At 70.6% G+C, this 56419-nt stretch carries 51 protein-coding genes, 1 tRNA gene and 1 riboswitch (2 of these 53 running past the window's edge); of the genes, 28 read left to right on the top strand and 24 right to left on the bottom strand.

Translation table 11 applies throughout. The features are described 5' to 3' along the window. Positions 1 to 89, bottom strand: the start of a protein-coding gene (locus AB5J50_RS21045) for a globin domain-containing protein (protein ID WP_369259980.1). 1123 nt of this gene lie to the left of the window's left edge; only the first 89 of its 1212 coding nucleotides appear in the window; the start codon lies at positions 87 to 89; the stop codon falls past the left edge of the window. Between the two features lie 349 nt (positions 90 to 438). Here AB5J50_RS21045 and AB5J50_RS21040 point away from each other — a divergent pair, with 349 nt between their 5' ends. The 9 genes from AB5J50_RS21040 (at position 439) to AB5J50_RS21000 (ending at position 11748) form a co-directional block, all read left to right on the top strand. After that, a complete protein-coding gene (locus AB5J50_RS21040; protein WP_369259979.1) occupies positions 439 to 1716 on the top strand; it encodes a cytochrome P450 in 1278 nt (425 codons plus the stop codon). Between the two features lie 207 nt (positions 1717 to 1923). Beyond that, positions 1924 to 2952 (top strand): transglycosylase family protein, encoded by a 1029-nt coding sequence (locus AB5J50_RS21035; RefSeq protein ID WP_369259978.1) that lies wholly within the window; start codon positions 1924 to 1926, stop codon positions 2950 to 2952. Positions 2953 to 3135: 183 nt separating this feature from the next. Further along, a riboswitch (cyclic di-AMP (ydaO/yuaA leader) is annotated at positions 3136 to 3315 on the top strand. Positions 3316 to 3319: 4 nt separating this feature from the next. Next, on the top strand, positions 3320 to 4006 hold the full coding sequence (locus tag AB5J50_RS21030) for a transglycosylase family protein (protein WP_369259977.1): 687 nt from the start codon (positions 3320 to 3322) through the stop codon (positions 4004 to 4006). Between the two features lie 417 nt (positions 4007 to 4423). Continuing rightward, positions 4424 to 5710 carry a phosphopyruvate hydratase gene (eno, locus tag AB5J50_RS21025; protein ID WP_289920338.1) on the top strand — a complete coding sequence of 429 codons (1287 nt, stop codon included), beginning with the start codon at positions 4424 to 4426 and terminating at the stop codon, positions 5708 to 5710. 105 nt (positions 5711 to 5815) lie between these two features. Continuing rightward, entirely contained in the window at positions 5816 to 6292 is a 477-nt protein-coding gene (locus AB5J50_RS21020; protein WP_369259976.1) for a septum formation initiator family protein, read from the top strand. Positions 6293 to 6452: 160 nt separating this feature from the next. Continuing rightward, positions 6453 to 6977 carry a DUF501 domain-containing protein gene (locus tag AB5J50_RS21015; RefSeq protein ID WP_330305088.1) on the top strand — a complete coding sequence of 175 codons (525 nt, stop codon included), beginning with the start codon at positions 6453 to 6455 and terminating at the stop codon, positions 6975 to 6977. Positions 6978 to 7166: 189 nt separating this feature from the next. Next, positions 7167 to 8108 (top strand): exopolyphosphatase, encoded by a 942-nt coding sequence (locus AB5J50_RS21010; RefSeq protein ID WP_369259975.1) that lies wholly within the window; start codon positions 7167 to 7169, stop codon positions 8106 to 8108. A gap of 467 nt (positions 8109 to 8575) precedes the next feature. Continuing rightward, the gene (locus AB5J50_RS21005; RefSeq protein ID WP_369259974.1) at positions 8576 to 9976 is read left to right on the top strand and encodes an NAD(P)/FAD-dependent oxidoreductase; all 1401 of its coding nucleotides are present in this window, start codon (positions 8576 to 8578) and stop codon (positions 9974 to 9976) included. Positions 9977 to 10458: 482 nt separating this feature from the next. Continuing rightward, positions 10459 to 11748 carry a class I SAM-dependent methyltransferase gene (locus tag AB5J50_RS21000; protein ID WP_369259973.1) on the top strand — a complete coding sequence of 430 codons (1290 nt, stop codon included), beginning with the start codon at positions 10459 to 10461 and terminating at the stop codon, positions 11746 to 11748. A gap of 89 nt (positions 11749 to 11837) precedes the next feature. Here AB5J50_RS21000 and AB5J50_RS20995 read toward each other — a convergent pair whose 3' ends face one another. Next, positions 11838 to 14369 carry an ABC transporter permease gene (locus AB5J50_RS20995; RefSeq protein ID WP_369259972.1) on the bottom strand — a complete coding sequence of 844 codons (2532 nt, stop codon included), beginning with the start codon at positions 14367 to 14369 and terminating at the stop codon, positions 11838 to 11840. Between the two features lie 259 nt (positions 14370 to 14628). Next, positions 14629 to 15399 (bottom strand): ABC transporter ATP-binding protein, encoded by a 771-nt coding sequence (locus AB5J50_RS20990; RefSeq protein ID WP_369259971.1) that lies wholly within the window; start codon positions 15397 to 15399, stop codon positions 14629 to 14631. 391 nt (positions 15400 to 15790) lie between these two features. Here AB5J50_RS20990 and AB5J50_RS20985 point away from each other — a divergent pair. From AB5J50_RS20985 to AB5J50_RS20975, 3 genes are all read left to right on the top strand, one after another. Further along, positions 15791 to 15873 (top strand) — tRNA-Leu (locus AB5J50_RS20985). 145 nt (positions 15874 to 16018) lie between these two features. Continuing rightward, positions 16019 to 17194, top strand: a complete 1176-nt coding sequence (locus tag AB5J50_RS20980) for a 4-hydroxybenzoate 3-monooxygenase (protein ID WP_369259970.1) — start codon at positions 16019 to 16021, stop codon at positions 17192 to 17194. 180 nt (positions 17195 to 17374) lie between these two features. After that, a complete protein-coding gene (locus tag AB5J50_RS20975; protein ID WP_327429273.1) occupies positions 17375 to 18274 on the top strand; it encodes a Bax inhibitor-1/YccA family protein in 900 nt (299 codons plus the stop codon). A gap of 104 nt (positions 18275 to 18378) precedes the next feature. Here the strand turns inward: AB5J50_RS20975 and AB5J50_RS20970 are convergent, their stop codons facing one another. Next, on the bottom strand, positions 18379 to 18609 hold the full coding sequence (locus AB5J50_RS20970) for a DUF4287 domain-containing protein (protein ID WP_327429272.1): 231 nt from the start codon (positions 18607 to 18609) through the stop codon (positions 18379 to 18381). A gap of 104 nt (positions 18610 to 18713) precedes the next feature. On the opposite strand from AB5J50_RS20970, the gene AB5J50_RS20965 reads away from it, so the two are divergent. Further along, a complete protein-coding gene (locus AB5J50_RS20965) occupies positions 18714 to 19025 on the top strand; it encodes a hypothetical protein (RefSeq protein WP_327429271.1) in 312 nt (103 codons plus the stop codon). 153 nt (positions 19026 to 19178) lie between these two features. Here AB5J50_RS20965 and AB5J50_RS20960 read toward each other — a convergent pair whose 3' ends face one another. The 3 genes from AB5J50_RS20960 to AB5J50_RS20950 all read right to left on the bottom strand — a co-directional run bounded on the left by AB5J50_RS20960 (position 19179) and on the right by AB5J50_RS20950 (position 22868). Further along, positions 19179 to 19964 carry a hypothetical protein gene (locus tag AB5J50_RS20960; protein ID WP_369265460.1) on the bottom strand — a complete coding sequence of 262 codons (786 nt, stop codon included), beginning with the start codon at positions 19962 to 19964 and terminating at the stop codon, positions 19179 to 19181. A 283-nt stretch (positions 19965 to 20247) separates the two neighbouring features. Further along, positions 20248 to 21468, bottom strand: a complete 1221-nt coding sequence (locus tag AB5J50_RS20955) for an acetyl-CoA C-acetyltransferase (RefSeq protein ID WP_369259969.1) — start codon at positions 21466 to 21468, stop codon at positions 20248 to 20250. 380 nt (positions 21469 to 21848) lie between these two features. After that, entirely contained in the window at positions 21849 to 22868 is a 1020-nt protein-coding gene (locus AB5J50_RS20950; protein WP_369259968.1) for an SGNH/GDSL hydrolase family protein, read from the bottom strand. A 142-nt stretch (positions 22869 to 23010) separates the two neighbouring features. Between AB5J50_RS20950 and AB5J50_RS20945 the strand changes: the two genes are divergently transcribed. Next, complete coding sequence (locus AB5J50_RS20945; RefSeq protein WP_327429268.1) at positions 23011 to 24405, top strand: cystathionine beta-synthase; 1395 nt, start codon at positions 23011 to 23013, stop codon at positions 24403 to 24405. A 406-nt stretch (positions 24406 to 24811) separates the two neighbouring features. Here AB5J50_RS20945 and AB5J50_RS20940 read toward each other — a convergent pair whose 3' ends face one another. From AB5J50_RS20940 to AB5J50_RS20920, 5 genes are all read right to left on the bottom strand, one after another. Then, complete coding sequence (locus tag AB5J50_RS20940; protein WP_369259967.1) at positions 24812 to 25249, bottom strand: hypothetical protein; 438 nt, start codon at positions 25247 to 25249, stop codon at positions 24812 to 24814. Positions 25250 to 25259: 10 nt separating this feature from the next. Then, complete coding sequence (locus AB5J50_RS20935; protein ID WP_369259966.1) at positions 25260 to 26873, bottom strand: SulP family inorganic anion transporter; 1614 nt, start codon at positions 26871 to 26873, stop codon at positions 25260 to 25262. Between the two features lie 97 nt (positions 26874 to 26970). After that, the gene (locus AB5J50_RS20930; protein ID WP_369259965.1) at positions 26971 to 27693 is read right to left on the bottom strand and encodes a carbonic anhydrase; all 723 of its coding nucleotides are present in this window, start codon (positions 27691 to 27693) and stop codon (positions 26971 to 26973) included. A gap of 157 nt (positions 27694 to 27850) precedes the next feature. Beyond that, positions 27851 to 28351: a cysteine dioxygenase family protein gene (locus tag AB5J50_RS20925; protein ID WP_369259964.1), complete on the bottom strand. Its 501-nt coding sequence runs from the start codon at positions 28349 to 28351 to the stop codon at positions 27851 to 27853. Further along, positions 28348 to 29247: an amidohydrolase gene (locus tag AB5J50_RS20920; protein ID WP_369259963.1), complete on the bottom strand. Its 900-nt coding sequence runs from the start codon at positions 29245 to 29247 to the stop codon at positions 28348 to 28350. The genes AB5J50_RS20925 and AB5J50_RS20920 overlap by 4 nt, the downstream gene beginning before the upstream one ends. A 209-nt stretch (positions 29248 to 29456) precedes the next feature. Between AB5J50_RS20920 and AB5J50_RS20915 the strand changes: the two genes are divergently transcribed. Then, positions 29457 to 30461, top strand: coding sequence for a LacI family DNA-binding transcriptional regulator (locus tag AB5J50_RS20915; RefSeq protein WP_327429262.1), 1005 nt, complete (start codon positions 29457 to 29459; stop codon positions 30459 to 30461). 112 nt (positions 30462 to 30573) lie between these two features. Here AB5J50_RS20915 and AB5J50_RS20910 read toward each other — a convergent pair whose 3' ends face one another. The 5 genes from AB5J50_RS20910 to AB5J50_RS20890 all read right to left on the bottom strand — a co-directional run bounded on the left by AB5J50_RS20910 (position 30574) and on the right by AB5J50_RS20890 (position 34729). Beyond that, positions 30574 to 31137 (bottom strand): hypothetical protein, encoded by a 564-nt coding sequence (locus AB5J50_RS20910; protein ID WP_369259962.1) that lies wholly within the window; start codon positions 31135 to 31137, stop codon positions 30574 to 30576. Between the two features lie 292 nt (positions 31138 to 31429). Then, positions 31430 to 32362, bottom strand: a complete 933-nt coding sequence (locus AB5J50_RS20905; RefSeq protein ID WP_369259961.1) for an ABC transporter substrate-binding protein — start codon at positions 32360 to 32362, stop codon at positions 31430 to 31432. A 14-nt stretch (positions 32363 to 32376) separates the two neighbouring features. Continuing rightward, a complete protein-coding gene (locus AB5J50_RS20900; RefSeq protein WP_327435056.1) occupies positions 32377 to 33048 on the bottom strand; it encodes an ABC transporter permease subunit in 672 nt (223 codons plus the stop codon). Next, positions 33048 to 33689: an ABC transporter permease gene (locus AB5J50_RS20895; protein ID WP_369259960.1), complete on the bottom strand. Its 642-nt coding sequence runs from the start codon at positions 33687 to 33689 to the stop codon at positions 33048 to 33050. The genes AB5J50_RS20900 and AB5J50_RS20895 overlap by 1 nt, the downstream gene beginning before the upstream one ends. Beyond that, positions 33686 to 34729, bottom strand: a complete 1044-nt coding sequence (locus tag AB5J50_RS20890; RefSeq protein ID WP_369259959.1) for an ABC transporter ATP-binding protein — start codon at positions 34727 to 34729, stop codon at positions 33686 to 33688. The genes AB5J50_RS20895 and AB5J50_RS20890 overlap by 4 nt, the downstream gene beginning before the upstream one ends. A gap of 142 nt (positions 34730 to 34871) precedes the next feature. Here AB5J50_RS20890 and AB5J50_RS20885 point away from each other — a divergent pair, with 142 nt between their 5' ends. The 3 genes from AB5J50_RS20885 to AB5J50_RS20875 all read left to right on the top strand — a co-directional run bounded on the left by AB5J50_RS20885 (position 34872) and on the right by AB5J50_RS20875 (position 38046). Beyond that, positions 34872 to 36449 carry an aromatic amino acid ammonia-lyase gene (locus AB5J50_RS20885; protein WP_369259958.1) on the top strand — a complete coding sequence of 526 codons (1578 nt, stop codon included), beginning with the start codon at positions 34872 to 34874 and terminating at the stop codon, positions 36447 to 36449. A gap of 2 nt (positions 36450 to 36451) precedes the next feature. Beyond that, positions 36452 to 37330, top strand: a complete 879-nt coding sequence (locus AB5J50_RS20880) for a MurR/RpiR family transcriptional regulator (protein WP_369265459.1) — start codon at positions 36452 to 36454, stop codon at positions 37328 to 37330. A gap of 146 nt (positions 37331 to 37476) precedes the next feature. Continuing rightward, on the top strand, positions 37477 to 38046 hold the full coding sequence (locus tag AB5J50_RS20875; protein ID WP_369259957.1) for a hypothetical protein: 570 nt from the start codon (positions 37477 to 37479) through the stop codon (positions 38044 to 38046). A 16-nt stretch (positions 38047 to 38062) separates the two neighbouring features. Here the strand turns inward: AB5J50_RS20875 and AB5J50_RS20870 are convergent, their stop codons facing one another. The 5 genes from AB5J50_RS20870 to AB5J50_RS20850 all read right to left on the bottom strand — a co-directional run bounded on the left by AB5J50_RS20870 (position 38063) and on the right by AB5J50_RS20850 (position 42245). Then, positions 38063 to 38437: a hypothetical protein gene (locus AB5J50_RS20870; protein WP_369259956.1), complete on the bottom strand. Its 375-nt coding sequence runs from the start codon at positions 38435 to 38437 to the stop codon at positions 38063 to 38065. Positions 38438 to 38451: 14 nt separating this feature from the next. Beyond that, complete coding sequence (locus tag AB5J50_RS20865; protein ID WP_369259955.1) at positions 38452 to 38964, bottom strand: roadblock/LC7 domain-containing protein; 513 nt, start codon at positions 38962 to 38964, stop codon at positions 38452 to 38454. Between the two features lie 64 nt (positions 38965 to 39028). Then, positions 39029 to 39841, bottom strand: coding sequence for a hypothetical protein (locus AB5J50_RS20860; protein ID WP_369259954.1), 813 nt, complete (start codon positions 39839 to 39841; stop codon positions 39029 to 39031). Next, positions 39838 to 40236, bottom strand: coding sequence for a hypothetical protein (locus AB5J50_RS20855; RefSeq protein WP_369259953.1), 399 nt, complete (start codon positions 40234 to 40236; stop codon positions 39838 to 39840). Before AB5J50_RS20855 ends, AB5J50_RS20860 begins: the two co-directional genes overlap by 4 nt. 623 nt (positions 40237 to 40859) lie before the next feature. Next, complete coding sequence (locus AB5J50_RS20850; protein ID WP_369265458.1) at positions 40860 to 42245, bottom strand: diaminopimelate decarboxylase; 1386 nt, start codon at positions 42243 to 42245, stop codon at positions 40860 to 40862. A gap of 185 nt (positions 42246 to 42430) precedes the next feature. Between AB5J50_RS20850 and hutU the strand changes: the two genes are divergently transcribed. The 4 genes from hutU (at position 42431) to hutI (ending at position 48070) form a co-directional block, all read left to right on the top strand. Beyond that, on the top strand, positions 42431 to 44095 hold the full coding sequence (hutU, locus tag AB5J50_RS20845) for a urocanate hydratase (protein ID WP_369259952.1): 1665 nt from the start codon (positions 42431 to 42433) through the stop codon (positions 44093 to 44095). A gap of 173 nt (positions 44096 to 44268) precedes the next feature. Next, on the top strand, positions 44269 to 45477 hold the full coding sequence (locus AB5J50_RS20840) for an allantoate amidohydrolase (protein ID WP_369265457.1): 1209 nt from the start codon (positions 44269 to 44271) through the stop codon (positions 45475 to 45477). Further along, positions 45474 to 46808, top strand: coding sequence for a formimidoylglutamate deiminase (locus AB5J50_RS20835; RefSeq protein WP_369259951.1), 1335 nt, complete (start codon positions 45474 to 45476; stop codon positions 46806 to 46808). The genes AB5J50_RS20840 and AB5J50_RS20835 overlap by 4 nt, the downstream gene beginning before the upstream one ends. 65 nt (positions 46809 to 46873) lie before the next feature. Beyond that, positions 46874 to 48070 (top strand): imidazolonepropionase, encoded by a 1197-nt coding sequence (hutI, locus tag AB5J50_RS20830; protein ID WP_369259950.1) that lies wholly within the window; start codon positions 46874 to 46876, stop codon positions 48068 to 48070. Positions 48071 to 48081: 11 nt separating this feature from the next. On the opposite strand, the gene AB5J50_RS20825 is transcribed toward hutI, so the two are convergent. Beyond that, positions 48082 to 49638, bottom strand: a complete 1557-nt coding sequence (locus tag AB5J50_RS20825) for a ricin-type beta-trefoil lectin domain protein (protein WP_369259949.1) — start codon at positions 49636 to 49638, stop codon at positions 48082 to 48084. 249 nt (positions 49639 to 49887) lie between these two features. After that, positions 49888 to 50766, bottom strand: a complete 879-nt coding sequence (locus AB5J50_RS20820) for an RNA polymerase sigma factor SigF (protein ID WP_369259948.1) — start codon at positions 50764 to 50766, stop codon at positions 49888 to 49890. A gap of 238 nt (positions 50767 to 51004) precedes the next feature. Here AB5J50_RS20820 and AB5J50_RS20815 point away from each other — a divergent pair, with 238 nt between their 5' ends. The 6 genes from AB5J50_RS20815 to AB5J50_RS20790 form a co-directional block, all read left to right on the top strand. Then, positions 51005 to 51373 carry an STAS domain-containing protein gene (locus AB5J50_RS20815; protein ID WP_327435054.1) on the top strand — a complete coding sequence of 123 codons (369 nt, stop codon included), beginning with the start codon at positions 51005 to 51007 and terminating at the stop codon, positions 51371 to 51373. 258 nt (positions 51374 to 51631) lie between these two features. Continuing rightward, a complete protein-coding gene (locus AB5J50_RS20810) occupies positions 51632 to 52141 on the top strand; it encodes an ATP-binding protein (protein WP_369259947.1) in 510 nt (169 codons plus the stop codon). Between the two features lie 206 nt (positions 52142 to 52347). Continuing rightward, positions 52348 to 53049 carry an LPXTG cell wall anchor domain-containing protein gene (locus tag AB5J50_RS20805; protein ID WP_369259946.1) on the top strand — a complete coding sequence of 234 codons (702 nt, stop codon included), beginning with the start codon at positions 52348 to 52350 and terminating at the stop codon, positions 53047 to 53049. Between the two features lie 32 nt (positions 53050 to 53081). Then, positions 53082 to 54074: a hypothetical protein gene (locus AB5J50_RS20800; RefSeq protein WP_369259945.1), complete on the top strand. Its 993-nt coding sequence runs from the start codon at positions 53082 to 53084 to the stop codon at positions 54072 to 54074. A gap of 20 nt (positions 54075 to 54094) precedes the next feature. Next, a complete protein-coding gene (locus tag AB5J50_RS20795; RefSeq protein ID WP_369265456.1) occupies positions 54095 to 55201 on the top strand; it encodes a hypothetical protein in 1107 nt (368 codons plus the stop codon). A 38-nt stretch (positions 55202 to 55239) separates the two neighbouring features. Continuing rightward, positions 55240 to 56419, top strand: partial view of a hypothetical protein gene (locus AB5J50_RS20790; RefSeq protein WP_369259944.1) — the 5' portion only. It continues 191 nt past the right edge of the window; 1180 of the gene's 1371 nt are visible here — the first part of the coding sequence; the start codon lies at positions 55240 to 55242; its stop codon lies off the right edge, out of view.

The following is a 56419-nucleotide window of genomic DNA, read 5'->3' as shown; positions in this document are numbered from 1 at the left end:
CGGAACAGGTGCGAGTAGAAGTACTTGACCGCGAACTCGGCCCGTCTCTCGACGACCGCGAAGCTGGATCTGAGTATTTCGGGGTCCACTGCGTGAATGTATGGAGTTTTCGAGCCGTGAGGTCAAACAGCAGACGATTTATGGACAGCCTGGGGTGAAATGTGCGGGGCTCGGGGAGGGCCCCTGCCGAGTACCGTCGCCTCAGGGCGTTCGGTCGGCAAGGGGGCGTGGTGGATGGGGAGTTGGCGGAACCGGCGGGCGCGAGGGCGAGGGTCATTGCCGAGGTGATGAAGGGGGAGGGACGGGAGAGGAGCGGGGGGCGTTCGCGTCGCTCGTGATGCGGGGGCTGTCCGATGCGGAGGCTGCCCGATGTGCGGGCTGTCCGATGGGGAGCTGGGGTGACTCGGGGCTTCGAGTACCTCCGGATACCGTCAAGGAGTGACCGAGCACCAGCCCCCCACCGCCCCCGCCCCCGCCCCCGAACTCTTCACCTGGGAGTTCGCCACCAACCCGTACCCGGCGTACGCCTGGCTCCGCGAGCACGCCCCCGTGCACAAGACGCGCCTCCCCAGCGGGGTGGAGGCCTGGCTCGTCACCCGGTACGCGGACGCCAAGCAGGCGCTCGCCGACCAGCGGCTGTCCAAGAACCCCGCCCACCACGACGAACCCGCCCACGCGAAGGGGAAGACGGGTATCCCGGGTGAGCGCAAGGCCGAGCTGATGACGCATCTGCTCAACATCGATCCGCCGGACCACACAAGGCTCCGACGGCTCGTCTCCAAGGCCTTCACCCCCCGGCGCGTGGCCGAGTTCGCGCCGCGCGTGCAGGAACTCACCGACCACCTCATCGACCAGTTCGCCGACAAGGGCTCCGCCGACCTCATCCACGACTTCGCGTTCCCGCTCCCCATCTACGCCATCTGCGATCTGCTCGGCGTCCCGCGCGAGGACCAGGACGACTTCCGGGACTGGGCGGGGATGATGATCCGGCACGGGGGAGGGCCCCGAGGAGGCGTCGCGCGGTCCGTCAAGAAGATGCGCGGCTATCTCGCCGAGCTGATCCACCGGAAGCGGGAAGCGCTGTCCGAGCACCCCACCCCCGGCGAAGACCTCATCTCCGGGCTCATCCGCGCCTCGGACCACGGCGAGCACCTCACCGAGAACGAGGCGGCCGCCATGGCGTTCATCCTTCTCTTCGCCGGCTTCGAGACCACGGTCAACCTGATCGGGAACGGCACGTACGCCCTCCTCACCCACCCCGAGCAGCGCGCACGCCTCCAGGCCTCGCTCGCCGCCAAGGACACCGGACTCCTCGAAACCGGCGTCGAGGAACTCCTCCGCTACGACGGCCCCGTCGAACTGGCCACCTGGCGGTTCGCGACCGAGGCCGTGCGGATCGGCGGGCAGGACATCGCGCCCGGCGACCCCGTCCTCGTCGTACTGGCGGCTGCGGACCGTGACCCCGAGCGGTTCGAGCAGCCGGACACGCTCGACCTCTCGCGGCGTGACAATCAGCACCTCGGGTACGGCCACGGCATCCACTACTGTCTCGGCGCACCGCTCGCCCGCCTGGAGGGGCAGACCGCGCTCGCCACGCTGCTCACCCGTCTCCCCGATCTCCAACTCGCGGGAGATTCTGCCGATTTGCGCTGGCGCGGCGGGCTCATTATGCGTGGATTGCGCACGCTTCCCGTGGAGTTCACACCAGGTCGGTAGGCATGCCGGACGACGGCCGTCGGGTGCGCCGGGCAACGGGCACCCACCTGCGAAAAGGTGACGGTCCCTCAACTCCGTGATCTTCACGTGATCTGCGCTGCATCGACTTGTGACAAGCGTTCGAGTGCGGATACGTTCGATCACCAACGCGGCCCGCCTATCGCAGTGGCCGCTGTTGTCACCTGCTGTCACGCGAAAGGCTTCTGCATGCTCTCCGGGAACGGCCGTCATCGTCGCCCGCGTCAGGCCCCGGCCCTCATCGTTGCCGCAGGGGTGACCGGATCGGCGATCGCGATCCCGCTGCTCGGCGCCACCAGTGCGAGCGCGGCCGACGGCACCACCTGGGACCGGGTCGCGGAGTGCGAGAGCGCGGGATCGTGGAGCGCGAACGACGGGAACGGGTACTACGGCGGGCTGCAGTTGACCCAGGAGAACTGGGAGGCGTACGGCGGCACCCGGTACGCCCCGAGCGCAGACCAGGCCAGCCGCTCGCAGCAGATAGCCATCGCCGAGAAGATCCTCGACGACAAGGGCCTCGCCGCCTGGCCCACCTGCGGACCGCTCTCCGGGCTCAGCAAGAACTCGGGCTCCGTCGAGGTCGACACGGGCGTGGCGGACGACTCGTCGAGTTCCTCCGGATCCTCAGGCTCCTCCGGCTCGTCCGATTCCTCCAGCTCATCGGACTCGTCCGGTTTGTCGGACTCGTCTTCATCGTCCAGTTCGTCTGAATCCTCCGATTCATCCTCTTCTTCATCCTCATCCTCCGGCTCCTCCTCGGGTGCGGCCGAGAACACGACGAAGTCCGACACCTCCTCCGGCGACAGTGATTCTCAGGATTCCGACAGCTCGGACACAGATACGGCGAAGAGTGACGACCCGGACAAGTCCGGGCAGAACGGCGACTCTTCGAGTACGTCCGACAGCGCGACGACCGGTGCCGGACGTCACCGTGGTGACACCGCCGATGAGGGTGTGACGGAGGGCGCCACCGACGGCCGTACGGACAGCGCTTCCGGGCGGCATGCCTCGCGTGGGTCCAGCGCCTCGCGCGACGCCGTCGACGGCTCGTACGTCGTCCGCACCGGAGACAGTCTCTGGACGATCGCCGATGCCTTTGACCTCGAAGGCGGATGGGCCGAGCTGTACGCCGAGAACAAGAAGGCGATCGGCACCGATCCTGACCTCATCGTGCCCGGTCAGAGCCTTGCAGTTGGTGCTGAATCGGGCGAAAAGTAGCGGGAGTTCGCGTCACGGTTCGCTGTGGAATGTCCGGTTTGGTGAGAGTGAGACATGAGTCTCAGAAGCCCTGATCGTCTTTGAAATTCCGGGGATCGACTGCTTACGGTCGTGACCGCTCGCCACAGCGGGCCCCGACGGTTGCAACGCCGAATCCTGCCAACGGCCGTACGGGAACAGTCGTCGCGTCAAGCGCCGTAGGCAGGAGCGGGGGACCCAAGGTAAGCGCCGCGCCCGGTAGTTCACCGGGAGTGGCTTGGGGTGAAGCCGTACGTCCGACGTCGTGAAGACGGAGGCCGTGCGACCGGGCACTCACCCGCCCGAACCCGACAGCTCACCTCGCAGGCGTCGGTGAGGGGATCTCTCCATGCTGTTTTCCAGCAAGGGCAAGCACCGCCGCCCGTCCAAGGCCGTCCGTGTCGCCACGCTCGCCGGCGTCACCGGTGTCGCCATCGCCGCCCCGCTGATGGCGGCCGGCAATGCCTCCGCCGCGACCGCGTCCGAGTGGGACACCGTCGCCCAGTGCGAGTCCGGCGGCAACTGGTCCATCAACACCGGCAACGGCTACTACGGCGGCCTGCAGTTCTCGGCCTCCACCTGGGCCGCGTACGGCGGCACCGCCTACGCCTCCACCGCCAACCTGGCGTCCAAGTCGGAGCAGATCACCATCGGTGAGAAGGTCCTCGCCGCGCAGGGCAAGGGTGCCTGGCCGACCTGTGGCACGGGCCTGTCCGGCGCCGCGTACACCGGTGGGACGACCTCCAGCGCCTCGACCACCCCGTCGAGCACCGCCACCTCCACCACCCGGACGACGGAGCAGCCCGCCTCCCGTTCCGTGGAGCGCCCGGCCGCCACGAAGACCGTCACCACCCAGACCGGCAAGAAGGTCAAGAAGGGTGACGGCGAGTACAAGGTCGTCAAGGGTGACTCGCTCAGCTCGATCGCCGAGAAGAAGCACGTCAAGGGTGGCTGGCAGAAGCTGTTCAAGCTGAACAAGGACATCATCGACGACGCCGACTTCATCTACCCGGGTCAGCAGCTGCACCTCAGCTGACGACGGCTCGCGGCCGAGAGCCGGCAACGGCTCGCGGCTGACGCCCGATGACGGCTTACGGCGGAAAGCTGACAACGGGCTCGCAGCTGAACCACAGCCCTCCCCTATACACGGTCTCCATACTGGAGGCCTCGTGAGGGTCCCCCCGTCCCCACGGGCTCCCCGCTCCGGTGCGTCTTCCCCCGTACGCACCGGGGCGGGGCTTTTTCATGTGGGGTGGGTTTCCTGTACCGGGTGTACCGCGTGTACCGGGTGTACCGGGTGTACCGGGCAGGTTTTTGTTCCGTTCGGAAACAATTTACTCTCGGTTCTGCCCAAGGGGTGGGTGACCGGCTGGCCGATCCCCCCGAGGCGGTTAGGCTCATGTCGCGAAGCCCATCACAGGCATCGCGTACCCGCGTCACATCCCAGAAGGAGATGCTCGTGCCGTCCATCGACGTCGTCGTAGCCCGGGAAATCCTCGACTCGCGAGGGAACCCCACCGTCGAGGTCGAGGTCGGCCTCGATGACGGCAGCACAGGTCGTGCCGCCGTCCCGTCCGGCGCCTCCACCGGTGCCTTCGAGGCCATCGAGCTTCGCGACGGTGACCCCAACCGCTACCAGGGCAAGGGTGTCGAGAAGGCCGTCCTCGCCGTCATCGAGCAGATCGGCCCGGAGCTCGTCGGTTACGACGCCACCGAGCAGCGCCTGATCGACCAGGCGATGTTCGACCTGGACGCCACCGACAACAAGGGCTCGCTCGGCGCCAACGCCATCCTCGGCGTCTCCCTCGCCGTCGCGCACGCCGCCTCCGAGGCGTCCGACCTCCCGCTCTTCCGCTACCTGGGCGGCCCGAACGCGCACCTGCTGCCCGTTCCGATGATGAACATCCTGAACGGCGGCTCGCACGCCGACTCGAACGTGGACATCCAGGAGTTCATGATCGCCCCGATCGGCGCGGAGTCCTTCTCCGAGGCGCTGCGCTGGGGCGCCGAGGTCTACCACACCCTCAAGAAGGTGCTGAAGACCAAGGGTCTGTCCACCGGCCTGGGCGACGAGGGCGGCTTCGCCCCGAACCTGGAGTCCAACCGCGCCGCGCTCGACCTCATCGTCGAGGCCATCAAGCAGGCCGGTTACGTCCCCGGTGAGCAGATCGCGCTCGCGCTCGACGTCGCCGCGTCCGAGTTCTACAAGGACGGCAAGTACGAGTTCGAGGGCAAGTCCCGCTCGGCCGCCGAGATGACCGAGTACTACGAGGAGCTCGTCTCCGCGTACCCGCTCGTCTCCATCGAGGACCCGCTGTTCGAGGACGACTGGGCCGGCTGGAAGGTCATCACCGACAAGCTGGGCGACAAGGTCCAGATCGTCGGCGACGACCTCTTCGTCACCAACCCGGAGCGCCTGGCCCGCGGTATCGAGGAGGGCTCCGCGAACGCCCTGCTCGTCAAGGTGAACCAGATCGGCTCGCTGACCGAGACCCTGGACGCCGTAGAGATGGCCCAGCGCAACGGCTTCAAGTGCATGATGTCCCACCGCTCCGGCGAGACCGAGGACGTCACCATCGCCGACCTCGCCGTCGCGGTGAACTGCGGCCAGATCAAGACCGGTGCCCCGGCCCGCTCGGACCGCGTCGCCAAGTACAACCAGCTGCTGCGCATCGAGGAGATCCTCGACGACGCGGCGGTGTACGCCGGCCGCAGCGCCTTCCCGCGCTTCAAGGGCTGAGGCGTGGCCTCGTAGGAAGCGTCGTACGTACGTCCCCGTACTCGGTCCCGTACCGTGTGCGGGGACGTACGCACGTGATGGGTTTGTACCGGGGAGGCGGGACTCATGGCCGTGAAGGACCGGGACCGGTTCTCCACCGCGACCAGGCTGAAGCTGCTCGGCGAGCAGACGGCGGCCCGGGTCTACCGCTCCCAGACCAAGCGGCAGGCCCGCCGCTCCCGGCTGACCGGCCGGGCAGCGCTCCTCGCCCTCGTCCTCTGCTCCCTGGTCGTGGCTCTCGCGTACCCGATAAGGCAGTACGTGTCCCAGCGCGCCGAGATCGCCGATCTGGAGCGGCAGCGGGCACAGGCCCGCGAGCGGGTCGAGCAGCTGCGCGACCTCAAGGCGCGCTGGCAGGACGACGCGTACGCCGAGCAGCAGATCCGGCAGCGGCTGCACTATGTGATGCCGGGCGAGACCGGCTACGTCGTGGTCGACCCGGACGCGGCGAAGCAGGCCCGCGTCGACCAGGGGGCGGCCGACCGTCCCTGGTACTCCAACGTCTGGGACGGCGTGGACAAGTCCGACGCCGCTGACCAGTGACGGCCCATGAGCTGACCAGCACCATGAACCGACCAGCACCATGAACCGACCAGCACCATGAACCGACCAGCACCATGAGCTGATCCGGCACCATGAACTGACCGGCACCATGAGCCGGCCCAGCACCATGAACTGACCAGAAAGACATGTGACTCACGGCATGGAAACGCCACCGCCGACCACCCCGCGCACCGAGCCGACCGACGCGGACGTCGAGGCCTTCAAGCAGCAGCTCGGGCGGCCGCCGCGCGGGCTGCGCGCGATCGTGCACCGGTGCCCGTGCGGGCAGCCGGACGTCGTCGAGACGGCGCCGCGTCTTCCCGACGGGACGCCCTTCCCGACGACGTACTACCTGACGTGTCCGCGGGCCGCGTCCGCGATCGGGACGCTCGAAGCCAACGGGGTCATGAAGGAGATGACGGAGCGGCTGGCGACGGATCCTGAGCTGGCCGCCGCGTATCGGGCTGCCCACGAGGACTACATCGCGCGGCGCGACTCCATCGAGGTTCTGGAGGGCTTTCCCAGTGCGGGGGGTATGCCGGACCGGGTGAAGTGCCTTCACGTGCTCGTGGCGCATTCTCTGGCCGCGGGGCCGGGCGTGAATCCCCTTGGTGACGAGGCGATCGCCTTGCTGCCGGAGTGGTGGCGCAAGGGTGCGTGTGTGGTCGTGCCGGACGGGGACTGAGGGCCTCTCGGTTGTGTGTCGGGTGCGGGTGGGTGGGGGCTGGTCGCGCAGTTCCCCGCGCCCCTTAAAAGCACCCGGGGCAGGCCGACGGTTTTTAGGGGCGCGGGGAACTGCGCGACCAGCCCCCACTCACCCGCAGCCAAAGAACCACCCCCACGCACCCCCACCCACGACAGGAGACCAGAGCTCATGACCAGGGTCGCTGCCATCGACTGCGGCACCAACTCCATCAGGCTGCTCGTCGCCGACGCGGACCCGGAGACGGGGGAACTCGTCGAGCTGGACCGCAGGATGACGATCGTGCGGCTCGGGCAGGGCGTCGACCGGACGGGCCGGCTGGCTCCCGAGGCGCTGGCGCGGACCTTCGCGGCGTGCAGGGAGTACGCGGCGATCATCAAGGAGCACGGCGCGGAGCGGCTGCGCTTCGTGGCGACCTCGGCGTCCCGCGACGCGGAGAACCGGGACGAGTTCGTGCGCGGGGTGCTGGACATCCTCGGGGTCGAGCCCGAGGTCATCTCCGGTGACCAGGAGGCCGAGTTCTCCTTCACGGGCGCGACGAAGGAGCTGACGGGGCGTGACGACCTCGCCAAGCCGTACCTCGTGGTGGACATCGGCGGCGGGTCGACCGAGTTCGTCGTCGGCGACGACCATGTGCGGGCGGCGCGCTCCGTGGACGTCGGCTGCGTGCGGATGACCGAGCGGCACCTCGTGCACGACGGCGTCGTGACCGACCCGCCCACCGCGGAGCAGATCGCGGCGATGCGCGCCGACATCGAGGCGGCCCTCGACCTCGCCGAGGAGACGGTCCCGCTGCGCGAGGCGCACACGCTCGTCGGGCTGGCCGGTTCGGTCACCACCGTGTCGGCGATCGCGCAGAACCTGCCCGAGTACGACTCCGAGGCCATCCACCACTCCCGCGTCTCCTACGACCGTGTCCGCGAGATCACCGAGTGGCTGCTGGGGTCGACGCACGCCGAGCGCGCGGCCGTCCCCTCCATGCACCCGGGGCGCGTCGACGTGATCGCCGCGGGCGCCCTCGTACTGCTCTCGATCATGGAGCGGATAGGGGCGCGTGAGGTCGATGTCAGCGAGCACGACATCCTCGACGGGATCGCGTGGTCCGTGGCGTAAGCCATGGTCCGGCCGTGGCTTGGGTCTCCTTGGCTACTTGCCGGTAGCCCTCGGCTGAGCAGGTCGGATAACGTATGAGCGCGCCTGAGGGGCGCCGGAAAGCCCCTCGGCGAGGTGCCGCCGGGAAAGTTCGTGAAGTTCTTCACAAGGAAAAAAGCCCTGCTGGGCGAGGAATGAGCCCTGGGGGTCGCCGTGAAGGGCTCAGGCGCTCCGGGAACGTGCTCACAGGAGCATTCCGGGGGTGTCGCCGGCGGGTGAAACGGGGGGCTGGTCCAGTCGGTCCCTGAAGGGTCCGAAAGGCCGGAGCGGCAGCTCACGCGGTGTTGACAACGGTCCGCGGAGCACGGTGGTTCCCCTTTGTCACCATGACCTGGGTCACGTGGGCGGCGCAGTGTAGCAGAGCCCCTGTAGGAGCTTGTGAAGGGGCGCACGAGCGACCCCCCATGACCGGGTGGATACTCGATGGCATGAGCACCACGGAGCGTCCCAGGATCCTCGTAGTAGGCGGTGGGTACGTAGGCCTGTACGCAGCTCGGCGCATTCTCAAGAAGATGCGCTACGGAGAGGCGACCGTCACGGTCGTCGACCCCCGGTCGTACATGACCTACCAGCCCTTCCTCCCCGAAGCCGCCGCCGGCAGCATCTCCCCGCGGCATGTCGTCGTCCCACTGCGACGCGTGCTGCCCAAGGCGGAGGTTCTCACCGGCCGGGTCACCACCATCGACCAGGACCGCAAGGTCGCCACGATCGCCCCCCTCGTGGGTGAGGCGTACGAGCTGCCTTTCGACTACCTCGTCATCGCGATGGGCGCGGTCTCCCGCACCTTCCCGATCCCCGGCCTCGCCGAACAGGGCATCGGCATGAAGGGCATCGAGGAGGCCATCGGCCTGCGCAACCACGTCCTTGAGCAGCTCGACAAGGCCGACTCCACGACCGACGAGGACGTCCGCCGCAAGGCGCTCACCTTCGTCTTCGTGGGTGGCGGTTTCGCCGGCGCCGAGACCATCGGCGAGGTCGAGGACATGGCCCGCGACGCGTCGAAGTACTACACCAACGTGTCCCGCGAGGACATGCGCTTCATCCTCGTCGACGCCGCGGACAAGATCCTTCCCGAGGTCGGCCCGAAGCTCGGCCAGTACGGCAAGGAGCACCTGGAGAGCCGCGGTGTGGAGATCTACCTCTCCACGTCCATGGACTCCTGCGTCGACGGCCACGTCGTTCTGAAGAACGGCCTCGAGGTCGACTCCAACACGATCGTGTGGACGGCCGGCGTCAAGCCGAACCCCGTCCTCTCCCGGTTCGGTCTGCCGCTCGGTCCGCGTGGTCACGTGGACTGCACGGACAAGCTGCAGGTGACCGGTACGGACTACATCTGGGCCGCGGGTGACAACTCCCAGGTTCCGGACATGGCCGCCCGCAAGGCCGGCGTCGAGAACGCCTGGTGCCCGCCGAACGCGCAGCACGCGCTGCGTCAGGCGAAGGTCCTCGGCGACAACGTGGTCTCCGGTATGCGGGGCTTCCCGCAGAAGTCGTACGCGCACTCCAACAAGGGTGCCGTCGCGGGGCTCGGCCTGCACAAGGGCGTCGCGATGATCGTCATGGGCAAGATGAAGATCAAGCTCAAGGGTCGTCTGGCGTGGTACATGCACCGCGGCTACCACGGTCTGGCCATGCCGACCTGGAACCGGAAGATCCGTGTCTTCGCGGACTGGACGCTCGCGATGTTCCTGAAGCGTGAGGTCGTCTCGCTCGGGGCCATCGAGTCTCCTCGCGAGGAGTTCTACGAGGCTGCCAAGCCGGCGCCTGCCGCTGCCGCCGCCGCTCCGGCTGCCGCCGCGAAGACCGAGGAGAAGGCCAAGGCCTCCTGACCTCCGGTCACCGTTTTGCCCGAAGGGGCCGCTCGCCATCCGTGGTGCGAGCGGCCCCTTCGGGGTTTTCGCCCCCGCCGCCCCTACCCGTCCCATCCCCAGGGGCTCTGCCCCTTCGACCCCGTTCGGTTGTGTGTCGGGGTGCGGGTGGGTGGGGGCTGGTGCAAAAGATTGCGCAGTTCCCCGCGCCCCTGAAAGACCCGGGGCGGGCGGGGGATCGCGGGGCGCAGCCCCGCGCCTTCAGGGGCGCGGGGAACTGCGCGAGCAACCCCCACCGGCCCGCAGACGACACACAACCCAGGGGGGTCTGGGGGCGCAGCCCCCAGGAACGGGATGGGACGGGTAGGGGCGGCGGGGGCGAAAAACGTGGTGGGTGCATCTATTTTGCGAAGGTGTAACGCGGAAGGGGGACTGCGCGCGGGACGTGTTGGTGTTTACGTGGTGTTGGAGCGTTCGGGAGTGTTGTCTCGGAGGTGTACGCCATGCACGACGCCGCGCTGCGGCTGAAGAGCCTTGTGGAACAGTTGCTGGGGGCCCCGCTCCCGGTGCGCATCCGCGCCTGGGACGGTTCGGTCGCGGGGCCCCCCGACGCCCCCGCCCTCGTCGTACGTAACCGAAAGGCCGTGCGCCGACTGTTGTGGAAGCCCGGCGAGTTGGGGCTCGCCCGGGCCTGGGTGGCCGGTGATCTGGGTGTGGAGGGCGACCTGTACACCGCCCTGGACCTGGTGTCGGGGCTGCTGTGGGAGCGGGGCGAGGACGCGAGGGGCGTCGCCGAGGCCCTGCGCGACCCCGAGGTGCGCGCCGCCGTCCGCGGGCTGGTGAAGATGGCCGGATCCCCGCTGCCGCCCGCCCCGCCCCGCGAGGAGGTCCGCAGACGCCGCCACCTGCACACCAAGCGCAGCGACAAACGAGCCATCAGCCACCACTACGACGTGGGGAACGACTTCTACGAGATCGTCCTCGGGCCGTCCATGATCTACTCGTGCGCCTACTGGGACGAGGGCGGCACCCTTGAGGACGCCCAGCGCGACAAGCTCGAACTCATCGCCGCCAAGCTCGACCTGAAGCCCGGTCAGCGGCTCCTCGACGTCGGCTGCGGCTGGGGCTCGATGGCCATCCACGCCGCCCGCGAGCACGGCGCGAGCGTCGTCGGGGTGACGTTGTCGCAGGAGCAGGCCGCGTACGCCCGTAAACGGGTCGCCGACGAGGGGCTGACGGACAAGGTCGAGATCCGCGTGCAGGACTATCGGGACGTCACCGACGGGCCGTACGACGCCATTTCCTCCATCGGCATGGCCGAACACGTCGGCGCCGAGCGCTACCTGGAATACGCCGAGGTGCTGTACCAACTCCTCAAGCCCGGTGGGCGGTTGCTCAACCACCAGATCGCGCGCCGGCCGCAGCGGGACGAATCGACGTACTCCGTCGACGAGTTCATCGACGCGTACGTCTTTCCCGACGGCGAGCTCGCGCCCATCGGGACCACCGTGACACAACTGGAGCGCGCCGGGTTCGAGGTCCGCGACGTCGAGTCCATCCGCGAGCACTACGCGCTCACCCTGCGCCGCTGGGTCACCAACCTGGAGGAGCAGTGGGCGCGCGCCGTCAAGCTCTCCAGCCCCGGCCGGGCCCGCGTCTGGCGCCTGTACATGGCGGCCAGCGCGCTCGCCTTCGAGCGCAACCGCATCGGCGTCAACCAGGTGCTGGCGGTCAGGACGCCGGAGGCGCCCGGCGGGTCCGGGATGCCGCTTCGGGCCCGTACCTGGAACTGACCGACGTAGGTGGGTGAGTACGTGAGTACGTGAGGAGGGGCCCCGTTCCAGCTGGAACGGGGCCCCTCCTCACGTACCACCAAGGCGCGTTACTCCGACTTGATCGCCGTCAGCATGTTCAGGCGAGCCGCCCGCCGGGCCGGCCACAGTGCCGCCAGGACGCCGACCGTGGCGGCGAGGAGCAGGAAGACGCCCATCCGGCCCCAGGGCAGGACCAGTTCGTACGTCGACATCTTGGTGCCCAGCAGCTCGCCGGCCGCCCAGCCGAAGAACACGCCCAGGCCGATGCCGAGTACGCCGCCGAAGAGCGAGATGACCAGGGACTCCAGGCGGACCATGCGCTTGATGCCCTTGCGGTCGAGGCCGATCGCCCGCAGCATCCCGATCTCCTGCGAGCGCTCGAAGACCGACATCGCGAGGGTGTTGATGACACCGAGGACGGCGACGATGACCGCCATCGCGAGCAGGCCGTAGAGCATGTTCAGCATCAGCGTGAACATCTGCGCGATGCCGTCGGAGATGTCCTTCTTGTCCTGGACCTGGATGGCCGGGTTGTCGCCGAGGGCCTTCTCCAGCTTGTCCTTGGCCGCGTCCGACGCGCCGCCCGCCGTCTTCACCATGACCTGAAGGTCGGAGGCGGTGCCGGTCTCATGGGGCGAGAGCGTCGCGTTGTCCACGATGATGCCGCTGATCATCTGGTTGCCTTCATAGACACCGGCGACGGACAGCTCCTCCTTCTTCCCGTCCTCGTACGAGACCGTGAAGTGCGAACCGGCCGTCCAGTGGTGGGACTTGGCGGTGTCCTTGTCCACGACGACCTGCGTGCCGCCGACCTTGAAGGCGCCGTCCGCGATCGTGAGGTCGGTGAGCTTCGTGATGGAGCCGCCGTTCACACCCGTCAGGTACTCGGTCCGCTGGTCGATGCGCGAGGGCGCGTCGCGCAGCGAGCTGGTGTCGGTGACCCCGTCGACGCCGGCGAGCTTCTTCGCGACGTCCGGCGAGAGCGCGTTGCCGTTCGCCATCGAGACGACGTAGTCCGCCTTGATCGCGGAGCTGGCCATCTTGTCGATCGACTTCTGCAGGCTGCCCGCCATCACCGTCATGCCGGTGATCAGAGTGAGGCCGATCATCAGGGCGGAGGCGGTGGCGGCCGTGCGGCGCGGGTTGCGGACCGAGTTCTGGCGGGCCAGCTTGCCGGAGACCCCGAAGACACGGAGGACTGGCGCGGCGGCCGCGATCAGCGGGCGGGACAGCAGCGGGGTGAGGACGAAGACGCCGATGATGAGCAGGACCGCGCCGAGACCCATCGGGGCCTGGCCGTCCGAGCCGTCCATCGTCGTCGCGTACAGCACCACGGCGACGCCCGCCGCCGAGAAGAGCGCGCCGAGCGTGTTCCGTACGACCAGGGACTTCGTCGTCGCCTTCGCGTGCACGCTGCTCATCGCGGCGACCGGCGGGATCTTCGCCGCGCGGCGGCCCGGCAGCCAGGCGGCCAGCATCGTGATGAGGATGCCGACGAGCAGGGCGGTGCCGATCGTGCCCGGCGAGATCACCAGCGGGCCGTCCGGCACGGTGGCGCCGAGCGTGCCCATCAGGGAGCGCATACCGGCGCCGATGCCGATGCCCGCGGCCAGGCCCGCGACGGCGGCGACCGCGCCGACGACGAACGCCTCGATCAGCACCGACCGCGTGACCTGCCGGCGGGAGGCGCCGACGGCGCGCATCAGGGCCAGTTCCTTGGTGCGCTGGGCGACCAGCATGGTGAAGGTGTTGGCGATGATGAACGTGCCGACGAACAGCGCGATGCCGGCGAAGACCAGCAGGCCCGTCTTCATGCCGCTCATCGCCGAGGAGATCATGGTGGCCTGGTCGTCGGCGAGCTGCTTGCCGGTGGTGGTGGAGGCGGTGTCCTTCGGCACGACGTCGTCCAGGGCATTGCGCAGCGCCGTCTGACTGGTGCCGGCCGCCGCCTTCACGTCGATCTCGTCGTACGAGCCGACCGAGTCGAAGAGCTGCTGCGCGGTCTTCGTGTCGAAGAGGGCGAGGCTGCCGCCCGCGGCGACGTTGCCGTCGTCGGTGGTGAAGATGCCGGTGACGGTGGGCGTGAGGACCGGGCCGTCGACCGACAGCCGTACGGTGTCGCCGACCTTGTAGCCCGCGCGCTTCGCGGTCTCCGAGTCGATCGCTACCTCGTCCGTGCCCTTGGGGGCGTGACCGCTCGTCAGCGGATACCGGGGGTCCTTGTCGCCCCAGTAGTTGCCGCCCTGGGACTGGAAGCCGCCGCCGATGAGCTTGCCGTCCTTGTCGGCGATGGCGGTGAAGCCGTTCACCACGCCGATCGCGGAGGCCGCGCCCGGGACCTTGGCGGCCTTGTCGAGCAGCGGCTGCGTGAGCTTCGGGTCCTTGCCGACGGTGTCGCCCTGGTCCGCCTGGCTCTCCGGCTGGATGGCGACGTCGACCTGGTCGAAGCCCTTGGCGGAGCTCTTCTGGTAGGCGTCGGAGATGGTGTTGGTGAAGACCAGGGTGCCTGACACGAACGCTACGCCGAGCATTACGGCGAGGACGGTCATCAGGAGCCTGGCCTTGTGCGCGAGGACGTTGCGCAAGGCGGTACGGAACATGGTTTCTCAGTCCAGGAGAGGGAGGCTGTCGGCGGGGTGGAGGGTGTGGCTGCGCGTGGGTTGTCTCGCCCCCGCCGCCCCTACCCGTCCCATCCTTCTGGGGCTCCGCCCCAGACCCCGTGGGTTGTGTTTTGTCTGCGGGCCGGTGGGGGGTTGTCGCGCAGTTCCCCGCGCCCCTTAAGGGGCGCGGGGAACTGCGCGATCTTTTAGCGGGGGTCGTGGGGGCGCAGCCCCCAGGGATGGGACGGTTACCCGTGGCTCAGCTGGTGCGGCCCTTGGCGTCGAACTGCTTCATGCGGTCGAGGACGGAGTCGGCGGTCGGGCCGTAGACCTCGTCGACGATGCGGCCGTCGGCGAGGAAGATGACGCGGTCGGCGTACGCGGCGGCCACCGGGTCGTGGGTCACCATGACCACGGTCTGCCCCAACTCCCGTACGGAGTTGCGCAGGAAGCCGAGCACCTCCGCGCCCGAGCGGGAGTCGAGGTTTCCGGTGGGCTCGTCGCCGAAGATGATGTCGGGGCGGGAGGCGAGAGCGCGGGCGACGGCGACGCGCTGCTGCTGGCCGCCGGAGAGCTGGGAGGGCCGGTGGCGGAGGCGGTCGGCGAGGCCGATCATCGTGATGACCTTGTCGAGCCACTCCTTGTCGGGCTTGCGGCCCGCGATGTCCATCGGGAGCGTGATGTTCTCCAGGGCCGTCAGCGTCGGCAGCAGGTTGAACGCCTGGAAGATGAAGCCGATCTTGTCCCGGCGCAACTTGGTGAGCTGCTTGTCCTTGAGGGAGCCCAGCTCGGTCTCGCCGATGCGGACGGAGCCGGAGGAGAAGGTGTCCAGGCCCGCCACACAGTGCATCAGCGTGGACTTGCCGGACCCCGACGGGCCCATGATCGCGGTGAACTCGGCCTGGCGGAAGTCGACGGTGACCCGGTCGAGGGCGACCACCTGGGTCTCACCCTGTCCATAGACCTTCGACAGTTCCGAGGCACGGGCTGCCACGGCGGTGGTTCGGTCGGCGAGGGGAGTGGTGGTCACGGGAGGGTGCTCCTGTCGGGACGACGACGTTTTCGGGGACGTGTTCCATCGTCGTTGCCGTTCGGGGCGATGTAGTCAGCCGCTGTTCTGGTTCTGAAGGCAGCCTGCGGTCGGACCGGGCGCGGTCGCGTCATACCTGGGGATGACAGGGCTTCCCTGAGCGATCTCCGGGTGTTCGGTGTGTTCGGGGCCTGTTCGGACGGTGAAATTCCGTCATTCCGTATACGCCGCCGTGAGCCGTCCGAAAGGCTGTTGGCAAGTGCGGATGGCCCGTACCGAGGGCTGATGCACCCTCAGACGTCAATAAAATAAGACAACATCGGGCCGCCCGTCCGCTGTTCGGGGGACGCGCCCCGATAGGCTCGGAACCTCGATGCGGAGCCCATGGCCTGCCCGGATGGTGGAATGCAGACACGGCGAGCTTAAACCTCGCTGCCCCTCGCGGGCGTACCGGTTCAAGTCCGGTTCCGGGCACCTCCGACCTCTTACTTCGGCTCCGGCCTTCCTCAGGACCTCGTCGCCGACCGTTGACAGCAAGCGCGTGCGGTCGGAGACTCCCTTCAGATAATGGTGAAGGAAATTTCACTATACGAACTGAGGAACGCGAAGGGGCGTGCCGATGCGTACCACCGTCGGGATCATCGGGGCCGGGCCGGCCGGGCTGCTGCTGGCGCGGCTGCTGCACAACGCGGGCATCGAGTCCGTCGTGCTGGAGAGCCGGGACCGGGCGTATGTGGAGCAGCGGCAGCGGGCCGGGATCCTGGAGCAGGGGACCGTGGATGTGCTGCGGGCCGCCGGGGCCGGTGAGCGGTTGGACCGGGAGGGGCTGCCGCACGACGGGATCGAGCTGCGGTTCGCGGGCGGGCGGCACCGCGTCGACTTCCCGGCCCTCACCGGCGGGCGCTCCGTGATGGTGTACGCGCAGACCGAGGTGTGCAAGGACCTCATCGCCCTCCAGCTCAAGGAGGGCGGGCCGCTGCTCTTCGGGGCCGAGGCGCTCGCCGTGGAGGACGCCGAGAGCGAGCGGCCACGGGTGCGGTTCACGTACGACGGGCGCGAGGACGTGCTCGAGTGCGACTACGTCGTCGGGTGCGACGGGTTCTGGGGCGTCGCCCGCAAGGCCGTGCCCGCCGAGCTCTCCCGCGTCTTCGAGCGGACATACCCCTTCGGCTGGCTCGGCATCCTCGCCGATGTCCCGCCCTCGCACGACGAGCTGGTCTACGCCCGTCACGACCGCGGCTTCGCCCTGCTCAGCATGCGCTCGCCCAGCGTCTCCCGCCTCTACCTCCAGGTGCCCCAGGGCACGGACGCCCAGGCGTGGAGCGACGAGGAGATCTGGGACGAGCTGGACCGGCGCTTCGAGACGACGGACGGCTGGCGGCTCCAGCGGGGGCCCATTACCTCCAAGTCCGTCACCCCGATGCGCAGTTACGTCCACGAGCCCATGCGGCACGGGCGGGTCTTCCTCGCCGGTGACGCCGCGCACATAGTGCCGCCGACCGGAGCGAAGGGGCTCAACCTCGCCGTCGGCGACGTCGTCACCTTCGCGCGGGCACTCGCGCACGAGAAGGAGACCGGTTCGGGCGAACTGCTCGACGCCTACTCCGAGACCTGTCTGCGCCGCGTCTGGCAGGCCGAGAGGTTCTCGTACGACATGACGACCCTGCTGCACCGCGACCCCGATGCGACAGGCTTCGAGGACCGCGTCCAGCTGGCCCGTCTGGAGCGGATCGCGAGCTCACGGGCGGCCGAGACGGACCTCGCGGAGGGGTACACGGGGTTTCCTCTGGAATAACTCGTGAAAAAAGGAGGCTGAGAGCGGTGTCACGGCTTCGTACCAGTGCGGGCAGGGCATGGGACACACGCGTACCGTGGCACCGCAAGGGAAAGATCCTCCCCAAGCACTAGGGTCAATCCTTTGCCTACCTATTACTCTTGAGGCCAAGGCCGCGCTAGGTGGCCATGGAGGAGTGAAATGAGGAGCAGTAACCCGGTCTTCTCGCGACGGGGGTTCAGCCGCGACAACGGCTACGCGGGCTTCAACGCGGCGCCGCAGGCCGGGGGACCCGCTGCCGGGACGCAGGGCAATCCGTACGCCCAGGGCAACCCGTACGCCCAGCAGGGCGGCAACCCCTACGCGCAGAACCCGTACGCACAGCAGGACCTGCAGTACGGCGCTCCGCCGCAGGCCCCGGTCACCACCGGCCGTATGACGATGGACGACGTCGTCATGCGCTCGGCCATGACGCTCGGCACCGTCGCCGTCGGCGCCATCCTGGCCTGGGCGCTGCTGCCGGTGTCCAGCACCAGCTACGGGCTCGCCATCGGCTCCGCCCTGGTCGCCTTCGTGCTGGCCATGGTGCAGAACTTCAAGCGCACGGCCTCGCCCGCGCTGATCCTCGGTTACGCCGCCTTCGAGGGCGTCTTCCTCGGGGTCATCAGCGAGATGTACAACAGCCGCTGGTCGGGCGCGCCCTTCCAGGCGGTCCTGGGCACCATGGCGGTCGCCGGCGCGACCCTGCTCGTCTACAAGGCGGGCTGGATCCGTGTGACCGCGAGGTACGCGCGCATCGGTATGACCATCGCCATCGCCTTCGTCGTCGTCATGGCGGTCAACCTGCTGCTGGTCGTCTTCGGCGTCGCCGAGGACGGCGGACTGCGCAGCATGGGCCCGCTCGGCGCGATCGTCGGCATCCTGGCGATCCTGATCGGCGCGTTCTTCCTCACCCTCGACTTCAAGCAGATCGAGGACGGCATCACGTACGGCGCGCCGAAGGACGAGGCCTGGATCGCGGCGTTCGCCCTGACCATGACCCTCGTGTGGATCTACGTCGAGATGCTGCGCCTGGTCGCCATCTTCAGCGGCGACGACTAGACGGGCCGGCCCCTGAGGGCTGGTGACTGAACTGAAGGGCCCGCGAACCACTGGTTCGCGGGCCCTTTGCCGTGGGATGCCTGTGTCGTCACGATGGTGCGCGCTCAGAGCAGTTTGCGCGCGGCCCTCCTCAGGTCGTACTCGTGAATGATCGCCTTGGCGTGTCCGTACGCGAGATTGTGCTCGGCGCGGAGCCAGCTGACCTTCTCCTCGAAGCGGAAGAGGGCGGGGCCTTCGTCGACGGTGCGAAGCCAGTCGGAGATTTCACGACCGGTGCAGTGGGGGATTCGGGCGAGCATGTTGCGGTGGGTCTCCTCGGAGAGGACGTGGGACATCGGCGCCTCCGGACGCAAAGGGGATGTAAGCCGGTCCTTCACGCCACCGTGCCTGAGGGTTGGGTTGTTGGCAACAGTCCTGGTACGGCGCGTACGCTCGCCGCGTGCTTGATACGACGCCTTTGACTCGTGCAGTGGATCACTTCGCCGACCGGTTGAGGGCCGCGCCGCAGAGCCGGCTCCAGCGCGGGGCTGCCGCCGAGGCGCTGGGGCTGGCCAGGGAGTTGGCACTGCGTGCCCAGCGGTTGGAGGACCCTTCCGGGGAGGCTCGGGAGATGCCTGACGCGGGGATGTTCGCCGCCGCGGACCAAATCACTGTTGCCGCGCACGATTTGGCGGTCGTACTGAAAGACGAGGGGGAACTGGCGGAAGCGGTGGGGCTTGTTGCGGAGGCGCAGAAACGCGCCGGGGTCTGATCTCTCGATCGACTCCGGCGGGGGCGCTCCGCTGGTGGCGCCGGGGAACTGCGGTAGTTGGTTGGCTGCGGGCCGGTGGGGGCTGGTCGCGCAGTTCCCCGCGCCCCTAAAGGGGCGCTCCTGCTCGCCCTCGTTACAGGGACTCGCCCCTCGTTACAGGGACGCGATGACTCGGTCCGCCAGGATGTAGATGTTGTGGTCGCCGTAGGCGAACGTCAGGGCGTAGGCGCCGGAGACTCCGGAGCCGCCGAGGAGGACCGGGGTTTCGCCGGCGCGGAGGGCGGCGGCGAGTTGTTCGGCGGTTTCGCGGTGGCCCGGGGTCATGCAGAGGGTGGTGCCGTCGGCGAAGACGTAGACGTCGAGGGTGCCGAGGGGGCCGGGGCGGACGTCCGCCAGTTCCGTGCGGGACTCGGCGAGTTCCTCCAGACAGGCCACCGTGCGCTCATGGTCGTTCACGACGGGTGACTGGACCGGTATGAAGTCCGGGTGGGAGGGGTGGCGGCGGCGGGCCGCGGCGAGTTCGGGGGAGTCCCCGGCGAACTCCTCGGCGTCCAGGCCGGCCTCGGTCACCGGCTCCAGGTGCTCCAGGCCCACGAAGTCCGAGTGGCGCGGCAGGAACATCTCGCTGTCGGGCAGGCCGAGCAGCGAGGGCGCGTCCGAGGCGTCACGGGCCTCCTGGGCGGCCCAGAACGCCCGTGCCTCGGCAAGCTCCCGCTCCCGCTCCTCGGCGAGCGCCTCGGCCACCGCGGCGCGTATCTCGTCCGCGTCGGCGGCCGAGCGGGCAGCGGGCACCAGACCGCGTGCGGCGGTCGTGGCGCGGCTCTCGGCGAGCTCGGTGTTCAGGGCCGCTACCTGCCGACGCAGACCCTGCAGGGTGCGCAGAACGGCGACGCCCACGGCCGCGGTTGCGGCGGTGGTGAGCAGCAAAGCAATCGGCATGGCGCTCACTGACGTACTCCCGGTTCAAAGTCGACCCCCGACTTCCTACATCAGCTTGAAGGGAGAACCATCCAGCTGTCAGTGCGTAACGTCACGAATGGGACAGGACTTTGGGCCCGGGGTTTAGTTGCGCAATGGCTCTGACCTGCGGAAATGCCTCTCCGGAGGGAGATAGGTCACATCTTGGGGGGGATTGGATCACAAATCGGCCCAGAGTCCCGGTGATTACGGGGCTCTGGGCCGATTCGGTCACGCTGGGTTCAACTCCCGTTACGGGAACGGGTTAGCTGAGGCGCTCGATGACCATCGCCATGCCCTGGCCGCCGCCGACGCACATCGTCTCCAGGCCGAACTGCTTGTCGTGGAACTGGAGGCTGTTGATGAGCGTGCCGGTGATGCGGGCGCCGGTCATGCCGAAGGGGTGGCCGACGGCGATGGCGCCACCGTTCACGTTCAGCTTGTCCAGCGGGATGTTCAGGTCGCGGTAGCTCGGGATCACCTGGGCGGCGAACGCCTCGTTGATCTCGAAGAGGTCGATGTCGTCGACGGTGAGACCGGCGCGCCGCAGGGCCTGCTTGCTCGCCTCCACCGGGCCGAGGCCCATGATCTCGGGGGACAGGCCGGTGACGCCGGTCGACACGATCCGGGCGAGCGGGGTGAGGCCGAGCTCGCGGGCCTTGGTGTCGGACATGATCACGAGGGCGGCGGCGCCGTCGTTCAGCGGGCAGCAGTTGGCGGCCGTGACCATGCCGTCGGGGCGGAAGACGGGCTTGAGGCCCTGCACGCCCTCCAGGCTGACGCCGGCGCGCGGACCGTCGTCCTTGCTGACGACCGTGCCGTCGGGGGTCGTGATCGGGGTGATCTCACGCTCCCAGAAGCCGTTCTTGATGGCTTCCTCGGCGAGGTTCTGCGAGCGGACGCCGAACTCGTCCATGTCCTGGCGGGTGACGCCCTTCAGGCGGGCCAGGTTCTCGGCGGTCTGACCCATCGCGATGTACGCGTCCGGGATCAGGCCGTCCTCGCGCGGGTCGTGCCAGGTGGTGCCCTCCTGCTGCGCGACGGCAAGGGTGCGGGCCTCCGCGTCGGCGAAGAGGGGGTTGTGGGTGTCCGGCATCCCGTCGGAGGTGCCCTTGATGCTGCGCGACACCATCTCGACGCCCGCCGAGATGAAGACGTCGCCCTCGCCCGCCTTGATGGCGTGCAGGGCCATGCGGCTCGTCTGGAGGGAGGAGGAGCAGTAGCGGGTGATGGTGCAGCCCGGGAGGTGGTCCATTCCCATCTGTACGGCGACGATGCGGGCGAGGTTGTGGCCCTGCTCGCCACCGGGGAGGCCGCAGCCGAGCATCAGGTCGTCGATGTCCCTCGGGTCCAGCTCGGGGACCTTGGCGAGGGCGGTCTGGATGATCGTGGCGGTCAGGTCGTCGGGGCGCACGTCCTTCAGGGAGCCCTTGAAGGCGCGGCCGATCGGGGAGCGGGCGGCTGAGACGATCACGGCTTCGGGCATCACGGCTCCATTGGCGTACCGGGGGATTGGGCAGGGCTGGTTGGGAAGTTACCCGTCCGTATGGTCCAGGTCACGGGTGTCGGGGTGTGACTAGGGCCGCACTTTTCTAAGCGCTTGCTTTTCTCGCCCCCGCCGCCCCTACCCGTCCCATCCCGTTCCTGGGGGCTGCGCCCCCAGACCCCCCTGGGTGGGTCGTCGGCTGCGGGCCGGTGGGGGCCGTTCGCGCAGTTCCCCGCGCCCCTGAAGGCTCGGGGCTGCGCCCCGTCGCCCCCGGCCCGCCCCCGGTCTTTTGTCTTTAGGGGCGCGGGGAACTGCGCGACCAGCCCCCACCCACCCGCACCCGACACACAACCCCCGGGGTCGAAGGGGCGGAGCCCCTGTCATGGGGACGTGGCCGGGGCCGGGTCCGTGGCGGGGAGGCGGCGTCGGCGGCGGCGCTTCAGGAGGGCCCAGGGGCCGCGGGGGCCCGTGGGCATGGCCGCCGTGACCTCCGTGCCGGGCTCCGAGGCGGCCTCCGCTGCCGCACGAGCGACCGGCAGGAACCCCTCGCGGCGCGAAACGTCCGGGCGTTCCTCCTCGGCCGGCCAGAGACCGAGCGTCGCGCACACCGTGGGGAGAATCGCCATCGCCGCAGTCGCGTACCCCTCCGCCGAGGGGTGGTAGTTGTCGGGGCCGAACAGTTCGCGCGGGTTCGCCTCGAACTCCGGGCCCAGCAGGTCACCCAGCGACACCGTCCGTCCGCCCTGCTCGACCGTACCGATGGTCTGGGCCGCCGCCAGCTGACGCGACGCCCGCCGGGCCAGCCACCGCAGCGGCTGCTGCACCTGCTCGACCGTGCCCAGGTCGGGACAGGTGCCGACCACGACCTCGGCACCGGCGGTGCGCAGCCGGCGTACCGCCGACGACAGATGGCGCACCGAGCGCGTCGGCGGCATCCGGTGTGTCACATCGTTCGCGCCGATCATGATCACGCAGACGTCGGGCATCCGCGTGGTGTCCGCGAGAACGAGCGCCACCTGGCGGTCCAGGTCGTCCGACTGGGCCCCCGGCAGCGCCACATTGCACAGCTCCACCGGCCGCTCGGCCACCGCCGCGAGCCCGGAGGCCAGCAGCGCCCCCGGCGTCTGGCGGGCCCGGTGCACGCCCTGGCCCGCGGCCGTGGAGTCACCGAGCATCGTCAGGCGCAGGGGCTGTTCGCCAGGACCGGTGTACGCGTACCCGTACAGGCCGTCCGCGCGCGGCGCGTGCGCGTGCCCGTTGCCCACGTGACGTTTCGCCAGCTGTACCTCGGCCAGCACCAGTCCGACGGTGGCCGCCCCGACCAGGCCGATCCCGCCACCGCCGTACGCAGCGCCCGCCGCGATGCGCCGAGCCACCCTCGCCCTCGACAAGCTCGTCATCCGTCGCCGCCACCTCCTCGTAGCCGTACAACCACTGCTTGCCCCGTGGAGTACGTCGGCCAATCTCAACGGCGCGTGAACGGTCCCCCAGGGCCGTAGGCTGACGGGACCATCCCTTTAGAACGCAGCTCCGGAGACAACGGTGCAATTCCACGACTCGATGATCAGTCTCGTCGGCAACACCCCGCTGGTGAGGCTCAACAACGTGACCGCGGGCATCCAGGCGACGGTCCTGGCGAAGGTTGAGTACTTCAACCCCGGCGGGTCCGTGAAGGACCGCATCGCCCTGCGCATGATCGAGGCCGCGGAGGAGAGCGGCGCCCTCAAGCCGGGGGGCACGATTGTCGAGCCGACCAGTGGAAACACCGGTGTGGGGCTTGCCATCGTGGCCCAGCAGAAGGGCTACAAGTGCATCTTCGTCTGCCCGGACAAGGTCTCCACCGACAAGATCAACGTGCTGCGCGCCTACGGTGCCGAGGTCGTCGTCTGCCCGACCGCCGTCGATCCCGAGCACCCGGACTCGTACTACAACGTCTCCGACCGGCTGGTGCGGGAGACCCCGGGCGCCTGGAAGCCCGACCAGTACTCCAACCCGAACAACCCCCTCTCGCACTATCACTCCACCGGCCCCGAGCTGTGGGAGCAGACGGAGGGGAAGATCACCCACTTCGTCGCGGGCGTGGGCACCGGCGGGACCATCTCGGGTACGGGGCGGTATCTGAAGGACGCCAGTGACGGCAAGGTCCAGGTCGTCGGCGCCGACCCGGAGGGGTCCGTGTACTCCGGCGGGTCCGGGCGGCCGTATCTCGTCGAGGGCGTCGGCGAGGACTTCTGGCCGACGGCGTACGACCGGACCGTCGCGGACGAGATCGTCGCCGTGTCCGACAAGGACTCGTTCCAGATGACGCGGCGCCTCGCCAAGGAGGAGGGGCTGCTCGTCGGCGGCTCCTGCGGTATGGCCGTCGTCGCCGCGCTGCGGGTCGCCGAGCGGCTCGGGCCGGACGATGTCGTGGTCGTCCTGCTCCCCGACAGCGGGCGCGGCTACCTCAGCAAGATCTTCAACGACGAGTGGATGGCCGACTACGGCTTCCTGGAGGACACCGGCCCGAGCGCGCGCGTCGCCGACGTCCTCAACGACAAGGCGGGCGGCTCCATCCCCTCCCTCGTCCACATGCACCCGGAGGAGACGGTCGGCGAGGCCATCGAGGTGCTGCGCGAGTACGGCGTCTCGCAGATGCCGATCGTGAAGCCGGGCGCCGGACACCCGGACGTGATGGCCGCCGAGGTCATCGGATCCGTCGTCGAACGCGAGCTGCTCGACGCGCTGTTCACCAAGCGGGCCTCCCTGGAGGACCCGCTGGAGAAGCACATGTCGTCGCCGCTGCCGCAGGTCGGCTCCGGCGAGCCGGTCGGCGACCTGATGTCCGTGCTCGGCACCGCCGACGCCGCGATCGTCCTCGTCGAGGGCAAGCCCACCGGTGTCGTCAGCCGCCAGGACCTGCTGTCCTTCCTGGCCAAGGGCGGCGCCAAGCAGTAGGGATACGCCGGGCCACAGGAAGAAATCTCCTGAAGTACCGCCACGGAAAGGGATCTTCCGGCTGTTTCGGCGGGGAACTTCGCGGAAGTGGTACGAGCGCGTCACGTCCGCGCAGCACCCGCTTAACACGGGTCCGGCACATTAGTGGTTGTCGGCAGGGCGGGAGCGGCTCCCCGCCCCGGCGACAACCAAAACGGCGCCAAGGACCTCCGGAGCGGCTCCCGGACCTCCATGGACGCCACGGACGCGCAAGCCCGGCCCTGACCCGGCACGCGTCCCTCGCGGGGACCGCCGTCGTCCCGCCCTCCCGGCAACGGGGGGTGCGGCGGTCCCCGCGCAACACGTCGGAAGGGCCCGGCACCTCACACAGGTGCCGGGCCCTTCTGTCGCGCCTGAACCGGCGCCGCTACTTGTCCCAGTCCGAGCCGTGCGACGTGTCCCTGCGGCGGCCGAAGAAGTTCGGGGACAGGCGCGCGGCCTGGACCACGTTCACTCCTACGATGCCGACCCAGGCGACCAGCAGGCCGGGCAGGTCCGCCACGCCGCCGCCGATCGCGGACAAGGGGATCGCGAGGACGAGCGAGACGATCCCGAACCCGAAGCGCTCACCCCAGGTGTCGGACCCCTGTGGGGAGCGCGCGCCGCGGGCCACCACCATCTGCTGCTCGGCGAGCTGTCGCCGCACCTGGCGGTCGACCGCGCCGTCGAGGCGCTGTTCGACCTTCTCCAGGAACGAGTCGACCAGCGCGGACTCGTACTCGTCGCCCAGCTCCCTGCGCGCATGCAGAGTGGCGTCGAGTTCCTTCTTCAGTTCGGCGTCGCCGTGGGCTTCCCTACCGGTCATGGTGTTCAGGTTAGGGAGCCGAGGCCCCCGTGACACTGGGGACAGCCCCCCTGTTCGCACTGGGCTGCACCCCCGGCGGCAGCACCCCGAGCGACTCCAGGACCCTGCGGTGACCCCGTTCGACCCCGGTGATGCGGACCTCGATGCCCCGGCCCCGCAGATCCCCCACCGCGTCCTTCAGCGCCAGCGCACCCGTCGCGTCGACCGCCGTCAGGCCCGACATCCGCAGGTCGACCGCCGACACCCCGTGCACATCCGCCAGGCTGCGCCGGAAACGGTGGGCCGCGGCGAACAGGAGGGGCCCGTCGAAGCGGTACGTGACCTCCGCGCACCCCGGCCCCTCGTCACCGGCCGCCGGAGTGAGCCGGGTGCCGCGCACGGCCGCGCGCAGGGCGAGCAGCACGGACACTCCGAGGCCGAGCAGCACCGCCCGCACCAGGTCGAGGGCGAGCGTCGCGCACGCGGTGAGCGCCAGCACGAGGGCGTCCCCGCGCGTGGCGCGCGCCATCGCCCGTACCGCGCCCGTCTCCACCATCCGTACGGCGGTGGCGAGCAGCACGCCCGCCAGCGCGGCCAGCGGGATCCGCGCCACCAGCGGGGCCGCCGCCGCGACGATCCCGGCGAGGATCACCGCGTGTGTGAGCGCGGCGAGGCGGGAGGCCGCGCCGGTACGGACGTTCACCGCCGTACGCGCGATCGCGCCCGTCGCCGGTACGCCGCCGAACAGCGGGGCCGCGAGGTTGGCGATGCCCTGGCCGAAGAGTTCCTTGCCGGGGTCGTGGCGCTCACCCGGGCGCATGCCGTCCGCCACCGAGGCGGAGAGCAGGGACTCCAGGGCGGCGAGGGCCGCGACCGCGGCGGCGGGCGCGAGGAGGGAGGGCACGCGGGAGACGTCGAAGAAGGCGAGGGACGGGGCGGGGAGGGAGGCGGGCAGGCTGCCGATCCGGGTCACCCGCAGGCCGAACCCCTCCGCGACGAGCGTCGCGGCGGCCACGGCGACGAGGGAGAACGGCACCCCGGGCTTCCAGCGGGCGCCGGCCAGCATCACCGCCGCCGACCCCAGCGACAGCGCGAGCGCCGCCCACTGCGGGCCCCGCCCGAACTCCTCGGCCGCCCGCGCCGCCACCTCCGCGACCTGGTCACCGCCCGGCACGGGCACGCCCAGCGCCGACGGCACCTGCTGCAAGGCGATCACACAGGCGATGCCGACGGTGAAACCGGCGATGACAGGGGCGGGCACGTACGCCATCGCGGCTCCCGCCCGGGCGAAGGCGAGCGCCAGCAGCATCACCCCCGCGATCAGCCCGACGGTCAGCACGCCGTCGGCGCCGTACTCGTGAACGATCGGCACCAGCACGACGGTCATCGCCCCGGTGGGCCCGCTGACCTGTCTCGCCGACCCGCCGAACAGCGCGGCGAGCGTCCCCGCAACGATCGCGGTGGCCAGCCCGGAGGCGGCCCCGAGCCCGGACGTGACCCCGAATCCGAGGGCGAGGGGGAGGGCGACCACGGCGACCGTGAGCCCGCAGAGGAGGTCGCGCCGCGGGGCGCGGGTCATGGAACGGAAGTCGGCGGAGGAGGGCAGGACGGAGAGCGCCCGGGTGAGGGCGGGGGAGTGCTTCATGGGGGGTGCGTGACTTCTTCGCGTACGGAGATGGGGGGTACCGAGATTGGGGGGTACGGAGGTGGGGGGGAGAGAGATGCGTGGCGACAAGAGGGGCTCAGGGCAGCAGACCCACCCGCCCGGTGTCGAGGTCGAACCGCGCGGCGGCGACCCGCGCCGTGGCGAACGCCGGATCGGCCCGGATCACATCGCGGACCCACGCCGTGTGGGCCCGCACGGTGTGATCGGCCCAGTCCCCGGGCAGCCCCCGGGTCCGCCGCGCGGCGGGGGCGATCTCGTCCACCAGCAGCCGGAGATGCCCCGGCACGGGCGTCCCGTCGCGCAGGTGCGCGAGCGTCGCCGCGACGGCCCCGCACCGCTCGTGCCCGAGAACCAGCACCAACGGAATGTGCAGCTCCGCCACCCCGTACTGGATGGACCCGAGCACCGCCTCGTCCAGCACCTGGCCGGCGGTCCTTATGCAGAGCAGGTCCCCGAGCCCCTGGTCGAAGACCAGCTCGGGCGGCACACGCGAGTCGATGCACCCGACGACGACCGCGAACGGGTGCTGCTCGGCGGCGAGGACATGCCGCCGGGAGCGCCCCTCGTGCGGATGACGGGAGTGCCCGGCGGCGTACCGCCGGTTGCCCGCGAGGAGTTCGGCGAGGGCCCCGCGGGCGGTCGTCGGGTGCGAGTGCGGGTGCGGATCCCGATACGGATGTGGGTCCGGATCCCGATACGGATGTGGACGTGGATGCGGTGCGGCGGCGGCCGAAGTGGTCGGGGTCGCGGTGAGCGCGGCGGTGGTCGCCGCCAGAAAGGCCCTGCGGTTCGAGGGCATGACGCTCCCTCAGGAGTTGTGCTTGTAGCGCTCATTCACCGTACGCACGCGCACATCACCCTGAGTGCCCATTTAGCGACACTTGGTTATCTCATCGCCGGATCATCGCCCCCGCGATACCGGTTCTTGATCGGGAGCCGGGGTGTGCACCCCCAGGTCAGGCGGCCGGGATGTCGAGCGGCCGCAGTTCGTCGGCGTACGAGACGGAGATCCGGCGCATCAGGCCGTCCTCGGTGATGTCGTACTGGCCGAGGCGCCACAGCGGCGGCGAGTACGCGTGGATGGAGACCGCGTCGTCGGTGGCGCCGGTGAGGCGGTGGATGTGCTCGGGTCCGAAGCAGAACGACTCGCCCGCGCCGACGGTGACGGACAGATGGCTGCCGCCGATGCGCGGGTTGGACTCGTTCAGCGCGCCCTGGACGACGGCGACCGCGCCGGAGGAGATGTCGTGGTCGTGCCAGCCGGTGTCGTTCTGCCGGGTCCAGCAGAGCAGCCAGACGTCGACGTACTCGTCGCGGTAGAGCGACGCGTAGTGCCGCTCCTCGTCGGAGAAGGCGACCTGTGCGCGCCAGAGTTCGGGGCGGGCGGCGAGGTCGTCGGTGAGCGCCTGGAGCTCGCGCTTGTCGAGGGTGCGGTCCGGCAGGGCCTCGTACGTCATGGGGTGGCTCCCTTCAGCAGGCGGGCGGGGTTGGCGGTGCGCAGGGCGTGGGTGGCGGCGTCCGCGCCGAGGTCGGGGATGACGGGGAGTGCGTAGGGGCGGTCGCTGCCGCTGACGACCACGTCGATGCCGACGGCCCGGACGAGCGCGTCGACGGCGCGTGTTCCGTAGGACGAGGTCTCGTAGAAGGCGTCGAAGTCGACCTCACCGCGCCCTCCGCCACGGGCCGCGAGCCGCTCGCCGTGCAGCGGGGCCAGGCCCGCGAGGGCCGCGAAACAGACGCGCAGGCGCTGGTGCCGGGCACGGCCGAAGGCGCGGAAGGCGAACCAGGACGCGTGCATCTGGTGGAGGTACGGCACCAGGGCGGGCCACCACGGCGGGGCGTCGGGGGTGGGCGGGGCGGCGCCGGGGTGGATGAAGAGCGGCTTGTCATGGCCGGTGTCGGTGAGGACGTCGAGAAGCGGGGCGCAGCGCTCCCAGCCGGCCGCGTCGAGCAGTGCGGTGGCGGGGAGCTGGAGGCCCGCGCAGCCACGGCTCAGTTCGCGCGAGACCGCCTCGGGGTCCGGTGCCGACAGACAGGGCGAGGCCCAGACGCCGAAGGGCGCGGGGAGGGCGAGGGCACCGTCGTGGAAGGCGGTGAGCAGCGGGGCGGCTTCGGCGGGCGGCAGGTATTCGATGCCGAGCGGGCTGGAGAGCGAGACGAGGGCCAGGTCGAGGCCGTCGGAGGCCGCGAGGCGGGTGCGGGCCGCGATGTCGTGGTCGGCCGGGTCCACCTCGTACGGCGGCTCGCCCGCCAGGTGCAGGGTCCAGCCGTCGAGGTACGGCGGTGCGGTGCGGGCGCGCAGCAGCTCGACGAAGGCGGGCGGCCAGATGTGCTGGTGGACGTCGGTGGGCACGCGGCGGTCCTCGGGGCGGGAGGCGGGGTTGGGGGGGTGGGGTGAGGTCGAGGGGCGGGTCGGGCGATAGTTAACCGCTTCACTTATGCGGTTAACTTAAGCGGTTAACAAGCCGATCTGTCAACCGTGTGGCTATGGCAATGACCGTGGCAGGGAGTGGACGGCGCCGCGTGCCCACAATGCGGACGGGTCCCGGTAGGCTTCCCGGCATGGCCAGGCCCAACAAGCGCACCACCCTCCGGGAGGTGGCCGAGGCCACGGGCCTCTCCACCGCCGCCGTCTCCTATGCCCTGCGCGGCAAGCACGTCTCGAAGGAGACCGAGGAGCGGGTACGCAAGGCCGCCGCCGAACTCGGCTACGAGGCCGACCCCATCGCCCGCGCCCTCGCCAGCGGCCGCACCAGCATGGTCGGCGTCCTCGCGGGCGACCTCCAGGACCTCTGGCAGCAGCAGCTGATGGCCGCCATCGGCCGGGAACTGCTGGCCGGCGACCGCTACGCGCTGATCCTGGACGCGGGCGGCGACCCCGACCGCGAACTGGTCCTCGCCAAGCAACTGCGCGACCAGCGTGTCGACGCGCTGCTGGTGTCCCCCGTCAACCCCTCGGCGGAGGGCTGGGCCGCCATCGCCGACGCGCTCCCGGTGGTGGCCGTCGGCGACTCGCTGAGCGCGGCCCGCACGGCCGGACAGGTCATCTTCGACAACAGGGCCGGCATCGACGCCGTACTGGAGTACCTCCACGGCCTCGGCCACCGCCGCGTGACCGTACTGACCCCGACCCGGCCCAGCACACCCGACCGCCCCGCCGACGTATACGTCCGCGAGGCCGCCGACCGCCTCGGGCTGCACGCCGAACTGGTCCCCTGCCCCCAGGAGTTGGGCGAGGCGACGGTCGTGGCCCGCCGCGTCCTGGACGGGGCGCGGCCCGCGACCGCCGTCTTCTGCTTCTCCGATTCACTGGCGTACGGGGTGTACGCCGCCGCCGCCGAGGCCTCGCTGGAAGTGGGCCGCGATGTCTCCGTGGTCGGCTTCGACGACCACCCGGTGTCGAGGGTGCTTACGCCTCCGTTGACCACGGTCGACTGGGGGTTGGCCGAGATCGCCGCGGAGGCGGCTCGGTTGACCGTCGCGGCGATCGAGGGGAAGCGGGTGCGGAAGAAGAGGATTCTTTGCGCGCCTCGGATGAGTGAGCGGGGGTCGGCGGTGCGGGTGTGACCCGTCGGCAGGCGCCCGCGTGCCTGCCGCGGCCCCACGCACAACCACGAAGCCGGAAACGCCGGCCCGATTGCGGCGGGCCGGGATCTTTCCTGTGCTCCGGGCGGCGCGGTCACCACTCGTCGTGGTCGCCGATCACCCGGAAGCTGCCCACGACGCCATCGTCACCGAACACGCCCCAATGGACCGTACGGGTCACCACGCCATGGGTGGCGCCGTGGGGACCCACGGTGGCGACCGGACCGCCGTGGTCACAGGCGAAGCCGCGGAAGATTTCGACAGTCTTCCGGCTGTCATTGAAAACACTGAAGCTACTGGAGCCCAGTCCGCTGGCCGCAGTGATGCAGCCCTCAGCGGCGGCGGAGTACGTACGTTCGTTGAAGTAGATCCTTCCCTCTTCCCTATGGCCGTAGCCGCGTCCGCCGCCCTCGCGGTCGCGGCCCTCGTCCTTCTTCCCGCTTGCACTGCCGCCGCCCGAGGGAGCCGCGGCAGGGGCGGCTCGTTGGACAGGCGGGGCCGCCCGTTGGGCGGACGGGGCCGCCCGTTGGACAGGCGAGGCCGCCCGGTGGGCGGACGGGGACGCCGGGGCGGATCCGGCGGTCGAGGCGTAGGTGATACCGATGGCCGCAAGGGCCGCCGCGCCTACTCCGGCAGCGGCCACAGCAAAGGTGCGCATGGGCATGTCGCTTCTCTCTGTCTCACGGACGTCGGCCGGGCGACCGATCTGCGACGAACGTAACGACAGCCCTCATAGCTGTCATTTCGGACATGCCTCAGGTGTGACACCACGAGTCCAGCCGGGTGGAAACGCGGCACTCACTGCATACCGGTGAAACATCTGCACCTCGCAAGGTGCCTGCACGTGCACCCCTTCGCGCAACCGGGGGCTCCGACCCCCGGAGGAACCCCAGCGCATCCACGTTTGCGGCGCATGCTCACGTCGCGTGAACCGCCTGGCATTTCACCGCTCACGCCAGCTTCTTCCCCTTCAGCCAAGCCGCAGCGACCTCGTCCGGGTCCTTCTTGTCCTTGTCCACCAGGCGGTTGAGCTTGGTGAGTTCCTCCGAGGTGAGGACGTTGCCGAGGGTGGCGAGGGCCTTGCGGACCTTGGCGTCGGCCTTGCGGGAGGCGATGAGGGGGACGATGTGCTGGGACGGGATCAGGTTCAGGGGGTCGGTGAGGACCACCCAGCCGTTCTCGATGACGTCGACGTCCGTGGTGAAGACGTTGGCGACGTCGATGTCGCCCTTCTTCAGGGCGCCCTTGACCAGCGGGCCGGAGGAGTCGAGGGACTTGAACTCCTTGAACTCCACGCCGTAGCGGTCCTTGAGGCCTACGACGCCGACGACGCGCTTCTTCATCTCGGCGGCGGCGCCCAGGATCAGCTTGCCGTTGGCCTTGCGCAGGTCGGCGAGGGAGGTGAGGCCGTACTTGTCGGCGGTCTCCTTGGTGACGGCGAAGCTGTCGCGGTCCTCGGCGGCGGCGTACGGGAGGACTTCGAGGCCGCTGGGCAGCACGGTGGTCAGCGTGTTCTGCATCGCGCCCGCCTCCGTGTCCGTGGCCTTCTCGTCCAAGTAGAGGAGGAGGCTGCCCTGGTACTCGGGGAGCAGGTCGATGTCGCCGCCCTTGAGCGCGGGGACGACGATCTCGCGCGACCCGAGGTTGGGGCGGACCTTGGTCTTGATGCCCGCGGCGCCCAGGACACCCGCGTACAGGTAGCCGAGTATCTGGTTCTCGGTGAAGTTGGCGGTGCCGATGGTCACGCCGCCGGCGCTGGATCCGGAGCCGCCGCTGTCCGCGCTGCCGGAGCCGTCGAGCGAGGTGATGCCGCTGCCGCAGGCGGCGAGGGCGGGGACGGAGGCGGCGGCGAAGAGGCCGCCGAGCAGGGTCCTACGGTTCATGGTTCTTCGGCTCCTCAGTGGGCTGCGGTACGGCGGTGGCGGAAGAGGTAGCGCTGGAGTCCGGCCAGCGCCAGGTCGAGTACGACGGCGACGATCGCGACCAGGGCCGCGCCGCCGAGAACCTGGACGAGGTCGCGCTGGGCCAGGCCGTCGAAGACGTACCGGCCGAGGCCCCCGAAACTGACGTACGCGGCGATCGTGGCGGTGGACACCACCTGGATCAGGGAGAGCCGCAGGCCCGTCATGATCAGGGGGAGGGCCAGCGGGATCTCCACCTGGAACAGGACCTGGTGGCCGCGCATGCCTTGCCCCCGCGCCGCGTCCTTCACCTCCGGGTCCACCGCGCTCATGCCCGCGTAGGTGTTGGTGACGATGGCAGGTACGGCGAGGACCACAAGGGCCACGTACACCGACCACAGGGACAGGCCGCTGACCAGGAAGACCAGGACCACCAGGCCGACCGTGGGGAGCGCGCGGCCGAAGGACGCGAGGTTGATGGCCAGGAACGCGCCCTTGCCGGTGTGGCCGATCAGCAGGCCCAGCGGGAGCGCGATGGCGGCCGCTATGAGCGTGGCGAAGAGGGAGTACTCCAGGTGCTCGGCCAGGCGGTGCGCTATGCCGTCCGTGCCCGACCACTGGTCGCCGCTGATCAGCCAGCTGCCGAGGTTCTTGAAGAGTTCGTACATCAGGCTCGCCGCCTCGTCCACGGGGTGAGTACGTACTGGATCGCGACCAGCAGCGCGTCCGCGACCAGGGCAAGGAGCAGGGTCAGGACGACACCGGCGATGACCGGGGTCGGGAAGTCGCGCTGGAAGCCGTCGGTGAAGAGCTGGCCGAGGCCGCCGTCGCCGATGTAGGTCGCCACGGAGACCAGGGAGATCGACATGACCGTGGCGATCCGGACTCCCGCCATGATCACCGGGAGGGCGAGGGGGAGTTCGACGGTCAGGAGGGTGCGCAGGGGGCGGGTGCCCATCGCCTTAGCCGCCTCCTTGGTCTTCGCGGGGACCGAGTCGAGGCCCTCGACCGTGTTCCGCAGGAGGACGACCAGGGAGTAGACCGTCAGGCCGATGACCGTCGTGGTGCGGGTGAGACCGCTCACCGGCAGCAGGAGTACGAAGATCGCGATCGACGGGATCGTGAACAGGACGTTCGAGAGGCCGAGGAGGAAGCCGCGCAGCGGGCGGACCCGGTGGGCGACGACGGCCAGGGGGAGCGAGATCAGCAGGCCGAAGAAGACTGCCGAGAGGGCGGCCTGGAGGTGGGAGAAGGTGAGCGTGGTGAGGTCGTCCGTGTGGTCGCCTATCCACGACCAGTCGATGGTCATGCGGGCACGCTCGCTTCCGTGTGGGCACGGCCCGCCTGCTCGTGGATGTCGTCCCGGGACGAGACACCGGTGAGGACTCCGGCCGCGTCGACCCGGGCGATCAGGCCGGTGGGGGAGGCGATCGACTCGTTGAGGGCCGCCAGCAGGGAGTCGCTGTCCTTCAGCGGCCGTACGGGGAGTTCTGCGCCCTTCGAGGACTTCGACGCCCAGTGCAGCGGCTTGCGGGCCTCGTCGAGGACGAGGGTCCAGGCGCCGCCCTCGGGGGCCGGGCCCTGCGGGAGGTCCGCGAGGGACTTCAGCGAGAGCAGCTTGAGGCCGCGCTCGGCGCCGAGGAAGTCCGCCACGAAGTCGTCCGCCGGGTGGGCCAGCAGCTCCGCGGGCGTCGCGCACTGCACCAGATGGCCGCCGGTGCGGAAGATCGCGATCTGGTCGCCGAGTCGTACCGCCTCGTCGATGTCGTGCGTGACGAAGACGATGGTCTTGCTCAACTCCTTCTGGAGACGAAGGAGTTCGTCCTGGAGCTGGGTGCGCACGACCGGGTCGACCGCGCCGAAGGGCTCGTCCATGAGAAGGACGGGCGGGTCGGCGGCGAGCGCGCGGGCGACGCCGACGCGCTGCTGCTGGCCGCCGGAGAGCTGGTGCGGGTACCGCTTCCCGGCGTCGGCGGCCAGGCCGACGGTCTCCAGGAGCTCGGCCGCCCTCGCCCGCGCCTTCTTGCGGCCCCAGCCGAGGAGGAGCGGCACGGTGGCGATGTTGTCGAGCACCGTGCGGTGCGGGAAGAGCCCCGACTGCTGGATGACGTAACCGATGGAACGGCGCAGTTCGGCCGCGTCCTGTTCCAGGACGTCCTTGCCGCCGACCCGGATGGTGCCGGAGGTCGGATCGACCATCCGGTTGATCATCCTGAGGGTGGTCGTCTTACCGCAACCGGAAGATCCGACGAGGACGGTCACGCCGCCTTCTGGCATCTCCAGGGAGAGGTCGTGGACGGCCGTCGTGCCGTTCGGGAAGCGCTTGTGGACCGTATCGAACTGGATCATGAGGTGTCCCTTGCCCGGTCTGCATATCGTCATGCAGAGTTCTCTGTACCTGAATAGGTTGTCAACGGTTCGGTGTTAATCGCCGGTTACTTATGACCGCCAGGCAAGATCGAATGTCCGGTGTGAGGGGAGTTTGGGCGCTATGTCGTCTCGGATTGTGGACGCAGCGAATGCGGTGACACCCCCGGCGTCGGTCGGTCTAGTGGTCCTTGACGGACACAGCACCGGGGTCGAGGACGTCGTACGGCTCGCCGACGGGGCCGCGCGGCCGGTGCCGGGCACCGATGCGATGAAGCGGGTCGAGGAGTCCTGGGACGCGGCCCGGCAGATCGCCGCGACCGGCCGCGTCTACGGCCGCTCCACCGGCGTCGGCGCCAACCGGAACGAGGACGTGCCCACCGAGGCCGCCGCGGGGCACGGCCTGCGGCTGCTGCGCAGCCACGCCGGCGCCATCGGTGAGGAGCTCCCCGCCCGCCAGGTCCGGGCGATGCTCGCCGTCCGCGCCAACCAGCTCCTCGCGGGCGGCGCGGGCCTGCGTCCCACCGTCGTGACGGCGCTGTGCGAGGCGCTGGAGGCGGGGGTGTATCCCGTCGTGAACGAGTTCGGGTCCGTGGGCACTGGCGACATCGCGGCGCTGGCGCAGGTCGGCCTTGCGTTGGTGGGTGAGCATCCCTGGCGGGGGCCGGAGGGCGGGCGCTCCCTCGCGGACCTCGCCCTGGAGGGCGGGCGTTCCCCGCAGGACCTCGCCCCCGAGCCCCAGGCCCTCGACAACAACGACGCCCTCGCGCTCATCAGCAGCAATGCGCTCACCCTCGGGCAGGCGGCGCTCGCGCTGCATGAGCTGCGCGGGCTCATCGGGGCCACCCAGGTCGTCGCCGCGCTGTCGCTGCTGGCCGTCGACGGGTCGCACGAGGCTTACGCGGCGCCTGTGCACGCCGCCCGCCCGCACAAGGGCTCGACCGAAGTGGCCCGACGGATGCGGGAGTTGATCGGCGCGGCGGACCGGCCGACGCCGCCGCTCGGGCGGATCCAGGACCCGTACGGCTTCCGGTGCGTCCCGCAGATCCACGGCCCGGCGCACGACGCCGCGGACGCGCTCGAAGGGGTCCTCACCGTCGAGATCAACGCCGCCGCCGAGAACCCCCTCATCTCCCCCGAGGACATGGCCGCGTACCACCACGGCGGCTTCTACCAAGCCCAACTCGCTCTCGCCCTCGACCACTTCAGGCTGGCGGTCACCCAGGTGGCGCGCCTGTCGACCTCGCGGCTCTCCACCCTCAACGAACCCGCCTACACCCGGCTGCGCCCCTTCCTCGCCGACCACGAGCCCGCCTCGTCCGGCGTGATGATCCTGGAGTACGCCGCCGCTGCCGCCCTCGGCGATCTGCGGGCCTTCTCCGCACCCGCCTCGCTCGGGCACGCTGTACTCTCCCGGGGCGTCGAGGAGCAGGCGAGCTTCGCCTCGCTCGCCGCACGTCAGACACTGCGGGCGTGCGGTGCGTACCGTCTCGTCGTCGGCTGTGAACTGGTGGCCGCCGTACGGGCGCTGCGCCAGCGCGACCTGCGGCCCGAGCCGGAACTGCCGGCCGGCCGCGCGCTGGAGCTGGCCGAGTCGGTCCTCGAACCGGACCAGGCCGACCGCCCGCTCACGGACGACGTGACGGCGGCGGCCGCACTGCTCGACCGGTTCACGGACATCTGGAGGGGGAGCGCGTCATGAGCATGGACAGGAGCACGGGCGTGGACGGGGACAGGGACATGGGCGTGACGGACAGTCCCGCCGCGCGGCTTCAGGCGCTCTTCGAGGGGCACCGGCTGACGCCGACCCAGCGGCGCATCGCGCACAGCATGGTGCGGCGCGCCGCCGACGTGCCGTTCCTGTCCAGCGTCGAGCTGGCCGAGCTCGCCGGGGTCAGCCAGCCCTCGGTCACCCGCTTCGCGGTCGCCCTCGGCTTCGACGGCTATCCCGCGCTGCGCAAGCACCTGCGTGAGGTCGCGCCCGCCGAACCGGCCGTGGACACCGCCTCGTACAACGAGTACCAGCAGGCCGTCGAGGCCGAGATCGAGAACCTGAAGCATCTCGCGGAGGTGCTCGCCGACCCGCGCCCGGTCGCCAGGGCGGGCCGGCTGCTCGCGGCGTCCCGCCCCCTCCCGGTGCTCGGCCTGCGGGCCGCGGCCTCCCAGGCGTACGGCTTCGCGTACTTCGCCGCCAAGGTCCACCCCGACGTACGCCTGCTGCACGAGAGCGGCACGATGCTCCAGGACCGTATCGACGCGGCGGTCCGGGCCGGGGCGAGCGCCCTGCTGTGCTTCGCCCTGCCCCGGCACCCGCGCGAGGTCGTGGAGTCGCTGGCGTACGCGAAGGAGGCCGGGCTGACCGTCGTCACGGTCGCGGACTCCGCCTTCGCGCCGGTGGCGAAGGTGTCGGACCTGCTGCTCCCCGCCGCCGTCGGCACCGGCCTCGCCTTCGACACGGCCTGTGCCCCGATGCTGCTGGGCCGCGTCCTGCTGGAGGCGATGTGCGACGACCTGCCGGACGCGCAGGCACGGCTGGAGGAGTTCGACGTGCGGGCCGCCGCGCGGGGCCTGTTCGTGGAGTAGTCACCCTGAGGTGGAGCGGCGGTGCTTCTCAGACTCGTCTCACCTTCCCTCGCTAGCGTGCGCGCCCGAAGATACTGAAAGCGCTGAAAGCGCTGAGAACGCTGAAAGCGCTGAGAACGCTGAGAACGCTGGACGGGAGGCGGAACGTGGCGCGCGGAGGGCAGGGGCTGGCTCGGGTGGCCGTCGTCGTGAGGGCCGGGGCGGCCCCACTGTGGTGGTTCGGGGTGTTCGCGGCCGGGATCGGAGTGCTGGTGCCGGGGCTGACCGGGCGCCGGATCGGGGTCATGGCCGGGGCCGTGCTGTTCATCGTCACGGCCGCCGTGGTGGCGTACTGGCACAGGAAGCGGTACGCCGCCCTGGTCCGCTCCGCCGCCCGGGCCGGCAAGCACGACGTTCTCCAGGACCGCGCCGTGACGGTACGCAACTGGCGCCGGGGCCACCGCTGGTGGCTCGTCCTCGCCTCCCTGGCCGCGCTGGCCAGCTCGTTCGCGCTGCCCGCCGCGGGCGGCATGATGCTCGCCGGTGCGGGCGTCGGCCTGTGGCTGAAGGCCGGCTGGCTCGGGCGCCGCGAACGCGCCGAGCAGGCGCTGATCTGGGTGCGCGTCGACTGGCTCGGCCGGCGCGCGGGCGCCCCTGCGGGCAAGCCGGTCAAGGCCTGCCGGGCCACCGGTGTCTCGGCAGGCGACGCCGCGCCCGGCGGAGCGCGGCGCCGCTGACGGCGGCTGGTGTCGGCTACACCTCCAGGTCCGCCTCGATCCTGCGCAACTGGTGGCGGGCCATCGCCAGGTTGGAACGCTTGACGTCGAGCACCAGATACAGGAACAGGCCGTTGCCGCCGCGCCCCTTGATCAGCCTGATCAGGTGGTACTGGTCGCTCAGCGTGATCAGGATGTCCTCGATCTCGCCCTTCAGTCCCAGGTGTTCCATGGTGCGCAGCTTCGCGCGTACGACGTCGGTGTTGCCGGCCGCCGCGACGGTGAGGTCGAAGCTCTTGCTGCCGCCGATCGTGCCCAGCGCCATTCCGCTGGTGTAGTCGACGAGAGCGGCTCCGGTCGCGCCCTCGATGGATGCGAGCGCCTCTTTGAGCGCGGTTTCGGTGTTGGCCATGGTGCCGGTTCCTTTCAACTTTCCGATGTGGTGGGGGTGTTGGGGGTCTGGGTGGTGGCGCGGGAACTTGCCGTGCCGCGCGCCGTGCGGGTACGTGAGGGTGGGGAGGCGGCCTTCGCGGGAGCCCGCGCCGGGGCGACCGGTTCGCCGCGCGCCGTCGCGGCGTCCACGAGCTCGCCGATCCGGGTGCCGGAGCGACGCCCCTCCAGGTGCAGCCGGCCGACGTTGACCCGGTCCTGGGCCAGCAGCGTCAGCACGGCGGAGGCACCCGCCGCGTACGTCGCGACATAGCCGTGGACGCCGCGCACCAGCAGCTCGCGGAAGTCGCCCTGCTCGGTGGCGTCCGCCATCCGTACGGCGACGCCCAGCGCGGCCGCGGTGAGCGCGGCCAGGCCGTCCGGCTCCACGCCGGGGGTGTCGTGGGCGAGCACCAGACCGTCGGCGCTGGCCGCGAGCGCCCCGGTCAGCTGGGGCACTCGGGCCCTCAGCCGGTGCAGTTCGTCGAGGACTTCGGGCTCCGCCGCCATCAGCAGTCTCCTCTCGGCACGCTGTCGTAGCGCGCGGATCACAAGGCCTCCCGCGGGTTGGGGCTCACAGCGCCTCCAGTGCGTCTCTGAGTCGCCGCAGCAACGCGACGTCGGGATCGGTGGAGGACTGCGTGAGCACACGGGGCAGGGAAGGCGGCTCGGCCGGGGGTGCCGCCGTCACGAGCCCGGCGGCTGCCAGTCGTCGCAGCTCGACCAGGGTGTGGAACGCGGGCCGCCCCAGCGCGAGCGAGACGTCCGCCGCGGTGCGCACACCGTCCACCCGGCCGAGGACGGCTTCCTGGCGCAGCGGGACCGGCGGCCCGGCGGCGAGCCGGGAGCGCATCAGCGGTGCGGTGTCGGTCGCCGGGTCGGGCCATATGCGGTGCAGCAGCTCGCGGCGGCGTACGGTCTCGCGCTCCAGGGCGGCCACCGGCACCGGGCGCACGGGGCCGAGCCAGTGCGCCGCCCCGTACCGGAAGCGGGTCGGGGTGCTGCTCGGCCCGAGCACGAAGTACGCCGCGTCGTACAGCGAGCCGAGGTGGCACAGCTCCAGTGCGCCCTCCGCGATCCGGCCGCTGTCGACCAGGAAGCGGCCGACCTCGCGGCGCGCCCCGGCCGCGGCGACGGCCTCCCGCCACACCTCGGCGTCCAGCACTCCCCGGGCGGCGAACAGCGCCTCCAGCCCCGGAGTGGCGGGGCTCTCGGCGTGCACCACGTCGCCGTCGGCGAGGTAGAGCGTGCCGCGCTCGCGCATCAGGACGCCGGTGGCCCGCTCGGCGGCGAGCCGGCTGAGCATCGGCGAGACGCCGCCGGCGGGGTCCGCCGCTCTGTCCCGGACCGGGAGCCGGGGCGGGGGAGGTGTTCTGACCGTCGTCATACCAACACCAGCCGTCCGGCCAGCTCGCCGAGCCGGATGCGGGCCAGCGCGAGATTACCGTCCGCGCGGGCCAGCCACAGATGCAGGAACACACTGCTGTCGAAGGTCGTCCGCACGAACCGCAGCAGGTGGTAGCTGTCCCGGTTGCTGATGATCAGGTCCTCGACCGGTGTCTCCCACTCGGACCAGCCGGAGCCGTCGGCCGGGGCGAACGCGCGGTGTTCGGCGGCGAGCCGGGCGAGCTCGGCGGCCTCCGCCGCGGTCGTCTCGTGATCACCGCCCGGCGCTTCCCCGACGGTGCCCAGGGCCAGGCCGCTGGTCCAGTCGACCACCGCGGCACCCCGGGCACCGGGCAGTGTCATGGCTTCCAGTAGGCACTCGTCGATTCCGGGCACCGTGTCTCCCCTCCCACCAAGGGTTCGGCCGAGTGACGCCGAAGTTACGCAACGTGTGCGCGAGGGATGAGGGTTCTGGCATTTTCCTGTGGAACATGCCCGCGGTGACTAAGGTGGGTCAACTGACCATATTTTCTGGCTTGTTGGAGCCGCTTCGAAGGCTTGTCGGGGGGTGCGCGGGGGCGCGCAAAGGTGTGCGGGGGCGCTCGGAGGCGCGGCGGGCGCCACCGGTCCTGCGGGGTGAGTGCGGATCGGTGGGGTGCGCGAACGGGAATGCGGGCAAACGGGCTCGCGCGGCTCGCCGGGGACGGGCGAAAGCCCGCAGAGCGCCGGTCCGGCGGAGACCGAGGCCTCGCGGGAGCCGGTCCGGCGGAGGCCGAGGCCCCGAGGGAGTCGTCCGTCGGAGGTCGAGGCCCTGCGGGAGGCGGTCTGTCGGAGGTCGGGGCCCTGCGGGAGTCGTCCGTCGGGGAGCGAAGGGTGCGCCGGTCCGCCGGAGGCCGAAGGCTCGTGGGAGTTGGTCCGCCCGAGGCCGACGCCCCACGGGAGCCGGTCAGCCGGAGGGTGAAGGCCCGTGGGACCCGGTCCGGCGGGGCGAAGCCCAGGGCGCGCCCGTCTGGCGGAGGCTAAAGCCCCGTCAGTGCCGACGGCTGTGCCCCGCCCGACTCCGCGACGATCTCGTCGAGGGTCTGCGGCTCCCGTGCGACCGCGAAGCGCACCCCGCCCTCCCCGTCCGGTGCGAAGCCGTAAATGCTCGGCCGGGCAAGGGAGTTGTACGCGTAGTGGTGGGCGAAGTAGTACGCGCCGGTGTCCAGCGCGGCCGCGTAGTCGCCCGGTTCGAGCAGGGGCAGCGCGCGCCCCTCGGCGAGCAGGTCGCCCGCGAAGCAGGCGGGGCCCGCGATGTCCTGGACGACGTCCGGTCCCGCCTTGGGCCGGCCCTTCGCGTCGTACGCGGCGATCCGCAGTGGCCAGGACGCGGGCGCGTACACCGTGCGGGCCGCCACCTGCACGCCCGCGTGCGTGACCGCGACCGCCCGGCCCCCGGCGGACTTCGTGTACTCGACCCGTGCGAGCACCGTCCCGTGCTTGGCGAGCAGCGACCGCCCGAACTCGGTGACCAGCCCGTACCGCCCGTCGAAGAGCCCGGGCACCGACTCGGCGAGCAGCCGCGCGTACTGCGCGTACGTCGGGCCCGTCGCCTCCGAGCCGAAGTTCACCGGCAGCCCGCCGCCGATGTCGATCGTGTCGACCTGCCGCCGCCCGAGCCGCCGGTTGATCTCCTCGGCCAGCGCGTACGTCTCCGCCACGCCCTGCGCCATCAGCGAGAGCGGCATGCCCTGCGACCCGGTGTGCGCATGCAGCCGGGTCAGCCACGGGCGGTCTGCGTACGCCCCGACGATCCACTCCCGCGCGCCTTCGTCCCGCAGCGCGACGCCGAACTTGGAGGTTGCCGTGGCGGTGGACAGCGCTTCGATGGAACCCCCGCCGACCTGCGGGTTCACCCGGATTCCGAGGGGGGAGCGGGTGTTCGCGGACCGCACCAGGCCGTCGATGCGGTCCAGCTCCTGCGGATTGTCCGCGTTGACCGCGATCCCCAGCGCCAGCGCCTCACGCAGTTCGGCGGGGGTCTTGGCGGGGGAGTCGAGCACGGTGCGGGCCGGCGGTACCCCGGCGGCCCGGGCGAGGGCGAGCTCCCCGGCGCTCGCCACCTCCGCGCCGATGCCCTGCTCGTGCAGCAGCCGCAGGACGGGCACGAGCGGGGTCGCCTTCACCGCGAAGGCGTGCAGCACGGGGGTGCCGGGAGCGGTCACCGTGGCGAAGGCGGCCCGCAGGGAGGCCGCCGAGGCCCGGATGCCGGGGACGTCGAGGAGCGCGACGATGGGGGTTCCCGGCCCGAGGAGCCCTTGCTCCAAGGCGGCCCGGACGGCTTCGTCGCGCCGGGCGACGCGGTCGGAGCCCTCCTCGTCCAAGCCGTGCGAAGACACCCCGGACCTGCCCGCCGCGTCGCCCATCGGATCCCCCGTCCTGTCCCTGTCTGCGCCCATACATCCCAGCCAAACACCCGCGACGTGGCCGCGCTGGCCCATGCAGCTATTGACTAGCTCTATTCAAGAAGTCAGGATGTGAATAGCTACTGCAACACTCCGAACACTCCGCTGCACCGTCAGCCGGAACGAGTCCGCACAGGAGGCAGACCATGTCAGGACCCCGCCCCGTACGAGCGCCGCGCGGTACGGAACTGAGCGCCCTGGGATGGCAGCAGGAAGCCGCCCTGCGGATGCTGCAGAACAACCTCGACCCCGAGGTCGCCGAGCACCCCGACAAGCTCGTCGTCTACGGCGGCACCGGCAAGGCCGCCCGCGACTGGCGCTCCTTCGACGCCATGGTCCGCACGCTGCGCACCCTGAAGCAGGACGAGACGATGCTCGTCCAGTCCGGCCGCCCCGTCGGCGTCATGCAGACCCACGAGTGGGCCCCGCGCGTCCTCATCGCCAACTCCAACCTGGTCGGCGACTGGGCGAACTGGGAGGAGTTCCGCCGCCTGGAGGCCCTCGGCCTCACCATGTACGGCCAGATGACCGCCGGTTCCTGGATCTACATCGGCACGCAGGGCATCCTCCAGGGCACCTACGAGACCTTCTCCGCCGTCGCCGCCAAGAAGTTCAACGGCACGCTCGCGGGCACCATCACCCTGACCGCCGGTCTCGGCGGCATGGGCGGCGCCCAGCCGCTCGCCGTGACGATGAACGACGGCGTCGCGATCTGTATCGACGTCGACCCGCGCGCCATCGAGCGCCGCATCGAGCACCGCTACCTCGACGTCAAGGCCGACAACCTGCGGCACGCGCTGGAGCTGGCCGTCGAGGCGCGCGATGCCCGCAAGCCGCTCTCCATCGGCCTGCTCGGCAACGCGGCCGAGCTGCTCCCGCAGATGCTGGCCGAGGGCGCCCCCATCGACATCGTGACCGACCAGACCTCGGCCCACGACCCGCTGGCCTACCTCCCCATCGGCATCGACTTCGACGACATGGCCGACGCTGCTGCCAAGGACCCGGCGGGCTTCACCACCCGCGCCCGTGAGTCCATGGCCAAGCATGTCGAGGCGATGGTCGGCTTCATGGACGCCGGCGCCGAGGTCTTCGACTACGGCAACTCGATCCGCGGCGAGGCCCAGCTCGCCGGGTACGAGCGGGCGTTCGCCTTCCCCGGCTTCGTCCCCGCCTACATCCGCCCCCTCTTCTGCGAGGGCAAGGGCCCCTTCCGCTGGGCGGCCCTGTCCGGCGAGGCCTCCGACATCGCCAAGACCGACAAGGCGATCCTCGACCTCTTCCCGGAGAACGAGTCCCTGCACCGCTGGATCAAGATGGCCGGCGAGCGCGTCCACTTCCAGGGCCTGCCCGCCCGCATCTGTTGGCTCGGCTACGGCGAGCGCGACAAGGCCGGCGAACGCTTCAACGACATGGTGGCCTCCGGCGAGCTGGCCGCCCCGCTGGTCATCGGCCGCGATCACCTCGACTCGGGCTCCGTCGCCTCCCCGTACCGCGAGACCGAAGCCATGCTCGACGGCTCCGACGCGATCGCCGACTGGCCGCTGCTCAACGCCATGGTCAACGTGGCCTCCGGCGCGTCCTGGGTCTCCATCCACCACGGCGGCGGCGTCGGCATGGGGCGCTCCATCCACGCCGGCCAGGTCTCCGTCGCCGACGGCACCGCACTCGCCGGCGAGAAGCTGCGCCGGGTGCTGACGAACGACCCGGGCATGGGCGTCATCCGGCACGTCGACGCCGGGTACGACATCGCGGAGTCGGTCGCCGATGAGCGCGGCGTGCGCGTGCCGATGCGCGAGGGCGGCGACGCGTGACCCTTACGGGAGATGAGCGGGGCGGCAGCCGTCCGGCCGGGGCGGATGTCTCGTCGCCGGGTGCGGGTGCGGGTGCGGGTGTGGCTGCGGCTGCGGCTGTGTCCACCCGTTCCGCACTGCGGAACGGCGGCCCACAGCCTGTACCGGCCGCGGCCGGCAGCTCCTTCCACGAGATGTGGCGCGAGCTGCTCCCCATCGGCAGGCACTCCGACTCCGGTGGCTACCGCCGCTTCGCCTGGACGGCCGCCGATACCGAATGCCGGGCCTGGTTCGAGGACCAGGCCCGGGCCCGCGGGCTGACCTACGAACTGGACCGCAACGGGAACCAGTGGGCCTGGCTCGGGGACCCCGCCGAAGGGGACGCCGTCGTCACGGGGTCGCATCTGGACTCCGTGCCGGACGGCGGGGCGTTCGACGGGCCCCTCGGGGTCGTGTCGTCCTTCGCCGCGCTGGACGAACTGCGCGCCCGGCAGGTGGAGTTCACCCGGCCCCTCGCCATCGTGAACTTCGGTGACGAGGAGGGCGCCCGGTTCGGGCTGGCCTGCGTCGGGTCGCGGCTCGCCGCCGGACAGCTCACCGTCGAACAGGCGCACCGGCTCACGGACGGCGACGGCGTCACGCTGCCGCAGGCCATGGAGCGCGCCGGGTACGACCCCGACACCATCGGCCCGGACCCCGAGCGGCTCGGCCGGATCGGCGCCTTCGTGGAGCTGCACGTCGAGCAGGGGCGCGCCCTCGACCTGAGCGGCGACCAGGTCGGCATCGCGAGCGCCATCTGGCCGCACGGCCGCTGGCGGTTCGACTTCCGGGGCGAGGCCAACCACGCGGGCACCACCCGGCTCGTGGACCGCCGCGACCCGATGCTGTCGTACGCGGAGACGGTGCTGGCCGCCCGCCGCGAGGCCCAACTCGCGGGCGCCGTGGCCACCTTCGGCAAGATCTCCGTCGAGCCGAACGGTGTGAACGCCATCCCCTCCCTCGTCCGCGGCTGGCTCGACTCCCGCGCCGCCGACCAGTCGACCCTCGACACGGTCGTCACCGGCGTCGAGAAGGCGGCCCGCGAGTACGCGGAGGCGCACGGCGTCGAACTCGACGTCGTCCGCGAGTCGTTCACGCCCGTCGTGGAGTTCGAGCACGCCCTGCGCGACGAGCTCGCCCGCATCCTGGGCAAGGACAAGCACGCGGGACTCACGGTCCCCGTTCTGGGCACGGGTGCCGGACACGACGCCGGAATCCTCTCCGGCACCGTCCCGACCGCCATGCTGTTCGTACGCAACCCCACGGGTGTCTCGCACTCCCCGGCCGAGTACGCCGCCGAGGACGACTGCGTGGCCGGGGTGACCGCACTCGCCGACGTACTCGAAGGGCTGGCCTGCAGGTGACGCAGACGTACTGGCTGGAACACGCCTGGCTCGACACCCACGTCGAGCCGGGCGTGGCCCTGGAGGTGGCGGACGGCCGCATCACCGCCGTCCGCACGGGCGTCGACACCCCGCCCCCGGGCGCCGAGATCCTCCGCGGACTCACCCTCCCCGGGCTCGCGAACGCCCACTCGCACGCCTTCCACCGCGCCCTGCGCGGCACGGTCCAGGTCGGCTCCGGGACCTTCTGGACCTGGCGCGAGATCATGTACTCCTTCGCGGACCGGCTGACCCCTCAGACGTACCACGCGCTCGCGCGCGCCGTGTACGCCGAGATGGCGCTGGCCGGCGTGACGGCCGTCGGCGAGTTCCACTATGTGCACCACGCCCCGGGCGGCACCCAGTACGCCGACCCCAACGCGATGGGTGAGGCGCTGATCGCCGCCGCAGCCGAGGCCGGAATCCGTATCACCCTCCTCGACACCGCCTATCTCTCCGCCGGCTTCGGCCAGCCGCCGAACCAGCACCAGCTGCGCTTCTCCGACGGCACGGCCGACGCCTGGGCGGAACGCTGTTCAGTTCTCAAGGACCGGGATCACGCACGGATCGGTGCGGCCATTCACTCCGTACGGGCCGTGCCCGCGGGGCAGTTGGCGACGGTCGCGCGCTGGGCCGAGGAGCGGCGGGCCCCGCTGCATGTGCATCTGTCCGAGCAGACGGCGGAGAACGACGCCTGCCAGGCCACGCACGGCTGCACGCCCACCCGGCTGCTCGCCGACCACGGTGTTCTCGGCCCCCGCACGACGGGCGTCCACAACACGCACCTCACGGACGAGGACATCGCCCTGATCGGCGGCTCCGGCACGGGCACGTGCATGTGCCCGACGACGGAGCGGGATCTGGCGGACGGCATCGGCCCCGCAGTCGCTCTCCAGAAAGCGGGCTCGCCGCTCTCCCTCGGCTCCGACAGTCACGCCGTCATCGACCTTCTCGAAGAGGCCCGCGCGATGGAGCTGAACGAGCGCCTGCGCACCCGCACCCGCGGTCACTGGACGGCGGCCGCCCTGCTGCGCGCCGCCTCCGCCGACGGCCACGCGGCCCTGGGCTGGGACGAGGCGGGCATCCTGGAGCCGGGCGCGCTCGCCGACTTCACGACGATCGCCCTCGACTCCGTCAGAACAGCGGGACCGCTGCCGCGCCTCGGTGCCGAGACGGCCGTATTCGCCGCGACGGGAACCGACGTACGCCATACGGTCGTGGCAGGCCGGCACGTCGTACGCGACGGCGAGCACACCCTCGTACCGCAGGTGCCGACAGCTCTCGCGGACGCCATCGACGCCCTGCGCGCCTGACGCCCAGCAGCACGCCCGCGCGGCTCACCCCCGCCCGCCGCAGCCCGAGCCCCCACGAGGACGCCATGAGCAGCAGGACCAGCACGACCGGCACGAACACGCTCATCACCAACATCGCCAGCCTGGTCACCAACGATCCCTCCCTCGGTGACGGATCCCCCCTTGGTCTGATCCAGAACGCGGCCGTCGTCATCGACGGCGACCGCATCGCGTGGACCGGTGAGAAAAGCAAAGCACCCGCCACTGACAATCAGGTCGACGCCGGTGGCCGCGCGGTGATCCCGGGCTTCGTCGACTCCCACTCGCACCTCGTCTTCGCGGGCGACCGCACCCAGGAGTTCAACGCCCGTATGTCGGGGCGCGGCTACACGGCGGGCGGCATTCGTACGACGGTGGCGGCGACGCGAGCGGCGAGTGACGAGGACCTGGAGCGCAACCTCGTCCACTACCTCGGCGAAGCCCTCCGCCAGGGCACCACCACCTTCGAGACCAAGTCCGGTTACGGCCTCACCGTCGAGGACGAGGCCCGCGCCCTGCGCATCGCGGCCGCCCACACCGACGAGGTCACCTACCTCGGCGCGCACATCGTCTCGCCCGACTACGCCGACGACCCGGCCGGGTACGTGGCCCTGGTGACCGGCCAGATGCTCGACGCCTGTGTCCCACACGCCCGTTGGATCGACGTCTTCTGCGAGAAGGGCGCCTTCGACGGCGACCAGGCCCGCGCGATCCTCACCGCCGGCAAGGCGAAGGGCCTGCACCCGCGCGTCCACGCCAACCAGCTCTCCTACGGCCCCGGTGTCCAGCTCGCCGTCGAACTCGACGCGGCCAGCGCCGACCACTGCACGCACCTGACGGACGCCGACGTGGACGCGCTGGCGAGCGGCAACACCGTGGCGACGCTGCTCCCCGGCGCCGAGTTCTCCACCCGCGCCGAATGGCCCGACGCCCGCCGTCTCCTCGACGCGGGCGTGACCGTCGCCCTGTCCACCGACTGCAACCCGGGCTCGTCCTTCACCTCGTCCGTCCCGTTCTGCATCGCGCTGGCGGTACGAGACATGCGGATGACGCCGGACGAGGCGATCTGGTCGGCGACGGCGGGCGGCGCGGCGGCTCTGCGGCGCGACGACATCGGCCGTCTGACGCCCGGCGCCTACGCCGACCTGGCCTTCCTCGACGCCCCGAGCCATGTGCACCTGGCGTACCGGCCGGGGGTGCCGCTGGTGTCGCAGGTGTGGCGGCGCGGAGTCCCGGTCGGGTAGGCGGGGTCACGTCACGCGGCGGAGCCCGCCCGCCACCGCTGGTCGTCCCGCCCCTGGTCATAGGCGAGCACGAGCCCGTCGCCGTAGGGCGTGACCACGTGGTCCGGGTCGATCTCCGGGCGGATCTCGCCGCGGGAGTCGACCGTGAAGCGCAGGTTCTGGCCGTTGGAGCCGTAGACCGAGCTGCACTCCCAGATGCCGACGCCCCGGTCAGTGGAGCCGCGGCTGTCGAGGCAGAAGTCCGGGTCGGCGTACGACTGGAGGACGCCGCGGCCGGAGTCGACGCGCCACATCTGGGTGCGGGACGAGGTGCAGCGGGCCGTGATGACGTCCGTGCCCAGGTCCATGACGCCGTCGCGGATGTCCAGGCAGAGGCCCGAGCCGGCGTTCACCACCTGGGCGAAGGTGCCGTTCGGGGGGTGCGGGGCGGTGTGTGTCGGCGAGGGCTTCGGCGTCTTCGAGGGCGTGGGGGACGGGGACGGCTTCGACGTGTGTGTGGGCGAGGGGGGCTTGGACGTGGCCGACGGCGACGGGGTCGGCGTGACCGAGACCGTCGCGGTCACCGTCACCGGGGGCGGCGCCTGCGGAGTGCGGACCACCCCGGCCGTCCGCGCGGGCTCCGAACCGCCCGACATCAGCAGGAACAGCAGCAGCGGCGTCAGCGCGACGCCGAGTGCGGCCGAGGCGAGGACGACGCGCCGCGAGGGCAGCCAGGCCCAGCCGGCCGCCGGCTCACGGGGAGTCCGGGTCTCGGCGCCCGTCATGACGTACGCCGCCCCGCCCCACGGCAGCAGCCCCTCCGCCAGCGCCTCGCGCGGGGTGTCCCGCAGGGCGCCCAGCTCCTCGTACGCGGCGGCGCAGTGCCCGCAGTGCGCCATGTGGGCGTGCAGGTCGGCGCTGTAGCGGGGGTTCTCGGGGTGCGCCGCCTCCTCGATCAGCCGGCGGAAGTCCTGGCAGCGGGGGTTGCCCGAGCGGGCGAGGCGGGCCTTCAGACAGGCCTGACGCAGGGTCTGGAAGGCGGGCTCCTTGCCGTACCTCACGTCCTGGGGTGTGGCGCCGAGCAGCATCGCGGTCCTGGCGTCGGGTTCCTCGTCGACGACGCCGTACCAGACCAGTCCCTGTATGCGGGTCGGCAGCGCCTGGAACGCGTCGAGCATCGCCGGGTCGTGTCCTTCGGGGCCCGCCTCGGCGAGGTGGGTGAGCAGGCCCGGGTCCAGGCGGCTGCCGCGCTCGTCCATCGCCCAGGAAGCGGCCACCTGCCCTGCCAGGAGGAGCAGTTGGTGCCGCCAAGGCCCCCTGGGATCGATGCCCCGCGCCGTGTCGCGCGCCGCGAGGGCGAACGCCTGCGCCGTGAGCTGCCGGGCGGCGGTCTCGTCCGCGGTGCACAGCCGGGCGTACGTGAGGACCGCGGGCCGGTGGCGCCCGCGCAGTTCGCGCAGCGCCGGATACGCGGTCGGAGTGTCGGCACGCAACAGTTCGGTGAGCTGAGCGTCGGACGCCGTGGCGTGTATGCCGCCCTCGGTCCCTGCGTCCTCGTCCTCAGCGTCGGTCCGGCCGGCCCCAGCCATTCCCGTGCCTCCTCGCACTCGCATCCCCGTCGCTCTGCCGGCCGGAGCCTTGAGCTACCGGCGGGTATGGGGGTGCCCCATAGTGATGGAGGTGAACCTGTGGGAAAAGGGGTTTCCGGGAGTAACCCGGCCTGATGCCAAGCTGTGATTGCGTCCGAGGCCCATCCGCAACTGCGTCCGGCGCCCCGGCGATTGGGGCACCGGACGCGGTCGACGGCCTACGGCCGGCTCACAACTGACGTACGGCTGTCACTCCTCGACGGTCAAACCCCTCCGCAGCCGCACCAGCGTCCGCGACAGCAGCCGCGACACATGCATCTGCGAGATGCCGAGTTCGTCGCCGATCTCGGACTGGGTCATGTTGGCGACGAAGCGCAGAGCGAGGATCTTCCGGTCGCGCGGCGGGAGTTCGGCGATCAGGGGCTTCAGGGACTCGACGTACTCGATGCCTTCGATCCCGTGGTCCTCGTAGCCGATGCGGTCCGCGAGCGCGCCCTCGGAGTCGTCCTCCTCGGGCTGGGCGTCCAGTGAACTGGCCGTGTAGGCGTTCGACGCCGCCATGCCCTCGACGACCTCGTCGTTGGTGATGCCGAGGCGCTCCGCCAACTCGCCCACCGTCGGGGCGCGATCCAGCCGCTGGGCGAGTTCGTCGCCGGCCTTGGCCAGGTCGAGGCGGAGTTCCTGCAGTCTGCGCGGTACGCGCACGGACCACGAGGTGTCGCGGAAGAAGCGCTTGATCTCGCCGACGATCGTCGGCATCGCGAAGGTGGGGAATTCGACGCCGCGGCTCAGCTCGAAGCGGTCGATCGCCTTGATCAGGCCGATGGTGCCGACCTGGATGATGTCCTCCATCGGCTCGCTGCGGGAGCGGAAGCGGGAGGCGGCGAACTTGACCAGCGCGAGGTTGAGTTCGACGAGCGTGTTGCGGACGTACGCGTACTCGTGGGTGCCCTCTTCGAGGGACTCCAGCCGCTCGAAGAGTGTCTTGGACAGGGCCCGTGCGTCCACCGGCCCCACCTCGTCGTACGGGGGAATCTCCGGGAGCCCCTCAAGTCCTTCCGGAGAGGGTGTCGACGTCGCCGTCTGGGTCTGCGATGCGTCGAGCCGGGGTGACATGGTGTCCTCCATCGTTCTCGGCATATGGCCGCCGATGCCAATGCGTGCGCTGCGGTGTGCGGCGCCTCCGAAGCCGGTCGTGGTGAATAGGTGTCTCTACTAGCCCTACCCGCTTTCGCGGCGCCGCCGCAAGTGCGATGTGTGGCGAAATGTCCGTTTGTAGGCGGTTGTTCGGGTGTCGGGGTGTGTGAGGAAGGCGTAGTGTTCGAGGGCGTACACCAGCAGTCGCGACGCTCGGGAGATGGACGGCATGGACCGCGGGACGGTCGGCAGCGCACAGTCGGGCCGGCTTCTTGTCGAGGTGCGGGAAGAGGGCTCAAGCGCCGTCGTGACCCCCGCGGGTGAGTTGGATCACTACACGGCCGATGTGTTGCGTGAGCCACTCGACGACTGCCTGGAAAAAGGGTTCGCCCGCCTGGTCGTCGACTGTTCGCGCCTCGAGTTCTGTGATTCCACCGGGCTCAATGTGCTGCTCGGCGCCCGGCTGAAGGCCGAGGCCGCGGGTGGCGGGGTCCATCTGACCGGGATGCAGCCGGTGGTGGCCCGCGTCTTCGAGATCACCGGGGTGGACGCCGTCTTCACCGTCCACGAGACGCTCGAAGCGGCCCTGGCCGACTGAGCGGCCCCGGCCGCTCACCCCTCCGCCGCGGCTGCGCCCCGGCTGCCCCTGTGCGATCCGCGCGTTGCTCGCGTTACTCGCGTCACATGTTCCGTGCCGAAACGTGGGTGTTCGCACGGTTCGGTCGGGCAGGAGACATCCTGAATATGTCGGCAGCGCATGTGTCGACAGCCCAGGCGGCGAACGCGCCGTCGATCCATACGTACTGAGTGTCGAGTCTTGAATCATGAACTGGTGAATCGGTGAGGTGAAGCGCTGATGAGCACCACCCGGCCTTACTCGCCGGACGACCGCGGCCCGGAGCCGGGCGACGGCGCCGCCGACGTACCCTCCGCCGCCCCCGACGTACCCTCAGCCGGCCGCCAGGCCCGCAGGTTGAGCTTCGACGGCGCGAGCGGTGTCGTACCGCTCGCCCGCGACTTCGCCCGTCAGGCGCTGTACGCGTGGGGCTGGCTGCCCGCCGCGAGCGCCGACCGGCGGGCCGCCGCCGAGGACGTCCTGCTGGTGGTCTCCGAACTCGTCACCAACGCCTGTCTGCACGCCGAGGGCCCGGAAGAGCTCTGGATCGCCTGCGACAGCAAGGTGCTGCGCGTCGAGGTCTCCGACCGGGGTGCCGGCCAGCCCGCCCCGCGCACCCCGCACCGCGCCGGACGCCCCGGCGGCCACGGGATGTTCATCGTGCAGCGGCTGTGCCTCGACTGGGGGGTCGTACGGACTCCGGGGGTCGCGGGCAAGACCGTGTGGGCGGAACTCGGGGCACCCGCGTAGCCCCACGTAACTCCTACCAGGGGTTACCCCTGGTTCGACCAGCGTTCGAATCTCTCTTCGTACGTCATCGTATGCGCGCCGGATCTCCTCAGATCCGGCGCGCACTTTGTCTTCCCTCCACAAGTGACCGGGCGTACTTTGAGCGCCCAATCTGATGTGCCGTCAGTAAATGCCGTCAGTTATTTCGGCGACGAGGGGACTTCGAGGTGTCGTACCGGACGTACCAGAAACGAACCGCCGCGCTCGCGTCCGCCGCGGCCCTGGCCGGCTCGGCGGTGCTGATGGCCGCCCCCGCCGCCCAGGCCGCCGTGGTGAACGTCAACTACCAGTGCAAGACGCCGATCGGCGACAAGAGCGCCGTCTCGCCCATCGACATCAAGGGCGTCAAGAGCGGCAGCGGCTACAAGCTCACCATGTCCTGGCAGAAGGGCGTCTCCTCCAGCCCGGTCGAGCTGGGCAAGGGTGCGATGAAGCCGAGCGCCGTCATCAAGCTGGGCGGCGCCGACAGTGGCACGGTGGCAATGAGCGGACCGGCCAACGCGGCCGCGATCCCCGCCAACACCCCCATCAAAATCAGTGACTTGAGCGGCACGTACACGCCGAAGAAGTCCGGCAAGGTCACCTTCACCGCGGGCGTGCTCACCATCAAGGCGCTCGGTACGACGACCACGTGCACCCCCTCGAACAGCCCCAAGCCCTCGCTGACCCTCGACGTCACGGCCGCGAGCGGCGGTTCGGGCTCGTCGACGGGCGGGACCCAGAGCGGCTCGGACTCCGGCGGCCAGCTCCCGCAGACCGGCCCCGAGGACTCGGCGATCGCCCTCGGCACGCTCGGCGGCACGGTACTGCTCGCGGGCGCGGCGGGCGTCCTGTGGCTGACGCGGAGGCATCAGGCGGCACGCCGCTGAGATCTCCGGGTACGACGATCAGGAGCCGTTCGATGCCGTACGCACTCTCCGCTGCCCGCGTGCTGGGCCTGACCTTGATGTTGTCGATCACGGCACCGGCGACCCTGGCCCTGGCCGACGACGGCTGGTCCGTCGTGCCGTCCACGAGTACACCGGACGCGGCGGCCGGCCGGCCGTACGTCTACGCGGAGGGCGTGCCCGGCACGGTCCTCCAGGACGCGGTGTCGGTGCTCAACCCGGGGGCGCAGCCGCTCACCGTCCGGCTGCGCGGCGCGGACGCCGACAACACCGCGGGCGGCGGCTTCACCGTACGGACGAAGTCGACGGACACGGGCGCGTGGATCGGCTTCGCGCAGGAGACGGACGGGCGGCGCGCGGCGGTGCGTTCGGTGTCCGTACGGGTCCCCGCGCACACCCGCGCCGACGTGCCGTTCACCCTGAGCGTCCCGGCGGGCGCGGCACCCGGCGACCACCCCGGCGCGATCGTCGCGAGCGGCGGCGGACGGTCCGCGGCGGTGCGGGTCCAACTGCGGGTGAACGGACCGACGTTGTCGGCGCTCACCGTCGAGCACGTCACCGTGCGCGGCGGCCGGATCTCGTACGAACTGGTCAACCGCGGCACCACCGTCCTGACCCCGAAACTCGCGGTGCACGCCGACGGTGTCTTCGGGGCGCTCCTCGACCGCGCCCCGCGCACCCTGCCCGTCGAACTCCTGCCGGGCCGCCGCGTCACGCTCAGCGAGCCGTGGCACGACACCCCGGCGCTGGACGCGGTCGACGTACGGCTGACGGTGACGGCGGCGGGCGGCGCGCACGACACGGCGACCGCGTCGGCGCGGTTCGTGCCGTGGGGCGCGTTGGCCGGGCTCGGAGGTGTCCTCGCGGCGGTGGGTGCCTGGTGGGCCGTACGGCGGCACAGGCGTCGTACGGGAGAGGGCGTACGGCGGCACGGGCGTCGTACGGCGGACGGTGGGGCGAGTGAAGAGCCGCGTACGGAAGTCGAGTTGACGGGAGCCGTGTCGTGAACGGTGTCGTGAGCGGTGTCGTGCGCGGCAAACTGAGGATTCCGGCACTCGTGGCGGTGCTCGCGCTCGTCCTGGCCCCCCTGGTGGGGCCGGTGTCCGCCGCGTCCGCCGCCGGGAAGCCGAGCGTGAAACTGTCCAAGTCCCAGGCGGGGACGGGCGGTTCGATCACGGTGACCGGCAGTGGCTGGCGGCCGAAGACGTTGCTGATGATGCTGATCTGCGGGCAGTCCGTGCCGTCCCGGGGAGTGATCGGCGGCACCAACTCCTGTGCCAACTCCGACGGCCGGGCCGTCACCACCGACGCGAAGGGGAACTTCAGCAAGCAGCTGCCGGTCACCGAGCCGCCCAAGCCGTGTCCGTGCGTGGTGCATGTCGCCACGGTCACGGGGGAGAAGGCGGACGCGGACGCCATCTTCATGGTGGCCGGGCACTCGGTCGAGCCGCTGCCGAAGGAGGAGAGCGGCGGCCGGCTCTCCGTGCTGACGGACACGCGCCTCGACGGGTCGAGCGGTCTGCTCACCTGGTTCGGTTCGCCGCCCTCCCGCACACTCGTCTTCACCGTCGGCAACGTCGGCACCGCCCCCGTGAAGAACCCCGTCTTCCAAGTCGGCACCTCCCACGGGGTGTTCGCCCCGCAGTGGGAGGAACAGCAGTGGCGCGGCACCATCGCGCCCGGCCGTAAGGCACAGATCAAACTCCCGGTCGAACTGTCGGCCGGGGCGCACGGCGACTACACGGTCTCGCTGAAGTACGGCGGGAAGGTGCTCGCCGAACAGCCGTGGGGCGTGGGCCGCCCCTGGGGCGTGACCCTCTTCTGGATCCTGCTCTGCGTGGTCGTGCCGGGCGCGGTGTTCCGTATCGGGATGGCCGTGGTGGACCGGGTGCGGCCGCACAGGCCGCACAGGCCGAACGGGCGCGGCGGCCGGCACCGGGGCTTCCGGCTGCCCGAACTCACCGTACGCATACCGAAGCTGAGTCCCTCGCCGGCCTCCCCGCCGGTGTCATCGAAGACCTCCACGACCCCTTCCCTGCCGTGGTTCACACCCGACAGCGATCCGGGGACCGTGGCGAACGGTCAGCTCTCCGCACCGCAAGAGAACAGCCCGACGACGAAGGGAAATACGTGAGCACGCAACGGAGAGTGGTACCGGCAGCCGGACGGAGAATGAGCGCGGCCGGGGTCGCGCTGATGCTCGGCGGCGCGGGCATCCTGCTGGGTGTGACCGCGGCCCCGGCACAGGCCGCCGAGGTGTCGTTCAAGACGGAGTGCATACCGCCCTCGGCCTCCGGCCTGGACCCGGTCGAGGGCACCACCAAGGTGGACATCACCGCACCGGCGACGGCGAAGGTGGGTGACGAGGTCGAGGTCGTGTGGAAGTTCGTTCAGGCGGCGTCCAAGAATCCGGACCTCATCGACCTGCCGAAGGACTCGGTCAAGCCCACGGGAACGCTCAAGGCGTCCGGTGCGCAGACCGAGGACATCGCGATGGAGGGGCCGCAGGAGAACCCGGCGATTCCCAAGGGCGGCGACATGGTGCTGTCCGACATGAAGGGCAAGATCAAGCTGACGACGGCGGGCGATGTCACGCTGACCCCGGACGCGTACACCATCACCGCCTACTCGACGGACACCAAGTGCACACCCCAGGAGACGGTGCCGGCCGCCGCCACCATCAAGGTGACGGACGACGGGGGCGGTTCGGGCGATACGACGACCTCGGGCGGCTCGACCTCCGGCGGGACGACCACCTCCGGGGGTACGACGACGGGCGGTGACACCAGCGGTACGACTTCGGGTGGAACCACGACCGGCGGCACGACCGACGGTGGCACGACGACCGACGGTGGCACGACGTCCAGTGGTTCGACCTCCGGTGGCGATGACGGTCAGACCGACTTCGAAGGCAAGACGGTGACCACGTCCTTCGCCTGCACCTCGCCCGGACCCTCCAAGATCGACTCTTCGGCGACGATCAACGCCAAGAAGAACGGCGGGAGTTACGACCTCACGGTGAAGACCGCCGAGGGCGTGATGGACAGCCCCGCACCGCTGCCCGCAGGCGCGCTGAAGCCCTCCATGGTGATCACGGTCGGCGGCGACGACAGCGGCTCGGTCACGGTCGAGGGCCCTGCCAACAAGGACGCCCTCAACACGGGCGACCCGGTCTCGCTCAGCGATATGACGGGCACGTACAAGCCCGGAGCGGACGGCAAGGCCACGCTCAGCCCGGGCGATCTGACGATCGTCGTGACGCTGAGTGCCGGGGCCGACCCGATCACGATTCCCTGCAAGGCGACAAAGACCGGTGTCTCACTGGAACTCGACGTCCAGAAGCAGGCGGGCG

Source organism: Streptomyces sp. R35 (genome assembly GCF_041053035.1).
GTDB lineage: Bacteria > Actinomycetota > Actinomycetes > Streptomycetales > Streptomycetaceae > Streptomyces > Streptomyces lutosisoli.
Note: the sequence above shows the minus strand (reverse complement) of the source record. Positions and strands in the feature narration are given on the sequence as shown.

What these genes read in the sequence shown, in the direction of transcription:
- hutU (WP_369259952.1), top strand. Translation starts at nt 42,431, where the DNA reads ATGTCAGGACCCCGCCCCGTACGAGCGCCGCGCGGTACGGAACTGAGC.
- AB5J50_RS20825 (WP_369259949.1), bottom strand. Translation starts at nt 49,638, where the DNA reads ATGGCTGGGGCCGGCCGGACCGACGCTGAGGACGAGGACGCAGGGACC.
- AB5J50_RS20850 (WP_369265458.1), bottom strand. Translation starts at nt 42,245, where the DNA reads ATGGGCGACGCGGCGGGCAGGTCCGGGGTGTCTTCGCACGGCTTGGAC.
- AB5J50_RS20970 (WP_327429272.1), bottom strand. Translation starts at nt 18,609, where the DNA reads ATGTCCCACGTCCTCTCCGAGGAGACCCACCGCAACATGCTCGCCCGA.
- AB5J50_RS20925 (WP_369259964.1), bottom strand. Translation starts at nt 28,351, where the DNA reads ATGACGTACGAGGCCCTGCCGGACCGCACCCTCGACAAGCGCGAGCTC.
- AB5J50_RS20995 (WP_369259972.1), bottom strand. Translation starts at nt 14,369, where the DNA reads ATGTTCCGTACCGCCTTGCGCAACGTCCTCGCGCACAAGGCCAGGCTC.
- AB5J50_RS20930 (WP_369259965.1), bottom strand. Translation starts at nt 27,693, where the DNA reads ATGCCCTCGAACCGCAGGGCCTTTCTGGCGGCGACCACCGCCGCGCTC.
- AB5J50_RS21020 (WP_369259976.1), top strand. Translation starts at nt 5,816, where the DNA reads ATGGCCGTGAAGGACCGGGACCGGTTCTCCACCGCGACCAGGCTGAAG.
- AB5J50_RS20800 (WP_369259945.1), top strand. Translation starts at nt 53,082, where the DNA reads ATGCCGTACGCACTCTCCGCTGCCCGCGTGCTGGGCCTGACCTTGATG.
- AB5J50_RS20900 (WP_327435056.1), bottom strand. Translation starts at nt 33,048, where the DNA reads ATGTACGAACTCTTCAAGAACCTCGGCAGCTGGCTGATCAGCGGCGAC.
- AB5J50_RS20955 (WP_369259969.1), bottom strand. Translation starts at nt 21,468, where the DNA reads ATGCCCGAAGCCGTGATCGTCTCAGCCGCCCGCTCCCCGATCGGCCGC.
- AB5J50_RS21015 (WP_330305088.1), top strand. Translation starts at nt 6,453, where the DNA reads ATGGAAACGCCACCGCCGACCACCCCGCGCACCGAGCCGACCGACGCG.
- AB5J50_RS20950 (WP_369259968.1), bottom strand. Translation starts at nt 22,868, where the DNA reads ATGACGAGCTTGTCGAGGGCGAGGGTGGCTCGGCGCATCGCGGCGGGC.
- AB5J50_RS20860 (WP_369259954.1), bottom strand. Translation starts at nt 39,841, where the DNA reads ATGACGACGGTCAGAACACCTCCCCCGCCCCGGCTCCCGGTCCGGGAC.
- AB5J50_RS21005 (WP_369259974.1), top strand. Translation starts at nt 8,576, where the DNA reads ATGAGCACCACGGAGCGTCCCAGGATCCTCGTAGTAGGCGGTGGGTAC.
- AB5J50_RS20815 (WP_327435054.1), top strand. Translation starts at nt 51,005, where the DNA reads ATGGACCGCGGGACGGTCGGCAGCGCACAGTCGGGCCGGCTTCTTGTC.
- AB5J50_RS20980 (WP_369259970.1), top strand. Translation starts at nt 16,019, where the DNA reads ATGCGTACCACCGTCGGGATCATCGGGGCCGGGCCGGCCGGGCTGCTG.
- AB5J50_RS20960 (WP_369265460.1), bottom strand. Translation starts at nt 19,964, where the DNA reads ATGCCGATTGCTTTGCTGCTCACCACCGCCGCAACCGCGGCCGTGGGC.
- AB5J50_RS20975 (WP_327429273.1), top strand. Translation starts at nt 17,375, where the DNA reads ATGAGGAGCAGTAACCCGGTCTTCTCGCGACGGGGGTTCAGCCGCGAC.
- AB5J50_RS21030 (WP_369259977.1), top strand. Translation starts at nt 3,320, where the DNA reads ATGCTGTTTTCCAGCAAGGGCAAGCACCGCCGCCCGTCCAAGGCCGTC.
- AB5J50_RS21035 (WP_369259978.1), top strand. Translation starts at nt 1,924, where the DNA reads ATGCTCTCCGGGAACGGCCGTCATCGTCGCCCGCGTCAGGCCCCGGCC.
- AB5J50_RS20885 (WP_369259958.1), top strand. Translation starts at nt 34,872, where the DNA reads ATGTCGTCTCGGATTGTGGACGCAGCGAATGCGGTGACACCCCCGGCG.
- AB5J50_RS20880 (WP_369265459.1), top strand. Translation starts at nt 36,452, where the DNA reads ATGGACAGGAGCACGGGCGTGGACGGGGACAGGGACATGGGCGTGACG.
- AB5J50_RS20865 (WP_369259955.1), bottom strand. Translation starts at nt 38,964, where the DNA reads ATGGCGGCGGAGCCCGAAGTCCTCGACGAACTGCACCGGCTGAGGGCC.
- AB5J50_RS20905 (WP_369259961.1), bottom strand. Translation starts at nt 32,362, where the DNA reads ATGAACCGTAGGACCCTGCTCGGCGGCCTCTTCGCCGCCGCCTCCGTC.
- AB5J50_RS21000 (WP_369259973.1), top strand. Translation starts at nt 10,459, where the DNA reads ATGCACGACGCCGCGCTGCGGCTGAAGAGCCTTGTGGAACAGTTGCTG.
- eno (WP_289920338.1), top strand. Translation starts at nt 4,424, where the DNA reads ATGCTCGTGCCGTCCATCGACGTCGTCGTAGCCCGGGAAATCCTCGAC.
- AB5J50_RS20870 (WP_369259956.1), bottom strand. Translation starts at nt 38,437, where the DNA reads ATGGCCAACACCGAAACCGCGCTCAAAGAGGCGCTCGCATCCATCGAG.
- AB5J50_RS20910 (WP_369259962.1), bottom strand. Translation starts at nt 31,137, where the DNA reads ATGCGCACCTTTGCTGTGGCCGCTGCCGGAGTAGGCGCGGCGGCCCTT.
- AB5J50_RS20915 (WP_327429262.1), top strand. Translation starts at nt 29,457, where the DNA reads ATGGCCAGGCCCAACAAGCGCACCACCCTCCGGGAGGTGGCCGAGGCC.
- AB5J50_RS20895 (WP_369259960.1), bottom strand. Translation starts at nt 33,689, where the DNA reads ATGACCATCGACTGGTCGTGGATAGGCGACCACACGGACGACCTCACC.
- AB5J50_RS20890 (WP_369259959.1), bottom strand. Translation starts at nt 34,729, where the DNA reads ATGATCCAGTTCGATACGGTCCACAAGCGCTTCCCGAACGGCACGACG.
- AB5J50_RS20940 (WP_369259967.1), bottom strand. Translation starts at nt 25,249, where the DNA reads ATGACCGGTAGGGAAGCCCACGGCGACGCCGAACTGAAGAAGGAACTC.
- AB5J50_RS20810 (WP_369259947.1), top strand. Translation starts at nt 51,632, where the DNA reads ATGAGCACCACCCGGCCTTACTCGCCGGACGACCGCGGCCCGGAGCCG.
- AB5J50_RS20820 (WP_369259948.1), bottom strand. Translation starts at nt 50,766, where the DNA reads ATGGAGGACACCATGTCACCCCGGCTCGACGCATCGCAGACCCAGACG.
- AB5J50_RS20840 (WP_369265457.1), top strand. Translation starts at nt 44,269, where the DNA reads ATGTGGCGCGAGCTGCTCCCCATCGGCAGGCACTCCGACTCCGGTGGC.
- AB5J50_RS21010 (WP_369259975.1), top strand. Translation starts at nt 7,167, where the DNA reads ATGACCAGGGTCGCTGCCATCGACTGCGGCACCAACTCCATCAGGCTG.
- AB5J50_RS20935 (WP_369259966.1), bottom strand. Translation starts at nt 26,873, where the DNA reads ATGAAGCACTCCCCCGCCCTCACCCGGGCGCTCTCCGTCCTGCCCTCC.
- hutI (WP_369259950.1), top strand. Translation starts at nt 46,874, where the DNA reads ATGAGCAGCAGGACCAGCACGACCGGCACGAACACGCTCATCACCAAC.